Genomic DNA, 57,226 nt, shown 5'->3' with positions numbered 1-57,226 from the left:
CAGATCCATGTAGTAAAGAGGCGGGATAATATCAGACTTTTGGCCGGGGTGCTGCCGGGGGCGCCCCTGATTTCCCGGTCAGTGGGAGGAACTTCACACAAGATGCGGATGAACGCCGCCCAACGGCGGCGATCTGCTTAACCGCGATCCAGCAAGGCTCTGACCGCGGCCACCTTGGCGCCATCGGTGATATTGACCCGGCCATCGTCCGAGGTGCCCATATTGACGCCATGGGGTACCATGCCACCGCGCCAGCCCATGCCGGACATATGCACTTCGCTCACTCCGGTGAACTCGATGATGGTACGCACGTTGTCGGCATTGACCCCGGCGCCCGGCATCAGGCTGGCACGCCCCGCCAGCGCTTGTTGCATCTCCTGCAGGGTTTCCAGCCCAGCCAGCGCGGTCGGCGCATGGCCCGAGCTTAAAATGCGCTCGCAACCGGCAGCGACTATGGTCTCTAGATCGAGGCGCCAGTCGGAGGAGAGGTCGATGGCGCGATGGAAGGTGACCCCCAACGGTCCTGCTGCATCCACCAGCTGTTTGAGTTTGGCGGCAGGCACCCGCCCCTCCTCATCCAGCAAACCGACCACTACCCCTTGCAGACCAGCAGAGCGGGCCGCCGCGATATCTTGCAGCATCATCTCGAACTCGCCGTCGTTAAAGCAAAAATCCCCGGCGCGCGGGCGGATCATGGCATAAACAGGCACGGTGGCGTGGCGGGCTGCCTGCTGCATAAAACCGTAGGAGGGGGTCAGGCCGCCCAGACCCAGCGCAGAGCAGAGCTCGATGCGATCCGCCCCGGATTGCTGGGCAGTAAACAGGGATTCCAGGTTGTCGATACAGATTTCAAGACGGGTCATGAGGACTCCTTTTTCGGGGAGATCAGACCCCACATCTGATCTCATAGATTGAGCAAGGCTGCGCCGCGCACACCACCGGCACCGCCGAAGCGGGCCTGACGGATCTCGGGCAGGGCGACCCCGGGCAGCAAGTGACCGGGCAGACGCAGCGGCAGCTGTTCATAGAGGGCGGGCAGGCCGCTCAGGCCGCCCCCCAACACCACCACTTCGGGATCAATCACCGAAATGGCGGTGGCAAGCCCGGCGGCCATGATCTCCAGCCAGCAGTCGACCGTCTCGACCGCATGGGGTTCATGGGCCTCGAAGCGTCCCACAATCTGGTGACCCGTGGCGCGCTGGCCATGGAAATGGTGATAGAGACGCTCCAGACCGGTGCCGGAGGCATAGGTTTCAAAACAGACCAGACGGCCGCAGCCGCAACGGGGACGGGGCAACTCGGGGTACTTCATCAGCATGGTCGCGGGCAAGGGGTAGTGACCAATCTCGCCAGCCAACCAGTTGCGCCCCTGAATAAGCTTGCCCGCCAGATAAACAGCGCCGCCGATGCCGGTGCCGATGGTGACGCCGAGCGCACTGCCTGCGCCGTCGGCTGCCCCTTGATGCACTTCGGACCAGAGGAAGCAGTTGGCGTCGTTATCCACCTTGACCGGCCGCTCCAGCAGCTCGGCCAGATCGGCGCCCAGATGGCGACCATTGATGGAGGGCAGATTGGCTGCCACTATGCTGTGATCCTGGCTATTGATGACGCCGGGGAAACCGATGCCGACCGAGCCCCGTGCGCCGAAGCGGGCATCCGCCTGCTCGACCCGGGAGCGGATCAGCTGCTGCAGCCCCTCGTAATCATTGCCCGGGGTGCTCATGCGCTCCTCGTGGCAGAGGTTCAATGCACCGTCATAGACCGCAAAAGCGATCTTGGTGCCACCGATATCAAAGCCGTAATACATGCCAGCACTCCCTTGTCAGCCCGTGTTTATCCAACTCTGTTCCAAGGGGGACATTGTATTAATTCGCAAAAAAAATAAAGTGACCGGGGGCTAAAAACGGGAGAGTGATCAGAGCAAACGGCTCATTTGTCGCTGCAGGCAGGGCTGCCCGAGGCTTATCAGGGTGCGCTCCTCGCCATCAAAAACGAAGCCACGGCGCAGGTAGAACCCCTCGCCGATGTGGTTGCCATCGAGCAGCCACAATTTGACGCTATGGCAACCGGCGCGGCGCATCTGCATCGCCACCGCCTGCCACAGCCGTTTGCCATAACCTTGTCGCCAGTGGTCGGGATGGAGGTAAAAAGCGCGGATCAGGGCATGGCTCTGTCCCGCTTCCTGTTGTGGTTGCCAGTAGAGTAGGCCAATCACCACCTCGTCGAGACAAAGCAGCATGGGCCTTGGGCCCGGCTCGGCCAGACGGCTCTGCCAAATCTGCAGATGGGCGGTGACGTCCAGCTGCTCCAGCAGGTCGGCACCGAGCACCTGGCCATAGGCAGCGAGCCAGCTGGCTCGCTGCATCACCGTCATGGCGGCGGCATCGTCGCTGCGCGCCATGCGCAGGCTTATGCCTTGCATTGGGGCACCAGACCGTTGGCGCGGGCCTGCTCATAGAGCGGCAGCACTTGCGCCTGTTGCGCCTGCAACTCGGCGATCCGGTTCTCGTTGCTCGGGTGGGTGGAGAGCAGTTGCGGCGGGGAGTTGCCACCGGCGGCGGCACTCATGTTTTGCCATAGGGGGATTGCCTCGGCCGGATTGAACCCGGCACGCGCCATCAGCTCAAGCCCCAGCCGATCCGCTTCGCTTTCCTGAGTGCGGCCGTAGGGCAGCATCACCCCCACCTCGACCCCGAGGCCAAGGGCGGCCATGGTGGCGCCGCGATACTCGCTGGTGCCCATGGCAATGTCCGCAGCCGCCAGACCGATCCCCGCCAGCTGGCTACGCGAGAGTCGCTCGTTGGAGTGCTGGGCCAGCACGTGAGTCAACTCGTGGCCGATGACGGTCGCCAGCTGATCCTGATTCTTGGCCACCTTGAGCAGGCCGCTGTAGACACCAATCTTGCCGCCGGGCAGGGCGAAGGCGTTGACCTGTTTGGAGTCAAACACCACCACTTCCCAGTTGGTGATGCCATAGCTGGCCGGCACCTGAGCGGTCACCGCCTTGGCAACACAGGAGACATAGGCGTTGAGTTTGGCATCCTTGCTCACCTTCTCCTGCTTCTTCATCTGCTCGAAGGAGTCGGCGCCCAGCTGGTTCATCTGCTGGGGAGAGTAGAGCAGCATCTGGCTGCGGCCGGTCGGCGACTGGGCACAGGCGACCAGCAGGGAACTACAGAGGGCTACCAGGCCAAACTTGGAGAGGGACGCAATCATGAAGGGATCCTTTGCCATAACGTTGCCCTATTCTCGGAAATGCCGCCCTGCTGCGCAAGGGAGCCAGCCCCCGGCTGGCGGAAAATTATCCATCCAGCGCTATTAACAAAACTGACAACCGCCAAAAACAAAACGAGCCCGCTTGGGGCTCGTTTTATCAGGGCATGCTGACTGCAGGCAGTTACATGATACCCAGCTTTTTCAGGTCAGCCTGTACCACCTTGGCCGGCACCGGCACGTAGCCATCTTTGGCAACGATGTTCTGGCCTGCTTTGGAGAGCATCATCTTGACGAACTCTTGCTCCATCGGGGAGAGCGGCTTGTTCGGATGCTTGTTCACGTAAACGTACAGGAAGCGTGACAGCGGATACTTGCCGGTGATGGCGTTATCGGAGGTCGCTTCGATGAAGGTCTTGCCATCCTTGGAGAGCGGTACTGCACGCACGCCGGAGGTGACATAACCGATACCGGAGTAGCCGATGCCGTTCAGGGAGGCAGAGACAGACTGCACCACGGAGGCAGAACCCGGCTGCTCGTTCACGCCGCTCTTGAAGTCGCCGTTACACAGGGCGTGCTCCTTGAAGTAACCGTAGGTACCGGATACGGAGTTGCGACCGAACAGTTGCAGATCCTTGCTGGACCAGTTGCCGTCCAGGCCCAGATCAGACCACTTGGTGGCAGCCTTGGCTTCGCCGCACTTGAGGGTGCTGGAGAAGATGGCGTCGATCTGCGGCATGGTCAGCCCCTTGATGGGGTTGTCCTTGTTGACGAACACCGCCAGGGCATCGACTGCAACGCGGATGGCAGTCGGCTTGTAGCCGTAACGCTTCTCGAATGCTTCCTCTTCACCGGCCTTCATGGCACGGCTCATCGGACCGAACTGGGCAACACCTTCGGTCAGGGCAGTCGGCGCGGTAGAAGAACCGGCGGCCTGGATCTGCACGTTAACGTTGGGGTACAAACGCTTAAATTCTTCGGCCCACAGGGTCATCATGTTGGCCAGGGTGTCAGAGCCGACAGAGGACAGGTTGCCCGAAATGCCGCTGGTCGGTGTGTAATCCGGCAGGTCTTTATCCACACCGGCAGCCAGGGCGCTGACAGAAAACAGGGTTGCTGCGGTGAATCCGATTACACCAGCCAGTTTGTTGAGTTTCATCCAATCTCTCCAAAGTTACAAAAGGCGATTACCTTGAGTTTCATTCTGTCTCCTCTCTCCAAGGTGACAGAAGGCTATTGCCAATACATGGCGCCGATTAACACTGTCTTGCGTTAGTCAATTCGACTGAGTCAAGGGTGAGTTCCATTCCGACTCACTCTCCAAAGTTACAGAAGGTCCGTTCTTAAGACGGCGCCAGTATCTGACCTGGCAGTGACAAATTTATGGATTTAATGTGACACTTTAATGACATGGCGACAGATTTGAACAAATGAAAAGAGGGCCCGTTCAAAGGCCCTCTTTTTGCAGCTAACCCATTGCCATAAAAGACTATTTAATCACCACCATGCGACTCGGAATGAGAAAGCTGAAGCGGCTGCCAAGGCCGACCCGGCTCTCGATATCGAGCTGGCAGTCATGATGACTGAGGGCATGCTTGACGATGGCAAGGCCCAAGCCTGAGCCGCCGGTATGGCGCGAGCGTGCCTTGTCGACCCGATAGAACCGCTCGGTCAGCCGCGCCAGATGCTCGGGAGCAATCCCCTCCCCTTCATCGCTCACGGCAAACAGCGCCATCGCCCCCTGCTTGCGCCACTCCACCGTAATTTTTCGCCCCGCCGGGGTGTAGTGGATGGCGTTATAGACCAGGTTGGAGACGGCACTGCGCAGCTGCTCCTGATCCCCGCGCACCAGCAGATTGGGCTGCACCACAAATTCGATCTGGTGGGCCCGATCGCCCGAGAGCGCCCGCGCCTCCTGCTCCAGCAGCCCCAGCATGGCAGGCATGTCCACCAAGTGGGAGAGATCCACGGTCGGAGCCGCCTCGATACGGGAGAGGGTGAGCAGCTGATTGACCAGATTATCCATCCGGATGGTCTGCTCCATCATCACCCGATGCGCCTTGGCCCACATGGCGGGCGGGGGCGGCTCCTCGGTCATCTCCAGATAGCCCTTGAGCACGGTCAGCGGGGTGCGCAGCTCGTGAGAGACGTTGGAGACGAAGTGCTTGCGGGTCTTCTCGAGACTGCGCAAGCGGGTGACATCCCGCACCACCAGCATCGCCTGATCCGAGGCGTAGGGCATGATGCGAAACTCGAGAAACTTCTCCTCATTGACCGGGGAGTGCATCTCGAGGGGCTCGTCATACGCTCCCTTGCCCAGATAGGCGTTAAAGGCCGGATTGCGAATGAGGTTGCCGATATGCTGGCCGGCATCCTCCGGCCAGCGAAAACCGAGCAGTTGCTCCGCCAACCGGTTGCACCAGAGGATACTGCCATCGGTGCGAAACACCACGGCGGCATCGGGCAGCGCCTCGGCCCCCTCCCGGAAGCGGCGGATCAGCCCCGCCAGCTCGCGGCGACGGGCGCGGTGACGCTGCTGAAGCTTGTAGATACCGTTGAAGATGTACTCCCAGCTGCCATTTCCGCTGGGAGGCACCAGGCTGCGGTCGTGCCACAGCCAGTCAGAGAGCCGCTTCTGGAAGCGGTAGTGCCAGCCCAGATGCAACACGGCCGCCACCAACAGGCAGAGGGCAAGATGATCAATCAACCAGCCAACCAATGCGAAGGGGGCGTAAAAAAACGCCATTCGCCACAACTGTCGCCGCCAGGCGTAAGGTTGCAACATAACTGCCTCTAGAGACGGGTTGAGAAGCGGTATCCGGCTCCACGCACCGTCTGGATCAATCTGTCGTGCCCTGTCTCTTCAATCGCCTTGCGCAGGCGACGAATATGCACATCCACGGTTCTGTCCTCGACGTACACATTGGTACCCCAGACATTATTGAGCAGCTGTTCACGGCTGTAGACCCGCTCGGGGTGAGTCATGAAGAAGTGAAGCAGCTTGAATTCGGTCGGCCCCATGTCGAGCGCCTTCTCTTCGGCACTGACCCGGTGGGAGACAGGATCGAGTTTCAGCCCCTGCACCTCGATCACCTCATCCACCGAGGTGGGTGACACGCGGCGCATCACCGCATGGAGGCGAGCGGTCAGCTCCTTGGGCGAGAACGGCTTGGTGATGTAGTCGTCGGCTCCGGCCTCCAGACCACGCACCTTGTCCTCCTCTTCACCGCGAGCGGTGAGCATCACCACCGGGATCTGGCGCGTCACCTCATCTTGCTTGAGCTGCTTGATAAACTGGATGCCACTGCCGCCCGGCATCATCCAGTCGAGCACGATGAGTTCGGGGTAGGGTTCGCGCACCTTCGCCAGTCCATCGGCGTAATCTTCCGCTTCAATCGTCTCATATCCCTTCTGCTCCAACACGAAGCAGAGCATTTCGCGGATCGGTGCTTCGTCCTCGACCACCAGAATTCGCTTAGCCATTCCCTTCTCTCTCCTCTGTGAAGATGGGTGCGCCAATTATTAGAATTTTCTGTGACACTTTTATGACTTTATGACTTTATGACAGGCGGGATGATAAACGTTTTCAGATTCAGTTGGCAGCAGTACGTTGCAACAAGTCCCAGCGGTTGCCGCTGATATCCTCAAATACCACCACAGTGCCATAAGGCTCGTCGCGGGGCTGTTCACAAAAATGAACACCGTACGCCTGCATGCGCTGGTAATCCCCCCAGAAATCAGTGGTCTCGAGGAACAGAAATACCCGGCCACCACCCTGCTGGCCGATGGCGGCCTGCTGCTGCGCATTGGCCGCTTGTGCCAGCAGCAACGCGGAACCGGGAGCGCCTTTGGGGGCAACCCGCACCCAGCGCTTGCCCGGTTTGCCCGGTTCATCGAGAGGAGTGTCCTCCAGGAGCACAAAGCCAAGTCCCTCGGTAAAAAAGCGAATGGCCTGATCGTAATCGGCCACCAGCAGGGTCAGCGCCCCTATGTGTTGTGACATGGCAGAAAATCCTCAACGGATGAGTCAACGGGCGCAATGCCCCGGCCAGGGCGCATCATAGCGGCTGGATGGGCAGGGCTCCAGCCGTCATGTGCGTCTTGAAAACGATCGATGAGGGGGAGTGAGCACTCAAGGGGCTTCGCGCAGCGTCCGGTAGAGGGTGGTGCGGCTGATCCCCAGCTGGCGCGCGGTCTCGCTGACGTTGCCGCCGCATGCCGCTAGCGTTTGCTGCACCTGCCGCCGGGTTTGTTCACGCAAGCTGGTCGCCTCCCCCATCGGCAAGGCGCCGGGCTCTGTGGCCACACTGGGCAGATGCAGGTGGGCGGGTTCTATCCAACCCACCCCCTCTGCCAGCACACAGGCCACTTCCAGTGCCTGCTTGAGCTGACGCACGTTGCCGGGCAGCGGATGGGCCAGCAGCTGTCGCTCCGCATCGCGGGTCAGACGCAGGGTCGGGTCCATCTCCGCCAACAGTCGCTGGATCAGCCCCAGACGCTCAGCGGCAGGCCAACGGCGCAGCGGCATCAGCTGCTGGCGCCAGCCGCAGATCCGGTAATAGAGGTCTTCGCGAAATGCGCCACTCTGCACCATGGCCGCCAGATCCCGGTGGCTGGCACTGACCAGCCAAAAATCCACCGCCTCCGGCTTGTGACTGCCAACCGGCGTCACGCTGCGCTCCTGCAATACCCGCAGCAGTCGGGTTTGAGCCTGCAGCGGCAGTTCGCCAATTTCATCGAGCATCAGCATGCCGCCGTGGGCTGCGCGAAGATAACCCTGACTGCCCTGGCTGCGGGCACCGCTGAAGGCCCCGCCCACATAGCCAAACAGCTCGGCTTCCACCAGATCTGCTGGTAACGCGCCGCAGTTGACGCACACCAGTGGCTGCTCCCGCCGACTCGACGCTCGGTGCAGGGCCCGCACCAGATGCTCCTTGCCGCTGCCGGTCTCCCCCTCGATAAGCAGCGAAATGCCGCGCTCCAGCATCTTGAGCGGCACCTGCTGCGGATGTGGCACCGGGCTTGAGTGACCCGGCAGCACGGCGCGGGAAGGTGTCGCGTCCGCTTCTGGCACCAGCCGCAAGCCACGCCCCTCGCGCAGCAGTTGCCTGCCATCGAAAGGGTGCTGGCCGAGCCAGAGCCGACCGGCCCGGTTGGCGCCGAGCAGTTCCCCCTCCTCTCCCAGCAACAGGCGAGCGGACCAGAGGCTCTGGGGATCGAGATCCACCAGCCAGCCCGGCTGACGCGCCAGCAGTGCGTTTTCGAGGGTCATGGCCAGCAGCCGCACCGTGCCCAGCATGTCGCCATCGTGGTGAGCCGCATCGGTGGAGATATCGAGCACCCCGAGCAATTGCCCATCTGGCCCGAGCAACGGGCAAGCGCTGCAACTAAGGAAACTGTGCTGGGCGAAGAAGTGCTGATTGCCGAGTACCTGCACTTCGCTCTGCTCGGCCAGCGCGGTACCGATGGCGTTGGTGCCCTTGCTCGCCTCCCCCCAGCGGGCACCACTGCGCAAAAAGATACGCTCGGCATGGCGGGCGAAACCCTCATCACCACTGGCGGCCAGAATGGCCCCCTCACCGTCACACAACAACAGGCGACAGGGGCGACCTGCCAGCAGCTGGGCAAACAGCGGCAGCACGAAGCGCTGGAAGCAGGCGATCAGCGCCCTGTGCTGCTCCTGACGGGCCGACAGCTCCCCCTGGGGCAGCAAGTCCAGATCAGCACTCTGCTGGCGGCTCAGCCCCTGATGCAGGCAACGCTGCCAGGAACGCTGGATCGGACCGGGACCGGGTTGAAGTGACTCACTCATCACGCCTCCTGTTCACAAACAGCACGACTGTCTCGGCCACTGTCCAGAAACGGTACAGTTTTATCGCAATAGCCGTGGTCATTGGTTAACCAAGATACGCCGCCACACCCCATTTGATAACGTTTTTGTAACCTTTTACCTGCTGGTCAGACCCTTTGGCACGCCCCTTGCGATATCAGCTGGCAACCGGTCTGTCAGCCAGCCCGGTCAGGACCACACACATAAAGGATGATGAGATGATTTATACCGCTCCCGGTCAGGCAGGTGCCCTGGTCAGCTTCAAGTCCCGTTACGACAACTTCATTGGCGGTGAGTGGGTGGCTCCTCGCGCCGGCCGCTACTTTGAAAACATCTCGCCGGTGGATGGCAAAGTATTCTGCGAGGTCGCCCGCTCCGACGCCGCCGATATCGAACTGGCGCTGGATGCAGCCCACAAGGCGTTCACCAGCTGGAGCAAGACCAGCGTCACCGAGCGCAGCAATCTGCTGCTGCGTATCGCCGATCGCATCGAGCAGAACATCGAGCGACTCGCCATCGCCGAAACCTGGGAGAACGGCAAGGCGGTGCGCGAAACCCTGGCCGCCGACCTGCCGCTGGTGGTGGATCACTTCCGCTACTTCGCTGGCTGCATTCGCGCTCAGGAGGGCTCGGCCGCCGAGCTGGATCAGAACACCGTCAGCTACCACTTCAAGGAGCCCATCGGCGTGGTCGGCCAGATCATCCCGTGGAACTTCCCGCTGCTGATGGCCGCCTGGAAGCTGGCCCCTGTGCTGGCGGCCGGTTGCTGCAGCGTGCTCAAGCCCGCCGAGCAGACCCCGGTCACCATCATGCTGATGATGGATCTCATCAAGGACATCCTGCCCCCCGGCGTAGTCAACGTGGTCAACGGCTTCGGCGCCGAGGCAGGTCAGGCGCTGGCCACCAGCAACCGGATCCAGAAACTGGCCTTTACCGGTTCGACCGAAGTGGGCGCCCATATCCTGCGCTGCGCAGCCGACAAGCTGATCCCCTCCACCGTGGAGCTGGGGGGCAAGTCCCCCAATATCTACTTCGCCGACGTGATGCAGCACGAGAGCAGCTACATCGACAAGGCGGTAGAAGGGATGCTGATGACCTTCTTCAACCAGGGGGAAGTGTGTACCTGTCCCTCCCGCGCGCTGGTGCAGGCCAGCATCTATGACGACTTCATGGACCGAGTGCTGGCCCGTGCCCGCACCATAGTGCAGGGCAACCCCCTCGATACCGCCACTCAGGTGGGGGCGCAGGCGTCCCGCGAGCAGTTCGACAAGATCCTGGGCTACATGGAGATCGGCCGCGGCGAAGGGGCCAAGATGCTGATCGGCGGCGGCCCGGCCAAGGTGAGCGGACTGGAGGGGGGATTCTACATCCAGCCCACCATCTTCTCCGGCCAGAACAAGATGCGGGTATTCCAGGAGGAGATCTTCGGGCCGGCACTCGGGGTCACCACCTTCAAGGACGAGGCGGATGCTCTGGCCATTGCCAACGACACCCAGTACGGGTTGGGGGCAGGCCTGTGGACCCGCGACAGCAACCTGGCCTGGCGCATGGGGCGTGGCATCCAGGCCGGCCGGGTCTGGGTCAACTGCTACCACGCCTACCCGGCACATGCCGCCTTTGGCGGTTACAAAAAGTCGGGGATCGGGCGCGAGACCCACAAGATGATGCTGGACCACTACCAGAACACCAAGAACCTGTTGGTGAGTCACGACATCAACCCGCTCGGCTTCTTCTAGCGCAAGCGGATGTCATCAGAAAGGGTGCCTGCGTGCGCCCTTCTTGTTTTGCTTCACCAGATGACATGTCCGGCGATTTGTTATCGGGCAGACTGTAGGCGATAGCGCTGGGGGGAGCAGCCCAGCTCCCGGTTGAACATGGCGATAAAGGCCGAGGTGGAGCCGTAACCGAGCCGCCAGCTAATCTCCTGAATGGGCATGTCCCCCTTGAGCCAGGCCAGCGCCTTGAGCAACCGCAGCCGCGCCCGCCACTGACCGAAGCTCATCCCCAACTCCCGCAGGCAGCGCCGCGCCAGGGTGCGCTCTGTGGTGTGCAGTTGTCCGGCCCACTGGGCCAGAGTACGGGGATCGGCAGGATCGCTGTGCAACGCCGCCAGCATGGGAGCCAGCAGCTTGTCCTGACTCATCGGCAGGTAGCTCTCCTGACAACGGGTGCGCGCAAGTCGCTCCACCAGCAACTCGGCCTGACGCTGATCCCACTCATCCGCCATATGGCTTACCCGCCGTTCGCAAAAGTCGCTCAGCAGGGCGCGGATCAGCGGGGTGAGCAGCAGCAATCTGGGCTCTGGCGGCAGCTTGGCCGCCATCTCGTGGCTGACGTAGATAGAGGTGTAGTCGAGGGTCTGCTCGTTGTAGGAGGTGTGCTCGAGATCCGCCGGCACCCAGATCAGGTAGTCGGCAGGGGCCACCAGTCGCTGATCCCCCAGCTCTATCTCCATGATCCCCAGGCTGATCATGTTGAGCTGGCCCCAGGGGTGGGAGTGCAGCACGGTCGCACTGTCGGCCAGCATCTGCTGGTAACTGAAATAGAGCGGATTGGGAGCGGGCAGAACCACATCTACCGGCTGAAACTGGTGAGTGGCCATCAGCGCCCCTTGTCAGCGAAAAAGAGGAACAGGCGTGATGCAACACCCTGTTGGCTCGGTCTCCGGCACAGGCCAAAAGCAGCCATCAGTTGCGGGCAGACGCTGCCCGTGTGGGCCGGAATAAGGTGCATCAGAAAGAGTTGTCTTTTCTGCTGGGTCATCTGTCTGTTTTACGCTACTTGATAATATAAAGACAAGGGTAGACTTGGCCCCCCTGTTAATAAGGAGCCTCTGATGCGAATCTTTTCCCCTCTTCTCTTTCCGCTGATGGCTGTGCTGATCTGGGCTACCAATACCGTGGTTTCCAAGGCGGCCGCCAGCGTGCTCGACCCCGCGGCCATCTCCTTCTATCGCTGGGTGATTGCCGCCCTGGCGCTGACCCCCTTCTGTCTGCCCACCCTATGGCGGCGACGCAGCGAGGTTCGCCCCTGGCTCGGCAAGCTGCTGGTGCTGGCGGCGCTCGGTATGGTGCTCTATCAGTGTCTGGCCTACTACGCCGCCCACAGCACCTCGGCCACCAATATGGGGGTGATCGGCTCCCTCATTCCGCTGCTCACCCTGCTGCAAGGGGCGCTCTTCTTCGGCCAGCGTCCCGGCAAACAGGCACTGCTCGGCATGAGTATCTCCCTGTTCGGAGTGCTCTGGCTGCTTGGCAAGGGCGAACCGCTCGCCCTGCTCCATAACGGCATCAACCCGGGGGATGGCATGATGTTGCTCGGCTCCGCCAGCTACGCCCTTTACGGCCTCTTGATCCGCCGCTGGCAACTGCCGTTTGGCCCCTGGCTCAACCTCTACATGCAGATCCTGCTGGCCGTGCTACTGCTGGTGCCGCTCGCTCTCAGTGCCGACTCGATGGCGGTGCCGGCCGAAGGGTGGGGTCTGGTGCTCTTCGCCGGGCTCGCCTCCTCCCTGCTGGCGGCTTACTGCTGGATGCGCGGCCTCGCCTGTATGGGGGCAGAGCGCACCTCGGTCTTTATGAACCTGATGCCGCTCTGTACGGCGCTGATCGCCGTCGTCGGCCTGGGCGAGCCGATCCACGGCTATCACCTGCTGGGTGGCGGGCTTATTCTGTGGGGCGTGATGATCTCCCAGCTGAAAAAGCGTGTTCCACTGCCGGAACGCAATGCGGCCTGACGGGCAACATGCAAAAAACAACAAGGGAGCCGCAGGCTCCCTTGTTCATTTCTATCCTGTTCTAGCGACAGTTAACCGACTTCACCCCGCCCGGCGCCAGCGGTAGCGCCGCTCCGGTCGCCCCCGCTGACCATAGTTGAGATCAACATCTACCCGGTCTTCCGACTCCAGATACTCCAGATAGCGGCGCGCCGTGGTGCGGCTGAGGGAGAGTCGCAGCGCCACCGTGTCGGTGGAGAAGACGTTCTCCGGCTCACCCGCCAGCAGATCCAGTACCTGACGCAGGGTGATGCTGTCGATCCCCTTGGGGGTGACGCGCATCTCCTTGATCTGGGAGCGCCCTCCCTTGCCCAGCAGCTTGTCGAGATCTTCCTGCTCCAGCCGACCCCGCTCGCAGAGGCGGCTGTGCAGTTGCAGGATCTCATCCAGACTCTGCTGGATGCGAAACAGCCGCAATGGTTTGATGACGTAGTCATGAACCCCCAGATTGAGGGCCTGCTGGATGGTCTCCACATCCCGCGAGGCGGTCACCATGATGACATAGGCTTCGCGGTTGTGGCTGCGCAGGCGGCTCACCCACTCAAGGCCGGAGCCATCGGGCAGGGAGACATCCACCAGCAGCAGTTGGGGCACCACACCGGCCATCATGGCATCGGCCTGGGCCAGGGTGCCGGCCCGCCCCAGCAGGGAGAAACCGGGGGTCGCAGCCACCAGTTCTGACAAGATGGCACCGATCCGATCGTCATCTTCAATAACAAGCGTGATTATTGGGTCCATGGCTCACATTAATTGGTTTTTATTCAAGTAGATACCAAACAGGGTGGTCTGCTCGGCGGTTCGCCGCCATTCTATCACACCCTCGTGCCGACCCACGGTCTCCTTGACCAGGAACAGACCCACCCCGTGATCGCCGCTCTGGCGACTCACCCCGTAATCGAACAGATGATCGGCCAACTCCTCGTCGACCCCCTCGCCGCTATCCTCCACCTCGATCACCAGTCGCCGCCCCACATCGCACAGAGAGAGCAGCACCCGGGGCGGCCGCTGCTGGCGGTTGCGCCAGGCCGCCTGCAAGCCGTTGTCCAGCAGGTTGCCAATGAGGGTAATGAGATCGGCCGAGACCGAGGCCGGATACTCCGCCAGCGCCGAGTCAGGATCGAGCTCCAGGGTCACCCCCAGCTCGCGGGCCCGGCTGAACTTGCCGAGAATAAGCCCCGCCACCGGCTTGTTGTCGATCAGCCGCAGCAGCTCCTGCAGCATGGTCTGGCACGCTTCGTTCTCCTGCTGGATAAGCTCCACCGCCTGATCCACATGGCCCAGCTGCAACAAGCCGGAGAGGCTGCTCAGCTTGTTGGCGAACTCGTGGCTCTGCATCCGCAGCATCTCGGCATACTGGCGCAGATGGGTCACTTGCACCCCCAGACTGGCGGCCACCTCCGGACGGCTGAAGATCAGCAGCCGCCCCGGCGCCTTGCCCTGCACCGCCTGCCAGCGACCGACAAAGGACTCCCCCTGAATGGTGAAGCTCACTTCCCCACCCTCCTGCTCCAGACAGGGAGCAAGGGGCGGCACCAGCTCCGCCAGCGACTGTCCCTGCAGGGCGTGGCGCCCGGTGACCGGCAGCCGCAGCTGATAGCTGGCGGTGCTGTTGATCATATTGATATTGCCGCGGCCATCGAGGGCGATAACCCCTTCGGTGATGTGCTCCAGCACCAGATCCTGCAGGGTGAAGCGACGCACGATCGCCTCCGGCTCCAGATCGAGCAGGGTCTTGCGCAGCAGGTATTGCACCCAGAGTGCCAGCAGCAGGCCGCACCCCAGCACCGCAACGATGGCGCTGATGAGCAGGGCCACCCGCTCCATGTAGATGCCCTCCACCTGCTGCATCAGGTAGCCCACCACCACGGCACCCATGACGCGCCCATCCCCGCCAACCACCGGGGAGAAGCAGCGGATCGCCGGCCCCATGGTGCCCCGATCCTTGGAGCAGTAGCTGCGCAGCTCCTGCAGCGCGGGCCAGATATCCTCGCCGCGGAACTTCTGACCCACCAGATCGGGGTTGGGGTGGCTGAGGCGGCGACCATGCTCATCGGTCACCACCATATAGGTGGCGTCGGTGCGGTTGCAGACCGCCTCCACATAGTCGCGCAGGGTAGGATCACTGCCCTGACGCAGGGCCTCGACCACCCGGGTATCCGCAGCCATCACCCGTGCCAGATCGCTCCCCTTATCCTGCAAGTTGCTCTCCAGCAGATGACGGATAAAGAGGGCCAGCAGGCTGCCCAGAATGAGGATCAGCAGCAGGGAGAGCCCAAGAGAGAGGGTGACCAACTGGTGGCGAAGTTTCATGCACATACCTTAAAACGTCAGGACGCTACCCAATAGTGCGGATGCCACCAGGTCTGGTCAATCAAAGGTGCCGGATCGCCGACAAAATCGGCCAATCCTTCCTCGCGGGCGCAGAGCGCCACCGCTCTGGCGACGGTGCGGGCCACCTCTCCCACCTGCTCGATGGGGGGCAACAGCCGGCCCGCCACCAGCGGATAGGCGCCGACAGCCCGCACCGCGGCCAGCAACATGCCATCGCTGATGCGGCGCGCCTTGACGGCGCAGGCCCCGAGACCAATCCCCGGGAAGACATAGACGTTGTTGCACTGGGAGACTACCCGCCGCTCCCCGGCCACCGTTACCGGCGCAAAGGGGCTGCCGGTGGCCAGCAGGGCGCGGCCATCTGTGGCGGCCCACACCTGCTCGGGGGTGGCCTCGGCGCTGCGGGTCGGGTTGGAGAGTGGCAGGATCACCGGCTGATCGCACACCTCCCCCATCGCCTGCAGCACCTCGCCAGTAAAGAGGCCGCCCTGACCGCTCACGCCAATCAAGACCGCCGGGCGCACCTGCCGGATGGTCTCCAGCAGCGAACTGCTCCCCTCCTCCACGGCACGGGCAAATGGCTGCTGGGCACGGGTCAGGTTGGGGCGATCGCTGCAGACCACCCCGTCCTGATCAAACAGCCAGACGCCGTCGTGACTCCCCGCCAGCTGGGCCAGCATGGCGGCGATGCCGCAACCGGCAGAGCCCGCCCCGACGATCAGTACCGGGGCATCGCACAGGGCTGTACCCGCCTGCTGCAACCCGGCCAGCACGCAGGCGGAAGCCACAGCCGCCGTCCCCTGAATGTCGTCGTTGAACATGCAGAGCTCGTCGCGATAACGGGTCAGCAGGTTGGCGGCATGCTTGCCGGCAAAGTCTTCAAACTGCAGCACCACCTGCGGCCAGCGCTTGCGAATGGCGGCGACCACCTTGTCCATGAAGTGGTAGTAGCTCTCGCCGTCGATGCGTGGGGATTGCCAGCCGAGGTAGGAGTCATCCTCCAGCAGCTCGGGGTTGTTGGTGCCCACATCGACACAGAGCGGCAGGGTGCGCGCCGGGTTAATGCCGCCAGCGGCGGAGTAGAGCGCCAGCTTGCCGATACAGATCCCCATGCCGCCGATACCGAGATCGCCGAGCCCCAGCACCCGCTCGCCATCGGAGATGACAATCACGTCCACCTCTTGCTCCACCGACTCGAGGATATCGTCGAGATCGTCCCTGTCATGCCAGGAGAGGTAGAGGCCGTGGCTACGCAGATAAAGATCGCTGTGGCGCTGACACGCCTCCCCCACCACCGGGGTGTAGATGATCGGCAGCAGCTCCGGCAGGTGGTGGCGCACCAGATCGTAGAAGAGCACAGGATTGTCCTCCTGCAGCTGGCGCAGCAGCAGATGCTGGTCAAACGGACTCTGCATGGCGCTGACCAACCGGTAGATCCGGCGCCGCTGCTGGGAGAGGGACTCCTCCTTGTGGGGCATACGCCCCCGCACGCCCTGACGCTTGCGCTCGGCATAGGGCAGGCTGGTGCCCATCATGATGTCGTTCATTTTGTTTGTTCCTCAATCCGGTATCAGGCGAGCAGGGAGATAAGAGCAGTGGCCAGGATCAGCATCACGGCGCCGCCAAGACGGGAGGAGATCTGGGCAAAGGGCATCAGCTTCATGCGCTGGGCCGCCGAGAGCACGGCTACGTCGCCAGTGCCGCCCATGTTGGCCATACAGAGCCCGCCGGTGATGGCTGCCTCGATGGGATAGAAACCGATCATCCGGCCCACCAGCGCCGCGCCGAGGGCACCACCGATCACTGTGACCATGACCAGCACGAAGTAGCTGATGGAGAAGGCGCTGATGAGCTCGGGAATACTGGTATAGGCGACGCCGATCCCCACCAGCAGGGAAGGAGTGAGGTTGCTCACCACAAACTGATACCAGTCGGCCGCCGCCTGCTCATAACGGCGCGGCAGCAGGCCGCTCACCTTGATAAAGGCGACGGCCAAAATCATCAGGGCGAAGGGGTGCATGGGGATAAAGTTGCCAAGCAGGGAGCCCAGCACAAACATGCTGGAGCTGATGAAAAGGCCCATGCCGAGACTCTGCAGGGTCGGCGCTTCGGCCTGCTCGTCAGCAATGCTCTGGCTATTTTCCTTGACCATCAGCTTGCCGTTGCCGGTCAGGGAGGGATAACGGCGACCGAGCCGCGCCAGCAGGGAGCCCACCAGAATGGCCAGGGTATTGGCGATCACCACCGCCGGTACCATGCGTGACAATAGGTCCGCACTGGACATCTGCATCGGGCCGGAGAGGATCTCCACCAACGGCACCGCACCGGCGCCCATGCCACCGCCCATGATGGGCAGGCCGATCAGCAGCACCGCATTCTTGAAGCCATACCCCATCAGGGAACCGACCAGCCCCACGCTCAGCAGTGCCAGCGTCACGCCGCCAAGAATGACCGGCAGGTAGCGCATGGCGGCATTTTTCAGCAAAGCGCCGCTCATGCCAAACACGGAGCCAGTCACCAGACTGGCGATAAAGAAGTTGAGAAAGCCTCCCTCCTTCATGAAGTTGGTGATGACCTGCCCCGCCTGCACCGGCAGCAGCTGGTATTCGAACAGGGCGGCGCCGCCAAAGATGGCGAGGATGGTGCCGCCCCCCAGATATTCACGGATCGGCATGATCCGCTCCCCCAGCTCGGTCAGCAGGGTGCCCAGCACGAACATCAGCGCCAGCGCACCGACCATGCCCAGCGGCAGCGAGCCATTCCAGCCAGAAAAGAGAACACAGGTCGCCAACCCCAGAAATATAAAGAGCGGCATACCCGCAATTTGTTGGCCGCCCATAAAGGCGGCCTTTTCTTGTGTGGTTTGTAGGGGGGAGAGGTTTTTCATTGTTATGTACTCTGCGTGTGATTGTGGCCGCTACTTTATTGATCCCCCTCGCCCCTGTCGGTTAGCCAGATTGCAAAGCCATATAAAAACATTAAAAACTTAAACATCATGGTGTCGCTAACGTGCGCAGCACAATAGAACACCAGACATCCGATACCCGACCAAGTCAGGAAACAGGGTGATAAAACGAGCGACCATAATGGCGGATATTTGGATGATCAGCAGTAATAACGATGCGATGAACTCCCCCCTTCGGGGAAATAACAGAGCCAGATGACAAGCTCTGCGACCATTTATCGCCACAGATCCTGTGAGTGATAATCAGCGGGCCATGTCATCACCATGACGCGAGTGCCACGACGTGCCACATCAGTGTTTGAGTCGGCGTGCAGGAAGCACGCACGATGAAAAATGGTGAGGAGAAAGATGCAAAAAGGGGAGATTGAAATAGTGATGAGTCAAGCCAGCGAATACCAGAGCACTGGCTTGAACTCACAAGGATCACACACGGTCAGGTCTATTCTGCCAACAGCAATGGAATATTGGCGGGGTCAAAATCATGACTGATATCGGTACTTCTGATAGCGCCTTCCCGATTCACGCCATGGTGTGACTCTGCACCATATTCTCCATCACTCAACAGAGCTTCAATTGCCAGATACACACATCCACTGTCATATCCATCCACAACCCGTTTCCCCCTTGTTTTATAACCCCATCAATATTAGCGGATAAAAAAAGAGCTGCTCGCTGAAGCTGAAAATTTCATGAAAATAACCACCGGATATCCTCCATTCACGGCGCAATATCCAAAGCGGCAAGAGAGCCTCGAGTGGATCAGCCCCGAAAATAATATCAGGGGCTCGAATGCTGCCAACTCGCACCAGCGAAAGCTCCGACCAGAAACATGATCAGCATCACACTATTTACTTAGCCTGCTAAACAAGTATGATAGTTAGCATGCTAAGTACATTGAGGATGAGAAGATGACGGATCTGGAAAGGTTGCGCGAGCTGTCGCTCGCCGAGCAGATAGCGCGGATGCACCGGCTATGGCGTACTGCCGCCGACCTGGAGCTGGCTCCCCTTGGCCTCACCCATCCCCGCTGGACCGCGCTGTGGAAACTCTCCCGCATGGGGAACCATGTCAGCCAGAAGACCCTGGCCGAAGCCCTCGAGATAGAGCTCCCATCCCTGATGCGCACCCTGGGCCAGCTGGAAGAGCAGGGACTGATTGAGCGCCACTGCTGCAGTCAGGACAAGCGGGCCCGCATCGTCTGCGTGACCCCGGCTGGCCAGACCCTGCTCGATCAGATCGCCGACCGCATCATGAATATCCGCCGCGAGCTGCTGGGGGGCATCGACGAGCAGACCCTGCAGCTGTTTGAAACCACGGTGCAGCGGATCTCGGCCAACGCCCTCAGCAAAATTGAACAACACCACAACCGACAAGCCGGAGGCGATACAAGCCCTCCCGAGACCGACACAGAGAGAGAATAAGATGACTCCGGATCAACAATTTACCCGCTGGATCAAATGGTCCATGGCTGGCTTTGCCACATTGTTTGCCTATTTTCTGATAGCCGACCTGCTGATGCCCCTCACCCCTCAGGCGATGGCGACCCGGGTGGTCACCAAGCTGGCCCCCCAGGTGAGCGGCAAGGTGATCGAGGTCGCCGTTCACAACAACCAGCAGGTCAAGAAGGGGGATCTGCTGTTCAGGCTGGATCCGGCCCCTTTTGAACTGGCGGTGGAGCAGGCCCGCCTTGCGCTGGCGCAGGCAGAGCAGCAGAACAGTGAACTGGATGCCGCCCTGACCGCCGCCGTTGCCGAGATCAACGCCAAAGAGACCCTGGCCAGCCAGAAGTGGCGCGAGGCTGAGCGCATCGATGCGCTCTACCAACGTCACATGGTTTCGCTGCAACAAAAAGATGAAGCTGACAGCGCCCTGCGCAGCGCCCAGGCCAACCTGCGCGCCAGTCAGGCCAAACTGGCCCAGATCAAGGCCAGTCGTGGCGTGACCGGTGAGGATAATCTGTTGCTGCGCCAGGCCCGCAACAAGCTGGCGCAAGCGCGGCTGGCCCTCTCTTACAGCCAGGTCCACGCGGATCAGGATGGCACCATCACCAACCTGCAGCTCAAGCCGGGCAGTATCGCCAGCGCTGGCAGCCCGCTGCTGGCGCTGGTGTCGGAACAGGTGGACGTCATTGCCGATTTTCGGGAGAAGAGCCTGCGCCATATCGGTGAGCAAACCCGCGCACTGGTCGCCTTCGATGGCGAGCCGGGTCAGCTCTATCCTGCCCGGGTAAGCAGTTTGGATGCCGGGGTGAGTGCCGGTCAGTTTGATGCCAACGGTCGACTGGCCGCACCGGTGGAGTCGGATCGCTGGGTAAGAGATGCCCAGCGGATGCGGCTGCACCTCGAGCTGGAGCAGCTCCCCGACCATCTGCCAGCCGGGGCTCGGGCCACGGTGCAACTGCTTCCGGACAATGCCCTGACCGCCATGCTGGCACGGGGCCAGATCCACCTGCTCAGCCTGCTCCATTATGTCTACTAACCACGCCACTCACCCGTCGGCCAATACCGCCCCAGCACACCCCGCCGGTGGTGCTGCCGCTCACCTCTGGTATCGGCCCCTCACCGGCAACGAGCTGCGCCAGTGCCTGCGCATCGCCTTTGGCTGCACCACGGGCTTTTTGCTCTGCAAGCTGTTTGGCTGGAATTACGGGGTCTTCTATACGGTCACACCGGTGCTGCTGCTGGGGATGGTGCCGGTGATGAATGGCCATGCCGCACGCCAGCTGATCGCGGCGGCGGTGGTCTGTGGGGTGGAGGTCGGGCTGCTGGGGGGACTGTTTGGCAGCCATCCGGCGCTGATGACCCCCATCGCCTTTCTGCTGTTTCTCTACCGCTTCGCCGCCATGTCGCGGGGCAGCCTGTTTCTGTTCGGGGCCAACGGGGTACTGAGCCTCAGCATCATGCTGCACTTTGCCAGCTATCCGCAGACCGACCTCAACGACCTGATCCTCAACAATATCTGGGCGAGCGTGCTGTCGGTGCTGATCGCCTACCTCATGACCATGCTGATCCCGGATGTGGAGGCCAGACCCAAGCCCGCCTCGGCCCCCAAGGCACCGCACCGGATGCGCCATGAAGCCCTGCTGGGTGCCACGGTGGCCACCCTGTCGTTTCTGGTATTTCAGGTGTTTGACCTGCGCGACTCCATGTCTGCCCAGGCCACGACCTTGCTGGTGCTGTTCCCCATGCACTGGAACGGTGCGCTGAGTTATGCCCGCAAACGGGCGATGGGTACCTTGCTGGGTGTCACCTTCGGCCTGCTCGGCCAGTTGCTGCTCTATGACTGGTCAGGGCAACTGCTGCTGGTTGCTCCACTGCTGTGGCTTGGCGCCATGCTGTTCAGCCATGCCCACGTCAAGGAGGCGGGCGGCTCCGGGGTCGGCTTTGGCGCCCTCACTACCCTCGGCATCCTGTTTGGCCAGTACCTCACCCCGGGCAACGATCTGGTGTTCAGCGCCCTCTACCGGGTGAGCAGCATCCTGTTTGCCATCGTGGTCACCCTGCTGGCCTGCTACCTCGTCCACCGGTTGCTCAACCGCTTCGAGGCGACCCGCTTCGGTTATTGATTTCCTGTTGTAAGCACTGTTGTCAGCCCATGGATGAGCTCTCTTTCGCCCCGTCGCCTGCCGGGGCGTTTTTTTGTCTTCCGCGTTTACTCCTACCTCGCCATCCCTGTCGCAAATTAGAAGTACCTCCGAGGCAGGCAGGCCGGACAGCCAGCGACGCACCGAATGGCCGTGCGGATTGCACAATAACAGCAACCTGTTAGGCTCACGCCCGTATGACACCAATGGAGCTGTAATCATGAATAAGGTACATATGATGGCCGCTGGTGCGCTGGCCCTCGGCCTACTCGCTGGCTGCAATCAGGGCAATACCCTCTCAGTCACTGGTGGCGAACCGGTCAGTTACCAGTGCGAGCAGGGCAAAAAGGTGCAGGTGCGCTACTTCTCCCTCTCCGACGAGAGCCTCAACTTTATCAAGCTGTCACTGCCGGACGGCAAGGATTACACCCTGCCCCAGGCCGTCTCGGCCTCCGGAGCCCGCTATACGGACGAACATGAGGCCGTCTGGTGGAACAAGGGGGATGAGGGCTTTGTCGAGCTGCGGGATCAGGATGGCGAGTGGCAGACCGCCTACAACGACTGCAAACAGCAATAAACGTGACCCCGGCCTGGCCGGGGTCTCTCTTTCTCTGGCATCCGAGTGATGGGGGATCAGTTGATCTCGATTTCGAAACGGTTGGTCACCTCGACCGGAACGGCATCCGGGTTGCCCTCTGCCGGGCTGTAGCGGATCCGCGAGAGGGTCGCCAGCGCGCTCTGTTCCAGCTCGCCGGGGGGCTCGGCCGCCACCACTTCCGGCTTGACCGGCGTGCCACTGGCGTCAATTTGATAGCGAACTTCCACATACCCCTTGACCGGTTTGGCCGGCAGGACGGGCTCGTCATTGCCAAGCCATGACCACTGCTTCTCCTGAACCCAGTAGCTGGACAACTGCTCGAGAGGGATAGCGATCGGAGCGCGCTCCTGCGCCACCTCCTGACGGGATGAGCACCCCAGCAACAGTGTCACTGCCAGACCTGACCATACTGCGACTTTCCACTTCATGTAACGCTCCTTGTTCTTTGCCGGTGCTTGTTGCCGGACTGCAGGGCGCTCAACGCGGCCCGCTTGGTCAGTCACCCATCCTAACGAAAAAGTATTCGTATGAACATTAACAAAAGGGCCAACCCCGAGAGGTTGGCCCTTTTATCGTCAATAAGCTCACTAACCATACGCTGGCATCAGCCGCGCTTGTCGCTCACCACCAACCAGAGCGCATGGACCATGCCCGGCAGACCGCCCATCAGGGTCAGCACTATGTTGATTAAAAAGTGCAGGCTAAAGCCCACCTGGATAAACGCGCACACAGGGGGCAGGAAAATGGCCAGCAGGATCTTGAGCAGATTGTTCATCTCGGCTCTCCTTTTCAAAAATGTCGTCAGGATTGGAATGGGCTAACCATAAACATCCCGGACTTCAACTGCAAACCAGACAGGGAATTCGCTCACCCGCATCACGCCAGGCATTGAGATCGTGGATCTGCTGATTGCTGCTGCCACGCCAGAGCAGGCCGGGGTCTGCCAACTCCTTTTCATACTTGCCATCCACCAGCACATCCAACAAGGCCACCAGCTCGCGCTGGGCTTCTGACAGTTCGCCGAGCAGATAGCCGGTCCAGCACCAGATATCCTTGCCCGGACACTCGGCGCGCACCCGTTTCACCAGCGCCAGCACGTGGGGCACGTTGGCCGGGTGGAGCGGATCGCCACCGGAGAGCGACAGACCTCGCCGTTTGATGCGGCTGTCGTTGAGATCCGCAATGATGCGATCGCTCATCGTCTCATCGAACGGCTTGCCGCCATCGAGCCGCCAGGTGCTCTGGTTGTAGCAACCCGGGCACTGATGTTCGCAGCCCGAGACAAACAGAGTGGCACGGGTGCCGGGGCCGTTGATCACATCGACCGGGTAGTATTGGTGGTAGTGCATCGTTTGTTTCCTGCCTCGTTCACGGGACAGCGGCATAACTGCCGCCCTCCAATGAAAATGGCCCCTTGAGTCAGGGGCCAGCTCTTCATCGCCTGTGCGCTTACATATGTTTGACGCGGCGCTTTACTTCTTCCTGCTTGCCCGCATTGAAGGGGCGTGCATCCGGGCTGCCGAGGTAGCCGCAGACACGGCGGGTCACCGACACCTTGGCGGGGTCGTGGTTACCGCAGCGCGGGCAGGTAAAGCCCTTGGAGGTACACTCGAATTCGCCGGTAAAGCCGCAGTCGTAGCACTCGTCGATGGGAGTGTTGGTACCGTAGTAAGGCACCTTGTCATAGCTGTAATCCCAGACGTTTTCCAGCGCTTCCAGATTGTGCTGGATGTTGGGGTACTCGCCGTAGCAGATGAAGCCACCGCTGGCGATGGGCGGATAGGGCGCCTCGAAGTCCAGCTTGTCGTACGGATTGACCTGCTTCTCCACATCGAGGTGGAAGCTGTTGGTGTAGTAACCCTTGTCGGTCACGCCGGATACCACGCCAAACTCCTTGGCATCGATGCGGCAGAAGCGGGTGCAGAGGTTCTCGCTCGGGGTGGAGTAGAGGCTGAAGCCGTAGCCAGTCTCCTCTTTCCACTCATCGATGGCCGCCCTGAGACGGGCGATGATGGCGATGGCCTTCTGTTGCAGCTCGGCGCTGTCAAACAGGTGCACCTTGTCACCAAACAGGGCGTTGATGGTCTCGTGAACCCCGATATAACCGAGGGAAATGGAGGCACGACCGTTCTTGAAGATCTCGCTGACGTTGTCGTCCGCCTTCAGCCGCACGCCGCAAGCCCCTTCCATATAGAGGATCGGAGCAACCCGCGCTTTCACCCCGTCCAGACGGGTGATGCGGTACATCAGCGCCTTCTTGGCGACCCGCAGGGAGGCATCGAGACGATCCCAGAAATCCGCTTCGTCACGGGATTTCAGGGCAATGCGCGGCAGGTTGAGGCTCACGACACCCAGGTTGTTGCGACCTTCGTGGATCAGCTCGCCATTCTCCTCGTAGGCACCGAGGAAGGAGCGGCAACCCATGGGGGTCTTGAAGGAGCCGGTCACTTTCACGACCTGGTCGTAGTTGAGGATGTCCGGATACATCCGCTTGGAGGCACACTCCAGCGCCAACTGCTTGATGTCGTAGTTGGGATCGCCCTGCTTGTGGTTGAGGCCATCCTTGATGGCGAACACCAGTTTCGGGAACACGGCGGTCTTCTTGTTCTTGCCAAGGCCAGCGATACGGTTGCTGAGGATGGCACGCTGGATCATCCGCGACTCCCAGCTGTCCCCCAGACCAAAGCCGAAGGTGACAAACGGCGTCTGACCGTTGGCGGTGTGCAGGGTGTTGACCTCGTACTCCAGCGACTGGAAGGCGTCGTAGCACTCTTTCTCGGTGCGGGCCATGGCGTAGGCTTCTACGTCGGCAATGCCCCACTCTTCGGCCACTTCACGGTGTTTCTGCCAGCTGATGGTCACATAGGGTGCCAACACTTCGTCGATGCGGTTGATGGTGGTACCACCATAGATGTGGCTCGCCACCTGGGCGATGATCTGGGCGGTCACGGCCGTGGCGGTGCTGATGGATTTCGGGGTATCGATCTCCGCATTGCCCATCTTGAAGCCGTGGGTCAGCATCCCTTTCAGATCGATCAACATGCAGTTGAACATCGGGAAGAAAGGTGAGTAATCGAGATCGTGGAAGTGCAGATCACCGCTCTCATGAGCCTGAACCACATCACGGGGCAGCATGTGGCTGGTGGCATAGTGCTTGGCGACGATACCGGCCAGCAAGTCGCGCTGGGTCGGGATCACCTTGGAGTCTTTGTTGGCATTCTCGTTGAGCAGGGCGGCATTGGTCTGCTCAACCAGACCGCGGATCTCCTGCGCCAGACGGCCGCGCGCCTCGCGAGCCTGATCCCTGTCGTGGCGATATTCGATATAGGCACGGGCGATGGCCTTGTCGTCGGAAGCCATCAGGTGGTTTTCGACCCGGTTCTGGATCTCGTGGATATCAACTTCACCACGCCCTTCCAGCTCCTGACTCACCGCATTGGCAATGCGGGAGGCCAGTACCGGATTGGCCTGATTGACCGCTTCCGCCGCACGGCTGACCGCCTCTGCAATCAGCTGGGCATTGAATGGTGCGCGACATCCGTCACGTTTGATCACAACCGGTTTCATGAATTTTCCCCGTTAAAAGGCCAGGCATTTGCCTCTGGCTCACCCTTGTTGGGCCCCCCTCCCGGCATCTCGTCCTGGACGCAAATAAATTCAGCCGAGGCTTGACAAGCCTGGGCTGAAGATAGGAGGGGAACAGCTTATACACAGCTTAATAACACAACATATAGGGATTAAAAACGAATGCGTCCCTATATGTGGTGTCTATTAGGCACCAAAGCGAAGCCTCATTTCTTGATCCAGAACAGGTTTTTCAGCGAGCGGGACAGTTCACGACCAACCCAATAGAGCCCCATTCAAATCCAACCTCAAGCAGGGTGCGGGCTGGCGTCCGATCCGCCCACCCGGAAAAAATTGCCCCCCGCCGCACCGGTTTCGAGATGACAGCGCCAACCAAAACCGCCCATACTGAACAAGAACTCTCTCCCCTCGACAAGGGACAACTCATGCGCACCTCCCTGCTGTTGCTACTGCTATCCACCCTCTCTCTGCCGCTCTGGGCCGCCAACATTCTGGTGATCAGCAGCTACCATCCCGAATACCTGTGGGACCAAAGCTACAACAAAGGGCTGCTCGATGGCTTGCAGGGGGAGCACAAGCTCACTCACTTCTATATGGATACCAAACGCCATCCACGGGAGAAGTTCGACGAAATAGCCCAGCAAGCCATCGCCTTTTATCTGAAGAGCAAACCGGATCTGGTAGTATTGGGGGATGACAACGCCATCAACTATCTGGCCAACGAGATCGCCTCGCTGGGCACTCCAGTGGTATTTCTTGGCATGAACGAGAACCCGCGCCTCAAGGGCTTTGTCGGCCACCCCAAGATCACCGGCGTGCTGGAGCGCCCCCTGCTCAAACGCAACATCAGCGAAATAAGTCAGATGATGGGGGGGCTCGACAAGGCGCTGGTGCTGTTTGATTCCAGCAATGTGGCCCTCACTGCCATTGAGGATGAATTCAAGACCCAGACCGAGCTGCGGGTCGGTCAGACCCGGATCAACAGCCAGCTGATGGGGGATTACAGCCTATGGCAGGAGGCGGTGCTCAACGCCAAGAAGAACGGCTATCAGGCGATCTTCCTCGGCCTCTACCACACGCTGGTCGATGACAATGGCAAGCATGTGAGCGAAAAGACGGTGCTGGAGTGGACCAGCGCCAACACGCCGGTGCCGCTCTTCTGTTTCTGGGAATTTACCGTCGGCAAGGGGATGGCCATCGGCGGGCTGGTGCTGGACGGACACGATCAGGGGATACAGGCAGCCAGTCTCATCAACACCATACTGGCGGGCACCCTGCCCCGTACCATCTCCCCGCGCGCGGCCCTGCGCGGCGAATATGTCTTCAGCAAGAGCGAGCTGGCCCGCTGGCAGCTCACAGTGCCCGACAAATGGCGCCACAAGATCCTCTGGCGTGAGTGACCGCCGAAACAAAAAAGAGAACCCGGCCATGCCGGGTTCTCTTTTATCCGGTGCTGCGGTTAGGATTGGTGAGGGCTATCAGCCCTGCAACGCCTGTTGCAGCTCCTCTTCGGTCCAGATGGTGATACCCAGCTCTTGTGCTTTGGTCAGCTTGGAACCGGCCGCCTCCCCCGCGACCAGCACATCGGTCTTGGCAGATACCGAACCCGCCACCTTGGCTCCCAGCGCCTGCAATGCCGCCTTGGCGTCGTTGCGCGACAAGGTGGTCAGGGTGCCGGTTAGCACGAAGGTCTTGCCGGCAAAGGGTTGCTCCGCGGCCTCTTTCTTCTCGATGGCTGGCCAGTTGATGCCGGCAGCCAGCAAGGCTTCCAACACCTCCACGTTGTGGGGCTGACGCAGGAAGTAGTAGACATGCTTGGCCACCACATCGCCCACATCGGCCACTTCGAGCAGCTGCTCCACCGAGGCTGCGCGCAGGGCATCCAGGGTGAGGAAGTGGTTGGCAAGGTTGAGCGCAGTCGCCTCCCCCACTTCGCGGATCCCCAGAGCAAACAGGAAGCGCGGCAAGGTGGTGCTGCGGGCCGCATCGATGGCGGCTACCAGATTGAGGGCCGATTTTTGCCCCATCCGCTCAAGACCTGCCAGCTGGATAGCATTGAGGCTGAAGAGATCGGCGGGAGTCTTCACCAGCCCCTTGTCTACCAGTTGCTCGACAATCTTGTCGCCAAGGCCGTCCACATCCATGGCGCGACGGGCGGCGAAGTGCTTGATCGCCTCCTTGCGCTGCGCCTCGCAGAACAGGCCACCGGAGCAGCGGGCAACCGCCTCTCCTTCCAGCCGCTCGACCGCAGAGCCACACACCGGGCACTCGGTCGGGAAGAGGATCGCTCGGGCGTCGCTTGGGCGCTGCGCCTCCACCACGGCGACGATCTGCGGGATCACATCCCCTGCCCGGCGCACGATCACGGTATCGCCAATCATCACGCCAAGGCGTTCAATCTCGTCGGCGTTGTGCAAAGTGGCGTTGGAGACGGTGACGCCGCCAACAAACACCGGTTTGAGCTTGGCCACCGGAGTCACGGCGCCGGTGCGGCCGACCTGAAACTCGACGTTCTCAAGCAGAGTCATCTCTTCCTGCGCCGGGAACTTGTGGGCGGTCGCCCAGCGCGGGGCGCGGGCCACAAAGCCCAGCTCCTCTTGCAGGGCGATGGCATCCACCTTGTAGACCACGCCGTCGATCTCGTAAGGGAGCTCGCCACGGCGGGCCAGAATGTCGTCGTGGAACTCCTGACAACCGGCGGCCCCCTCTTTGAGCTTCACCTCGGGACTAAGCGGCAGCCCCCACTCCTTGAGCTGATTGAGGCGACCAAAGTGAGAGTCACCGAGCAGCTCGCCGCCAACACCGACACCGTAAGCGTAAAAGCTCAGGGGACGGCTGGCGGTGATGCGTGAATCGAGTTGACGCAGGCTGCCGGCGGCGGCGTTGCGCGGGTTGACGAACACCTTCTCGCCCGCTGCCAGCGCCTTGGCGTTCATCGCCTCAAAACCTGCCTTGGGCATAAACACTTCGCCACGCACCTCCAGCCGATCGGGCCAGCCAGAGCCCCGCAATGCGAGCGGAATGGCCTTGATGGTACGCACGTTCTCGGTGATCTCCTCACCGGTGGCGCCATCGCCCCGGGTGGCCGCCTGCACCAGCTGACCATTTACATAGAGCAGGCTCACCGCCAGACCATCGAGCTTGGGCTCGCAGCAGAAGGTGAAACGCACGTCACGCTTGAGGCGATCGCTCATCCGTTGTTCGAACGCCTGCAACTCTTCGCTGCTAAAGACGTTATCCAGACTGAGCATGGGGATCTCGCGGCGCACCTGTTTGAAGGCTGTCAGCGGCTGACCGCCGACACGCACGCTGGGTGACGCCGGTGTTTTCAGCTCGGGATGCTCGGCCTCCAGCACAATCAGCTCGCGCATCAGGCGATCGTATTCGGCATCCGGCACTGTGGGGTTATCCAGCACATAGTACTGGTGACCATATTCGGTAAGCAGTTCACACAATTGACGGTGGCGGGAGAGGGTGTCGCTCATGAAAAAGTCTCGAAGTGTGATTGAACATCCGGCCGGGGTAGAAACAAAAATGCGGTACCAGGGTACCGCACTTTTTCTTCACTCGACCCGCATGGCGTATTAGTCGCGGCTGGCCTCGTAGGCAGCCAGCTCGTGACGGTAACGGGCAATGGTCTCGTCGCTCAGCGGGCTGCGATCCATATCTGTCAGCATGGCATCGAGATCGCTGGCCAACTGATCGGCAGCCTGCAGCATGTCCTCGAAGGCAAACGCGGCATTGCTGCGCAGCGGCAGTTGCATGAACAGGGAGACACCCGGCGTGGTGAACTGTTCCATCCGGTACGGATTGAAGGTGCCCGGCTTGACCATATTGATCATGGAGAAGAGCACTTCACCCTTGCCGTTGGGATCTTCGTGACGGTGGAAAATATCCATCTCGCCAAACTTGAAGCCCAGCGCCATCAGGGATGAGAGCAGGGTCGCACCTTGCAAGTCGTGACCCGGACGGCCCATCAGGTTGATGACATAGACATCCTGCCAGATCTTCTCGACCGGCTGGGGCGCCATGCGCGGCTCTTCCACCACAGGAGCAGGTGCCACATAGGCCGGCTCTTCATAAACAGGCTCGGGAGCCACATGACGGGGCTGCGGCTGATATTCCGGCTCGGGAGCACGCACCGGTTCGGCACGAACGGTGTCGGCGGTACGGACTGTCTCTGCACGGGCACCAAAAGTCGGGGCGGTCGCGTAAGCGGGCTCGACCAGCGGCTCGTCATCCAGCGACTGCATCATGGGCTCGCGCTGGGGACGGGAACGGTAGACCGGGGTACGACGATTGACCTGAGCAGGTTTGCGCACCGGCGCGGCGGGCGCCTCGTCGATCTCCTCGGGCAGCGGTTCGTCGAACGCTTCCTCCTCTTCATAGACAGGAGGCGGCGGAACCGGGCGGGCAGCAGGCTTGCGCACTACGGGCGGCGGCAGATCGTCCTCGTCATCTTCATCATCAAAGGCGGGGACGGCAGGGCGACGACCGAGTTCCGGCTGGCGGCTCTCTTCACTGCGCAGCTTGGGCTCGGCACGACGGCCACCACTGACCACGCGTACCTGGCCGATGCCATCGCTGTCGAAGGCGTCGTTATCACGATCCCGCGACTTGGAGTCCATCCGTCCAATCGGTTTCTCTTTGATCGGTGCCTGACGATTCTTTTTGTTGCTCCACAACCCGTGAATGAGCAATGCCGCAATAGCAATACCGCCCAGGGCAACCAAGATGTAACGCAATTCCTGCATTAGCTGCTTCTCTTTCTAGTTTTGCTCAGCCAAAGCGACGGCTTCACCGATATCGACCGACACAATGCGAGAAACCCCGGGCTCTTGCATCGTGACGCCAACCAGCTGCTCAGCCATCTCCATGGAGACCTTATTATGACTGATGTAAACGAACTGTACTGTGCTCGACATCTCTTTGACAAGAGAACAGAAGCGACCGACGTTCACTTCATCGAGCGGTGCATCCACCTCATCCAGCAGACAAAAAGGTGCTGGGTTGAGTCTGAAGATGGCAAAAACCAGCGCAAGCGCGGTTAACGCCTTCTCCCCCCCGGAAAGCAGGGCAATGGTAGCATTCTTCTTACCCGGAGGTCTCGCCATGATGCTCACTCCGGCCTCCAAAAGATCATCGGAGGTGAGCTCAAGCCAGGCACTGCCCCCACCGAACACTTTTGGAAACAGGGATTTTAAATCTTCGTTGACCTTATCGAAAGTGTCCCGGAACCGTATTTGTGTCTCTTTATCAATTCTTTTAATGGCTTGGCTCAAGGTTTCCAGCGCTTGCTCAAGATCCTGGCACTGATTTTCAAGATAGGTTGCCCGGGTTTTCGCCTCTTCGTACTCCTCCAGCGCCGCCAGGTTGATGGCGCCGAGCGCCTCCACTTGCGCCTCCAGGGTCTGGATCTCCTGCCGCAGCTTGCCGCGATCAGCGGCGATCAACACCGCCTGATCGAGATCTACCAGTCGAACCCCCAGCTCTTCGAACTGCTCGTGCAGCCCTTGTCGACGGGTGAGGTTACGTTCGCGCTCAAGGCGCAGGGTTGCCAGCTTCTCTTGCAGAGTCACCAGCTGCTTGTGATCAGCACTTCTGGCCTGTTCCAGCTCACCGAGCTGGCGCTCCAGCTCCGCAAGCCGTTGATGACAGGCGAGCTGCTGCGCCTCCAGATTGCGCTGCTCGGCCAGCAGGGGCGCCAGATCCGGCACTGCCTCGCTATCCGGCCCTTTCAGCCCTGCCAGCTCCAGCCCTAGCCTCGCCAACTCCTCTTCGCCCAAGGTAATGAGTTGGCGCAGATTGCCCAACTCCAGTTGCAAACGCTGGCAGGTCGCTTGTTGCTGCTCGCGGCGCGCACGGGCCTCGTCGACCGCCCGCTCGCTGCGGGTCAGCTGCTCCTGAGCAACCTGTAACCCTTGCGTCAGCGGCTCCCCCTGCTCCTGCAACTCGGCAAGGCGCGCCTCATCGAGTTCCAGTTGTTCACGGGCGCTGGCCAGTCGCGCTGCCTCTTCGGCCTGCTCCTGATCGAGCCGGATCAGCTCTTCGCCGAGCTGACCGAGCCGCTGCAACCGCTCCTGCCGCTGACCCTGTTGCAGGCTCCAGGCTTCGCGCAGTTGTTGCCATTTCAGCTCTTGCTCGCGCAAGGTTCGCTGCGACAACTCCTGCGCACTGGCAAGCTGGGCACGCCGGGCATCGGCTGAGACAAGTTGCTCGCTCAGCTGTGCCAGCCCCGCGGCAACCTTATCCTGCTCGGTATGCAACCGCTCACGCTCACCGAGCAGCGCCATGGTGCCGAGCGCCACGCCCTGCCCCAGATCTGCCCAGTTTGGCCCCAGCCAGTCGCCAGCAGGAGTCAGTACCGACTCACCGGCCGCAAGGCTTGGCTGGCGGGCCAATGCGGCCTCCCGGCTCTCCACCAGCCAGATGGCGTTGAGGAAGGCAGGAATATGCTCACCACCCAGTTGCGCCGCCAGCGTACCGGCAACCGCCGGTTGCGCCGGGCCAATCCAGAGCCCCTCTTGCGCCAGATTGCACTCGTCCGCCGGCGTTGCGGTGAGCCAGCGACCCAGCACTTTATCGAGCGCCTGTGCCCACTCGGGGGCAACCTGCAACCGGTCGGCCAGAGTCGCCCCCTCCATCTGTTCACCGAGGATCTGATCCAGGGTCGCCAGCCGCGCCTCCAGCTCCCGTTGCAGGCTCAACTGCTGGCCATGCTGCTGCTTGAGTTGTTCATGGGTGTCGACCGCCTGCGCCAGCTGCTCGGTCAACTCGCCATTGGCCGCCCGCGTCAGCTCCAGCTCACCACTCAGGGCATCGAGGGCCGGTTGCAGATCGTCGGCCTCTGTACCGAGGGGGCCAGCGCGTTCATCTTCCAGCTTGAGGCGCGCCAGCCGGGTCTTGGCTTGCAGCTCCTGCAAACCACCCAACCGGGTACGGGTCTGATTGAGTTGCCCCTGCACCCCGGCCAACTGTTGCTGCCACTGCTGCTGGCGCAAGCGGGCTTGTTCCAGTTGCTCGCTGGCGTGCTGGCGAGCCTCCTGCTGCTCGGTAAGCAACTGCTCACACTGCTCCAGCCGAGCGCTCTCCTGCTCAGCGCGCAATACCCCTTCGGTCAGTTGATCCTGCTGGCTGGCCAGCTGCGCCTTGCGGGTGGCAATCCGCTCGCCCAGCGCCTCTGCACGGGCCTGCCAGTCGCGCCCCAGTTCACTCTGGTGCAGTTGCTGCTGTTCGAGACGGGCGATGGCCTGCCCGCCGAGAAAAATCTGTTGCTGACGGCTCGCCTGCTCGGCTTGCGCCTCTTGTCTGGCGACCGACAGGGTGACGTGGCGCCCCTCATCGGCGGTACGCTTGGCATCGAGCGCCGCCAGCGCCTGCTCGGCATGTGCCAGTTCGGTTTTGGCCTCGCCAAGGCGCGTCTCCAGCGCCCACAACTCGGAGCCAATCAGCTCGGCGCGAGCGGCGCGCGAACGACTCTTGAGCTGTTTGTAGCGTTCGGCGGTTTCGGCCTGGGCTTTGAGGTGCTCAAGGCGCGAACCCAGCTCGCCGCGAATATCGCCGAGGCGCTCTAGGTTCTCCTGAGTGTGGCGAATGCGCTGCTCGGTCTCGCGGCGCCGCTCCTTGTAACGGGAGACCCCGGCGGCCTCTTCCATAAAGAGCTTGAGATCGGCCGGGCGCGACTCCACCAGTCGGCTGACAGTGCCCTGCTCGATAATGGCGTAGCTGCGGGGGCCAAGACCGGTGCCGAGGAAGAGGTCGGTCACATCCTTGCGGCGGCACTTCTGGCCGTTGATCTGATAGTGGTTGGAGCCGTCGCGCAGCACTTCGCGGCGCACCGAGATCTCGGTAAAGCGGCCGAACTCGCCGGGCACCCGGTTGTGGGGATTGTCGAACACCAGCTCGACCGAGGCGCGCCCGTGCGCACTGCGATTGATAGAGCCGTTGAAGATGACATCGGTCATGTTCTCGCCGCGCAGATGACGGGCGGAGCTCTCCCCCAACACCCAGCGCACCGCGTCGATGACGTTGGATTTGCCACAGCCATTAGGGCCCACCACGGCGGTCATGTCTGCCGACAGTTCGATGCGGGTCGGCTCGACGAACGACTTGAAGCCGGCGAGTTTGATCAGTTTCAGACGCATGGCGACCTGTATCAGTGGCTAAATAAAGAGGAGGCGGGCAGGCGATTTTACCAAATCCAGACCCGGCTTTGTTTGTAATATGCAGGCATCATCCCCATTCATGCCCGACTTTTGGTCGCCACGGCACGAAATAAGGAATAGTCGGCGACTTTACCAAATCAAAGGCTTGTTTGTAATATGCTGGCAGTTCTCCCATGCATAGATGGAGCTCACATGAGCCAATCACCCCATATGGTCAAAGATTCAATCAGCGGTGCAGACTACTTTCTGCGCGGGTTTTCCCTTATTCGCCAACCGGGCATCCGCACCTTTGTGCTGATCCCCCTGCTGGTCAACTTCGTGCTGTTTGCCGGGGCCTTCTATGCCCTGCTGCTGCAACTGGACGGCCTGTTCGCCTGGCTCCACCAGCAGATCCCCGCCTGGCTCGACTGGCTGGACTACCTGCTGTGGCCCATCGCCCTCATCACCATACTGGTGGTCTTCTCCTTTATCTTCAGCTCGGTTGCCAACTGGGTAGCCGCCCCCTTCAACGGCCTGCTGGCGGAGAAGGTGGAGCAGATCCTCACCGGCCAGCCCGCCAATGACAGCGGCATGCTGGATATCGTCAAGGATGTGCCACGCACCTTCGGCCGCGAATGGACCAAGCTGAAGTATTACCTGCCCAAGGCCATCGGCTGCCTGATCCTGTTTCTGATCCCGGTGGTGGGCCAGACCCTGGCGCCGGTGCTCTGGTTCCTGTTCAGCGCCTGGATGATGGCGATCCAGTATGTGGATTATCCGTTCGACAACCACAAGATCGACTTCATTACCATGCGCGACGCCTTGAAGCAGCGCCGCGGAAAATGCCTCAGCTTTGGCGCTTTGGTGACCCTCTTCTCCGCCATTCCGGTGGTGAACCTCTTCGTGATGCCGGTCGCCATCTGTGGCGCCACCGCCATGTGGGTCGATCACTACCGGCAGGAGCAGCTGGGGCGCTAACTCTTGAACATTGATTAGAAAAAGGCACCCGAAACGGTGCCTTTTTCGTATTTAGCATGAATTAAATTAATGCATGCATTCGATAGCTTGTCCCATATGACACGAATTGGTAGGATTCTGGCCTTTCTCGTTCCCTGGGATATCTCATGTTACATGCACTCTTCTTGGTGGGCCTGGTGGCCGAAGGGATGACCGGCGCGCTGGCCGCGGGTCGGCGACGGATGGATCTGTTTGGTGTGGTGATCATCGCCTCGGCGACGGCCATCGGTGGTGGCACCATCCGCGATGTGCTGCTGGGCCACTATCCGCTGCTCTGGATTGAACATCCGGAATATGTGCTGCTGGTTGCGGCAGCCGCGATGGCGGGTGTGGTCTCCGCCCCCCTGATGCGCTACCTCGGCAAGCTGTTCATGGCCCTCGATGCCCTGGGACTGGTGGTCTTCTCCATCTTCGGTGCGGCCCGGGCGCTGGATATGGGCCACGGCGCCGGTATTGCCTGCATCATGGCGGTAGTGACTGGGGTCTTTGGCGGGGTGCTGCGGGATCTGCTCTGCCAGCGGATTCCACTGGTATTTCGTCGCGAGCTCTATGCAGCCATTTCGCTGATCACCGCAGCCCTCTACTGTCTGGCGCTGGATCAGGGCTTGCCGACCAACTGGGCGGCGTTCGGTTCCATCGGGATCGGCTTTGTACTGCGGCTGCTGGCGGTTCGCTTCAAGTGGGGTCTGCCCACCTTCAACTACCAGTACGCGACCCACTGAGTACGCCAGCTTCTGGCGAAGCGGGTTGGATTACGAGCAACAAAAAAGCGCCCGAGTGGCGCTTTTTTCATGGACGCTCTGCGACTCAGTTAATCCCTTCCGAGCTGAAGAAGGTCGCCTTGTCGGCGATAAAGCGGATCTTGATGTTCTTCCCTTCCCCACCCCAGAGGCAGCTGGTGGTGCCCAGCGCATCGTCACAACGCTCCGCCTTGCCCAGAATGGTGCTGGCCTCGGCGTAACTCATCCCCATCTTCAACTGGTCGTAATTTTCACGGTTGAGCTTGCTGCAACCGGTCAACAACAGGGCGATCAGGCCGCCAATCACTATCTTTTTCATCGCTATCTCCTCTCTGGTGGGAAGAGCTTGGCAGCTTGCCATCCCCTTTACCAGCTGCGCACCGGGCCGGTATCGAGGTGAACGAAGTTATCACGGGGATAGTAACCAACCCCACCCACCTTGAGCTGGAGCGCCGCCTTGCGCAGATGGGCCAGCTGTACGCCGGGGATCCGCACATCCACCGCCTGCCCCAGGGTGTGGTAGCTGTGCTTGGCCACGCCGCGGCTCTTGTGGCGCTTCTGACGATTGGTTGCCGGGGCGCGATAGCCGGAGATCAGCTGAATTTCACTGCGCCGACCCAGCTTGTGCTGCAACAGAAACAGTTGATCAAAAAGCTTCTTGTCGATGTTGAACACTTCATTGCGCCGGTAATCGCGGAAGATGTGGTTGAGCTCGGCCAACCCGTCGCTCAGATAGTGGCCATTTTCCCAATAGCTGGCGCGCACCCGCTCGCCGGTATTGAGATTGAAGAAGCTGAGTTCACGCCCGGTGGTACTGCGGCTGGCCAGTGCAGGGAAGGAGATCAGCGAGCTGCCCAGCAGGCAACCGGCTCCCAGCAACAGGCGACGTCGACTTATCTCTTGTTCCAGCATAAGGGGTTCGTCCATCGCAGATTCAAGCGAAAAATAATTGAATAAGATCACTGATTGAATGTGATACAGGCGCTTGAAACTACCCTCCGGCGGGGGGCCCTGTCAAACCTCAATCGCCCATAGAAAAGCCCGGCACAGGCCGGGCTTTTCACTCTGTGGCAGGGATCACAGCAGGCGGCTCTGGAAGCTGACCCGATCAAATCCGTAGATGTCGCTACGCAATTGCTGGCGACCATTTTCGTCGATCCAGCTGCTCCAGTAGACGGTAAAGACCGGGATCGGCGTGGTGAGCGGCAACCATTTGGTCTGGCTCTCCTTGAGGATATTGGCCACCTTGTCCGGCTGATAGCGGGAGTCCGCCAACAACAGCTCGGCCAGATCGTCCGCATGTTCCACCCGGATGCAGCCCGAGCTGAAGGCGCGCGCCCCCTGCTCGAACAGCGCCTTGCGCGGGGTGGAGTGCAGATAGATGGCGTCATTGTTGGGCAGGTAGAACTTGTAGCGCCCCAGGGCATTGTGATCACCCGGCTTTTGCCGCAGGCGATAGGGGAAACCGGCAGCCAGCGCCTGATGCCACCCCTCTTCGGTGAACTGGACCGGATTGCCCTCGCTGTCGATCACCTCGAACTGCTCACGACTCAGATAGGCGGGATCGCGACCCAGCTTGGGCAGGATGTCCTTGCTCAGGATCGAGCGCGGCACATGCCAGGAGGGGTTGAGCACGATGGAGCGAATTTCGCTGGCCAGAATGGGAGTTGCCCGCTGCTCCTTGCCGACGATGACCCGGCTGGTAAACACCTCGTTGCCGGACTCCACCACGCTCAGACGGTAGTCGGGAATATTGACCAGCACGTAGCGGCCACCGGCGAGCTGATCCACCAGATCACGACGCCACAGGTTGCGCAGCAGCAGGCTGGCGCGCACTTGCGGGCCGGTATTGAGCCAGGAGCGGGTCTGACGACCGATGATGCCGTCCGCGGTGAGACCGTGACGACGCTGGAACTGTTTGATGGCCTGCTCGGTATCACCATCGTAAATCTGATCACCATGGCTCGGGGCGCTGTCGCCCAGCTCGTTGAGCATGGCGCGGATCTGGCCGAGCTCGGCGGAGCTCTCTCCGGCACGCAGGGTCGGCATATCGAGGGTTGGCCACTTGCTGGCCATCGGCATCGCCAGCAGTTTCTGCACTTTGGCCCGCACCGCCTCGTATTCCGCCACCTGAGGTCGCAGGGATTTCACCTGGGTGAGCAGGTCATCATCGCTGGGTTGGGTCACCACAGGGCGGTTCAAATCGAGCTTGAGGGTCTTCATCTGCTCGCGCGAGACCAGATCCATCCCCCGCCAGGCGTGCTGGAAACGGCTCAGCTTGGTAAAAATGTCGTCATAGATGGCACCACGCTTGTCTGCAGGGGTGGCCTGCAGACGCTTCCACAGCGTGAAAAAATCGGGATGCAGCTGGGCAAGCACAGCCTCTTGCAACTGCTGCTCCAGCTCGACACGGGCCTGTTCGGCCTGACTGCCCTGATACCAGTCGTGTCCGGTTTCACTGGCCGCCACCACAACTTGTGCTTCGGTCGCATGTACCGCGCCAGCGGGCAAACATCCCAGCCACACCAGATTGGCAAGGGTCAGCCAATACTTCATCCCCATGGGTACCTCAAAACGGTTTGTTCACTCTGTCGGGCCTGACAAGCAGACCCGATGCTCAGGCCGCTCATGATGCGTGAACGGCCAATACTTTGCTAGCGCCCGGGGGCATAACGCTGCCAGATAATGTCATACGCATCTGTCTCCTTGAACCGCGCCAACGCCTGATTAAATTGTTGCAAGAACTGCGGCGAAAAGCTGCGCTTGCCCAACATAAAGAAGTTCGGCGATTCAGATACCACCATGGGGTGACTGGTGAACAGACCGCTCATCCCCTCCTTGTTAAGGGCGCTGGGGGTAGCCAGCATGTCACCAAGGAAACCGTCGATCCGCCCGCGGGCCAGCTTCTCAAAATTTTGCTGGTCGCTCACCGCACTCACCTGTTTGGCATAGCGAGCGAGCAGCGACATCACTTCCTCACCATAGAAGTACTCTTTGGTAACGCCGAGGGAGTAACCACTGGCCAGCCAGCTCGCCAGATCCTGCTCGGGGTAGTGGCTGCCCTTGCGGATCCACAGCAAGGTGCGACCCGGATTGTAGGAGTCGGAAAACCAGGCATAACGAGCGCGCTCATCATTGATATTCGCCTCCATCGCCATGTCTATCTCACCATATTCCATTTCGTGCAGTACCCGCTTCCAGGGCAGCTCCACATAGTTGACCTTGCAGTGCATGGAAGTGAGCACAGCCGTCAGCACCTCGGCGGCATAACCGCGCACCTCTTGCGGTGAGTCGGCTTCGTAATAATGGTAGGGGGGCCAGTTATCGTAACCGACCTGAATAGGCTCGGGACACAGGGCCCTGGCCAATGCCATTGGCGCCCATAATCCAAGCAACAGACAGCAAGAGATCCACTTCATATGTCATCCTTGACGAATAAGTGAGTCATCATAAATCGCCCCCTGCAAAATGGCGATAGAGGCCAGATGACTATCGCATCCGCTAGAAAATGACGCAGCAAAGCACTGCTATTTGCCAATTGCCCTGCCGGAGCGCCACTGGCAACCGGCGCCCCGCCAGACCTGTTTTACCGGGAAACAGCAACGTTTGGAACAGGGGTAAAAAGGGGTTAATATGTGACCAAATATTTTTTTGTGATCCACTATGCTTTTTTTGCAATTGGATTAGCATATGCGCGACATCGGCCTACCTATTCTGTCAGGCATAGAGAGTGATATGACGTACAAAAAGTTCGGTTTTTTGACTGCCATTCTGGCGTTAAGCGGTTTTTATCTTTACACCCTCTATCTGGCTGCTCACCCCAACGTGAGCCTAGCCTACAAACTCTATTATCTGGAAGGCAAGACACGCTTCTGGGAACACAACTCCAGCATGACCTACCAGCCGGGTAACGAGCTCAATCTGACCAAACCGAGCCGCTTCCTCTCCAGCGAAGGCTGGGCCAAGAAGCCGAGCGACGAAGGTACCCTGCTCAGCGGTCAGGGCGGTCTCTACTTTGTGCTGCCCAAGCAGGCAGCCAATCCGGATCAGCTTACCGTACAGGCCCGCATCAACAGCCCGGAAGCCGGTGCACTGTTGAAAGTGGCGCTGGGTCACGACTTCACCACCACGGTGAAACTGGCCAAAGCGGGCATCAACGAAATTCGCCTCAGTCTGCCCGGCGACTCACTCACGGCAGATCCCAAGCGCCCCAATTTTCTGGCGCTCTCGGCACCAACTCCCATCAATGTGCAGTCGGTACGTTTGACCGTAGCCCAGTGATCCTTGCCCCGAATACCATTTTATAAAAACAACTATCCCAAATAAGGACGTTCTTATGTCGCATCCAGATTTTCGACTCTCTCTGGTCGTTCCCGTTTACAACGAGGAAGAGAGCATCGATGCCTTCATCAACGCGATAGACAACGAACTGGCCCCGCTGAAAGACCAGCTTGAAATTGTATTCGTCAACGATGGCAGCCGTGACCGCACCCGTGAAGTGGTCGAGCAGGCCATCGCCCGCGATCCGCGCGTAACCCTGGTCAACCTGGCACGCAACTTCGGTAAAGAAGCCGCCTTGACCGCCGGTCTGCATCAAGCCAAAGGGGATGCCATCGTACCGATGGATGTGGATCTGCAAGACCCGCCCGCCCTGATCCTGGAGTTCGTAAAACTGTGGCAGACCGGTGACTATGACACCGTCTACGGCATCCGCGTCGATCGCAGCGCCGATACCCCGATGAAGCGTCTGACTGCCGGTGGCTTCTACCGCTTCTTCAATGCGCTCTCCACCAGCACCAAGCTGCCGGAAAACGCCGGTGACTTCCGCCTGATCGACCGTCGCGTGGTCGAGGCGATCAAGCTGCTGCCGGAGCGCAACCGCTTTATGAAGGGGCTGTTTGCCTGGGCCGGTTTCCGTGCCGTTGGCGTCCCCTACGAGCGCCCGGCCCGTCACGCCGGTGAAACCAAGTTCAACTACTGGAAACTGTGGAACTTCGCCCTCGACGGTCTGCTCAGCTTCTCCAGCTGGCCGCTGCGGGTCTGGAGCTATGTGGGGGTCAGCGTCTCGCTGGTTGCCTTCCTCTATATCCTGAAAATCATCACCCAGGTGATCTTCTTCGGCATCGACGTGCCCGGTTACGCCTCCCTGATGTCTGTTGTGCTGTTCCTCGGCGGTATCCAGCTGCTGTCGCTCGGCATCATCGGCGAGTACATCGGCCGCATGTTCGTGGAAGTGAAACAGCGCCCGGTCTACCTCATTGAAGGGGTCTATGGCCAGTATGCCAAGCAGGATGCGGCCAAACCGCAGAGCGCTGACAGCAACCCGCAAGAGCAGCAGGAGCAGGCGCCTCAATGATCTCCCGCGAGGAATTCTGGCGGCTGGTACGTTTCGGTTTTGTCGGCGGGGGGGCTACCCTCGTCGACCTTGGCACCTCCATCGCACTGTTTCATACCTGGCCCACCATCTCGGAGCACCTGGTTACCACGCTGGCTTTTGCCATCGCGTTCTGGTTCTCCTTCTTTGGTCACCGCTACATCACCTTCCAGAAACAGGGAGCCGCCAGCAAGTTTCTGCTGGTCGCTCTCTTCTCGCTGGCGGTGCGTAACCTGATCCTGAGCGGCCTGCTGTTTGCGGGGCTCTCCGGTCTGCTGCCGGTGGTCATCGCCACCCTGACCGTTACCGTCCTCACTTACGTTCTCTCTCGCGTCTGGGTTTTTGCCTGATGAATGATATGACCAATACTGCCCCGCTAACCGGGGCTGCACTCCCCTATCGCCCGTCACTGCGCATCAGCGGCCGTGACTGGCTGATGATCATCGCCGCCTTCATGCTGAGCCGGGTGGCGCTGTATGGCATGGGTTACTTCGGTGTCCAGCTCTATGGCTCCCCCGACATCGGCCCGCTGCAGGCCTATTGTCAGTTCGACTGCGTCTGGTTCCAGCGCATTATCGAAAATGGCTACGATCTCTACCCGCGCTGGCTGAGCAAGGGCAATGCGGCCAACTGGGCCTTTATGCCGCTCTACCCGATGGTCTCCGGTGCCATCTCCAACCTGTTCAATGTCGAGAGCCTGATCGGCCTCATCATTGTTACCAACCTCTCCTTCTTCGCCAGTTTGCCGCTGATGCTGCTGGTGTTGCGTCAGCTCAAGCTGGGGGACGATACCGCCCGCTTCGGCGTCTGGCTGCTCGCCTTCTCCCCCTTCTCCGCCTACTTCGTCTCCGGTTATACCGAGTCGACCTTTATGGCACTGATGCTGGGGATGTTCCTGTTCGCCTATCGGGAGCAGTGGCTGATGGTGGCCGTGCTGGGGGTCTGTATCTCCGCCACCCGCAACCTGGGGGTGATGATGGTCTTCCCGGTGCTGATCCTGGCGCTGCAGGCCTACGGCTGGCGGGAATTTTTCCGCTTCACCGAGCGCGCCTTCAAGGTGGTCTTCACCCTCTGGATGATCCCCTTTGGCCTGTTTGCCTACATGGTCTACCTCTATCATCTGACCGGCGATGCCTTTGCCTTCAAGCACATTCAGGTGGCCTGGGGTCGCTACATGGACAGCCCGCTGGACTGGTGGCTGAGCGGTTTCGAGCTGGGCGGCCGCAAGGCTTACCTCTCCATCATGGTGATCTTCGGCTGGTGCCTGAACGGTTACCTGTTCAGTCAGAAGCGCTGGGCGGAAGCGACCCTGATGTTCATCTGCTGCACCATCCCGCTGATGACCGGCCTCAACGCCATGCCACGCTACATGTTCGGGCTCTACCCGACCCTGCTGGCCATCATTCTGCTGACCCATCGCTGGCCAGCCATCCGCCCTGCTGTGCTCTGCATCAGCGGCATGGTTGCCTCCTTCATCGCGGTGGCCTTCGTCAACTTCAAGTTCTTCACCGTCTGATGTGACGACGATGCCTGACACACCAAATGCCGGTCACCTGACCGGCATTTTTTATGGCCGCTATTTTTATCGACAGAGCGTCCCATCTCCTCTCCGTCACACTTTCCTCGGCTTGAAAACGTAACCATTTGAACTGAAGTCACAAATCGGCATTTTGCCGATCCAAGGCGCGCTTTGCTGCTCCTAGAATGGGCCCTTGTCCGAACTGCCCTGCTCAAGGAATGGCTTATGCGTCGTGCTCATCACTTATCCCCTCTCTGGCTCGCCCTGCTGGCCGCCCCTCTGTTCACCCCACAGGCGATGGCCGCCCCCGAGGTTCACCTCTATGTGGATGGTCAACCGGTCGCGACCCCGATCGCGCTGGATAAGGGCACGGTGGAGCTGACCCACACGCTCGCTAAGGGGAGCCACCAGATCCGCATCAGCGACGCAGGAAACAGTTGCGGTACCAGCTTTGGCCCGAGCGAGAGCAAGCCGCTCCCCTTCGGCACCGCCCAGCCCATGGACAAATGCAGCAAGGATCAGAGCTTTACCCTTCGGGTGATGCTGGCCGGGGAGTATCAATTCACTTTCAACCCGGATACCCCCAGCCTCAAGGTGCTGCGGGCGACCAAAAAGAGCAAGTTCAAGCGCCAGCCGCCGACAGAGCCCTGCATCAGCTGGGATGGTGGCCCGGTCACTGTATCCCTCAAAGGGGTCTGGCCCGACGGTACCCGACTGAGGGATGCCTACTCAAAACTGGAGGCGGTGGTCAAACAGGGCAAGCTGACCCTGACCCCGAGCAAAGAGAGCGGCGGCCTGCTGCTGCTCGAGCCGGTCAAGGCAGCCAAGCCAGCACCGTTCAGCTGGGATCAGGCGAGCGTCTATTTCCTGCTGACCGATCGCTTCCACAACGGCGATCCCGCCAACGACCACAGTTTCGGCCGCCAGAAGGATGGTCAAGACGAGGTGGCTACCTGGCACGGCGGTGACTTCAAGGGGCTGACCGAGAAGCTCGACTACATCAAGAGCCTCGGCATGAACGCCATCTGGATCACCCCCATGGTGGAGCAGGTTCACGGCTTTATCGGCGGTGGCGAGCAGGGCAATTTCCCTTTCTACGCCTACCACGGCTACTGGGCGCTCGACTTCACCAAGATTGACCCCAACTACGGCGATGAAGAGAGTCTGAAAACCCTGGTGGACGAGGCCCACAAGCGCGGCATGCGGATCATCCTCGACGTGGTGATGAACCACGCCGGTTATGCCACCCTCGCCGATCTGCAAGATCTGGGGCTCACCGAACTGACCCAGAACAGCGGCAAACTGCCGACCGTCTGGAACCAGTGGCGACCGAGCGGCGGCCTCAACTGGCATGGCTACAACCAGTTCATCGACTATCAATCACCCGCGTGGAACAAGTGGTGGAGCGGTGACTGGGTGCGCGCCGGTCTGCCCGGCTACCCGCAGCCCGGCACCGACGATGTCACCGGCTCGGTGGCGGGGCTGCCGGACTTTCTGACCGAATCGGCCAAACCGGTAGGGCTGCCGCCGTTGCTGGCGGCGAAAAAAGATACCCTCGCCAAGGCGCTGCCCGACGCCACCGTGAGCGACTACCTGATCGCCTGGCACACCGACTGGGTGCGCCGCTTTGGCATCGACGGCTTCCGCGCCGACACCGTCAAGCATCTGGAGCCCGAAGTGTGGGCCAAGCTCAAGCAGGCGGGCACCGCTGCGCTCAAGGAGTGGAAGACTGCCAACCCGAGCAAGGCCCTCGACGCTCTGCCCTTCTACATGGTGGGCGAGGTGTGGGATCACGGGGTGGCCAAGGATTTCTGGTATCAGAACGGTTTCGATTCCCTGATCAACTTCGACTATCAGCGCGAGTTCGCACTGTCACAGGCCCAGTGCATGGCCAGCGCCGAGCCCACCTATGCCAGCTACGCCAGCCGTATCAATCAGGATCCCGAGTTCAACGTGTTGAGCTACATCAGCTCCCACGACACCAAGCTGTTCTTTGGCGACTATCAGGATGTGCCGCTACAGCGCCGGGTCGCCAACAGCTTTATGCTGCTGCCGGGCGGCATCCAGCTCTACTACGGCGACGAGTCCGGCCGCGGGCTGGCCAAGGATGGCGGAGTGTTCGATCAGGCGCTGCGCTCGGACATGAACTGGCAGGAGCTGGCCAGCGGAGACAAGGCCGAGCTGGTCAAGCACTGGCAGCAACTGGGCCAGTTCCGCGCCGCCCATCCGGCCATTGCGGCAGGCAGCCACCAGAAACTCTCGGATGCCCCCTACGCCTTCGTACGGGAGAAGGGGGATGACAAGGTAGTGGTGGTCTTTGCCGGCCGGCAGAAGTAACCCTTAAGTCACATTGACCAGCAGCAGAGAGGGGAGCCACTGGCTCCCCTCTCTCGTATATCTATCTGCCAAGGCTCACTGTGACTGGCGCGCCGCCACCGGCCACTGCAACCGCGCCTTGAGCAGGGTCTCCTGCCACAGAGGCCAAGAGAGCAGCGCCTGCTGATAAACTCCCGCCTGACCGGGCAACAGGATGCCGTAGCTGGCCAACCGATAGGCCATCACCGCATAGAAGGCATCGACAATGCCCGCCTCGCCAAAGTAGAAGGGGCCCCGCGCCTGCGACCAGATCTCCTGCAAACGGGCCAGCTCGCCGACCGCCTCCACCGGGGGATCGATACGGGTTGGCGCCCCAAGAAAGAAGGGGAGCAGAGAACGGATCTGCCGAAATCCCGCGTGCAACTCGGCGCAGAGGCTGCGAGCCAGCGCCCGCTCGGCCAGCGAAACGGGATAGAGCTGACGCTCGGGACAGAGCTCGTGAACATATTCGGCGATGGCCAGCGAGTCGTGAACCCGCATGCCATCGTGTTCGAGCCAGGGCACCAGACCGGCCGGTGCCAGCCGCTTGAGCCGCGCCAGCGACTTGGCATCCTCCAGATCGAACACCTGCTCCTGCCACGTCAGCCCGCTCATGGCGAGCACCAGCGTCGCCCGCATAGCCCAGGTGGAGCCGGTGCCCACCGCCAATACCAAGGATCCCATCTGTTGCCTCCTGCATGAGTTGCCTGCGACCGGCCTGTCTGCCCTTGATGGCAAAACATCCGATGGTCGCTTCACATTTGCGCACCGGCGGGTTTGACCCTCTTGGTGAGCGATGCTAGTTTGATTTTTCAAAACAATCAGTTAGCAACAATGTGAGCCATTAACCGAAATATGGACAGCCAATTTACCATCGTCATCGCAGATGACCACCCCCTGTTTCGGGGCGCCCTTTACCAAGCGGTGCACATGGCCATCGACGACGCTCAATTGCGGGAAGCGGACTCCATCGACAGCCTGACCAGCCTGCTCGGCGAACACCCCGAAGTTGACCTGTTGCTGCTCGATCTCAAGATGCCGGGGGCCAACGGCTTCGAGGGGCTGGCCCACCTGCGCGGCCAGTATCCCGACCTGCCCATCGTGGTGGTCTCCGCCTCGGAAGATGCGGCCATCATCCAACAGGTGTTGCGGCTTGGGGCGCTCGGCTTTATTCCCAAATCGGTACCGATGAAGGAGCTGGTCAACGCCCTCAATACGGTGATCGGGGGGGATAACTGGGTGCCGGAAGGCATCTCGCTCCATCCCGAATCGGAAGATGGCCCCGATTTCGCCAGCAAGCTGGCCAGCCTCACCCCCCAGCAATACAAGGTACTGATCATGCTGCGCGATGGCAGCCTCAACAAACAGATCGCCTGGGAGCTCAACGTCTCAGAGGCCACCATCAAGGCCCATATCACCGCCATCTTCAGAAAACTGGGCGTCAAAAACCGCACTCAGGCGGTTATCGCCCTGCAACAGCTCGATATCAAGGAGAACTGACCCCCGCGCATAGCGACACGTGCGAGACGACATAGCCAGCCATGCTGGCTATTTGTTGCTCGACAATTAGCACGATCGTACTTTATGCTGCCAGCGCCAACGAGGAGAGAGTGATGAGCAAAGGGCGCCTGACCCGGGAAAACATTTTGCAGACAGCCTTTGAGCAAGCGAGCCAGCAAGGGCTGGAGAGCCTGACCATCGGCTCGCTGGCCAGCGCCTGCGAGATGTCCAAAAGCGGCCTGTTTGCCCACTTTCAATCCCGCGACAATCTGCAAATCGCCGTGCTGGAATACGCCGCCGAGGTGTTCCGGCTGCGGGTGATCCAGCCGGTACGCCAGCAGGAGCACCAGAGCCAGCACGACAAGCTGATCGCCCTGCTGCGCGCCTGGCAGGCGTGGAACCACTGCTTCGCCGGACGCTGCATGTTCCTCGATGCCTGGACCTCGGTGCAGGATGGCCATGAGCAAAAGAGCCAGGTGCAGCAAGCCGCCCGGCAACTGGTGCGCTTCTGGCTCGACTATCTGGCACGTCAGGTGGTGCAGGGGCAGGCCGCTGGTGAGTGGCGACAGGAGATGGATCCCTGGCGCGCCGTTTATCGCCTCTATGGCCTCTATCTGGCGGATCAGGTGTTCAACGATCTCGAACTGTGTCAGGATCCGGCCCGCCACTTCTGGCCCGAGGTGGACGCTCTGCTGAGCAGCTGGCGCTGATGTTTTGGCATCCGTTCAACACTAATTTTTAAAAACCAACAAAAAAGCACGACCGTTCGCACATAAAAACCACAGGATGACCATGAGCAGCAAGATCTACTTCAACACCCGCCGCTTCAGCCCGAGCAAATGGCTGCTGGGGATCGGCACCCGGTTACACCACAGACTCGCCCCCACCCATGCCAAGCGCACCGCCAGCAAGTTGCTGCTCACCCCCCAGCGCAACCAGCGCGGTGGCCACGAACCTGTCGGTCTGGTGAAGCAGGCGGTCCATACCAGCGAAGGGGTATTGATGAGCTATCGGCTAGGTCAGGGACCGCTGTGGCTGCTGATGCACGGCTGGTCCGGCAGCGCCAGCCAGTTCTATCCGCTGATGAGCCATATCGCTGCGCAGGGTTTCACCGCCATTGCCTACGATCATCCGGCCCACGGCCAGAGCGCAGGCAACACAGGCCACCTGCCCCGCTTCGTACGCGCCTTCGACGAGCTGGCGACCAAGCTGGCCAGCGAAGTAGACCCGCTGCACGGGGTCATCGCCCACAGCATGGGAGGCGCCGTCACCCTCTCCAGCCGTCAGGCGGGTATCGATACCCTGCCGCTGCTGTTGATTTCGCCGGTGCTCGACTATGTGCCCCAGCTCTACGGCATGGTGGCGCGCTCCGGCTACTCCATCCGGTTGTTCGATGCGGTGGTCAAGGAGATTGAGCAGGAGTACCAGCACCCCTTGAGTACGGTCGATCCGCTGGGTCGCCTCGCCAGTCGCAGCGGCGCGGCGATAATCGTGCACGACGAGGAGGACAGATTTGCCCCGCACGGCGATTCCTTGCGGGCCAGTCAGGATGGTCATACCCGGCTGGTGAGCACCCGGGGACTGGGCCACGGTCGCATCCTCGCCAGCGCCCCGGTATTCGCCGCCTTTGATCAGCTGGCACGGCCGGGAAATCCCCAGCGGGTCCTTTGAAAAGCAGCCATGAAAAAAACGGGCAAGCGCCCGTTTTTATATTTGATACAGCGCCTTATAGTTAATTTGTCAGTGGGAACATTCTTGTCAGCACACAATAAGGCGCCAGCATATGGCCAGACCCAATACAGCGTTGTTGCTCACCGGTGGCGGTGCTCGCGCCGCCTATCAGGTCGGAGCCCTCAAGGCGATTGCGGAGCTCTACCCGCGCAATCTCGGCATCCCTTTTCCCATCCTGTGTGGCACCTCGGCGGGGGCCATCAATGTCACCGCGCTGGCCTGCTACGCCTCCTGCTTCCATCTGGGGGTGCGCAAGCTGGAGTGGGTCTGGCGCCGTTTCGAGACCCACCACATCTTCGATTTTCACCCCGGCCGACTGCTGTGGCGGCTGATGTACGAAGGGTCGGCGGGGCTGATCAATCCCCACACCAACCACGCCTTTCACCTCTTTGACAACGCGCCGCTGCACCGCCTGCTGGATCAACTCATCGACTATCACCGCATTGATGACAACATCCTCTACGGCAGTCTGGAGGCGCTGGCCATCACGGCATCGGATTACGATGACGGCCTCTCCACCACCTTCTTTCAAGGGCGGGCCGACCACCATCCGTGGGAGCGGGCCAGACGTCGCGGGGTGCGCACCGTGCTTACATCGGAGCACCTGCTCGCCTCCTCGGCTCTCCCCTTCGTCTTTCCAGCCACCCTGATCGGCGAGAAATTCTACGGCGACGGCTCCATCCACCAGCTGAGCCCGCTCAGCCCCGCCATCCATCTGGGGGCAGAGCGGATCCTGCTGATCACCCTGGATCCGCCAGCCCACTCGGCGCCGACCCATCATCACGGTCATCTCACCAGCTCCAATATCGCCAGCCATCTGCTCGATACGGTCTTTACCGACACCCTCAACTCCGATCTTGAGCGGCTGTGGCGCATCAATCAGACCTTGGATCTTATCCCTGAGCGGGAACGCAACCGCCTCAAGCTGAAGCGGGTGGAGACCTGCGTGCTGAAACCGAGCCAGGATCTCGACACAATCGCACTGGCCTACCTGCGCAAACTGCCGCTAAAGTTGCGCCGCCTGTTGCGGGTGCTGGGCGTGAAGGGGGATGAGACCAGCAGTCTGGCCAGCTTTTTGATGTTCTATCCGGGTTATTGCCAGCAGCTGATCAAGCTGGGCTATCAGGACACCCTGAGGGAGCGGGAGAGAGTCGTCGCCTTCCTCGATATCGAAGGGCTACCAAAAGAGCGGGAATAAAGGGGGTAACCGATGAGTGCAAGGGGACTCAGCGCCCCTCCAGCAAACGCTGCTCCGCCTGCTCCATCGCCACCACGGTACCAAACAGGATCAGCCGATCACCGGCCGCCAGCACCAGCTCGGGTCTGGGTTCCAGACTTTGATCGCCACGCTGCACCTCCTTGATCCGCACCTCATCAAGCGGCAACTCGCGCACTTCACGGCCTACCGCCCACGCCTGATCGTGCAGCAAAAGCGGATGGAGGCGTTCGAGCAGCTGATCCGCTTCCAGATTACTGGCGCTCTGATCCCCCCAGTAGAAGCCGTGCAGAAAGCGATACTGGCTGCTGCGCTCCAGCTCCATCCGGCGGATCACCCGACCGATGGGGATATCGCAGTTGAGCAGCAGGTGGGAGACCAGCATCAGGGCCCCCTCCTGGGATTCGGGGATCACCTCGAAGGCCCCCGCCTGCTTGTACTGCTCCAGAAAGCTGTCATCCCGGGTACGCACCAGCACCTTGAGCTCCCCCGCCAGTTCGCGGATCAGTGCCAGCATCGCCTCCACCCGCTTGCGGTCATCGAAGGTGATGATCACCAGCCGCGCCCGCAACAACCCGGCGGCCAGCAGAATATCGCGGCGGCTGGCGTCGCCGAAGGCCACCTGCTCCCCCGCCAGCTTGGCCTCGCTCACCCGCTCCGGGTCAAGATCGAGGGCCAGAAAGGGGATCTCCTCGATCTTGAGAAAGCGGGCACAGGTCTGCCCCGCCCGGCCAAAGCCGGCGATGATGACGTGCTGGTTTTTGCTCAGGCCCGACTGTGCCACCTCGGAGCGGGTCAGCAACGCAGGATCGGTGAGGCTGCGAGCCAGCGAATGGGCCTGGGTCACCAGCCAGGGAGTCATGGCGATGGAGATGATGCCGATGCCGATCAGCAGGGAGACCAGTTGCTGATCCAGCAGGCCGTGGTGCAGTGCCAGCGCCAGCAACACGAAGCCAAACTCCCCCACCTGACTGAGCATGATGCCAGCGGCCATGCTGTCGCGCTTGCGCTCCCCCATCAGCCGCCCGGCCAGCAGCACCAGCAGGGATTTGCACAGCACCAGCAGCACCACGCAGATCAGCACCTGCCACCAAGCCCGCGCCACCAGCTCCCACTCCATGGCCATGCCGATGGTGATAAAGAAGAGCCCCATCAGCACGTCGCGAAAGGGTTTGATGTCCACCTCCAGCTGATGACGGTAGTGGGACTCCCCCAGCATCATCCCCGCCAGAAACGCCCCCAGCGCCATCGACAGCCCCAGTGAATGGGTCATGTAGGCAGCCAGCAGCGCCACCAGCAGGGCACTCAGCACGAACAACTCGTCGGAGCGGGCTCGCGCCACCTCATGAAACAGCAGCGGCAGCAACCACTTGCCCACCGCCAGCAGAGTGAAGAGAGCAAACAGCCCCTTGAGGGTGGCCCAGGCGATCTCGGCGGCCAGGGCGCTCCCCTGCACTTCCGGCTGGGCGAGGATGGGGATCATCACCAGCAGGGGCACCACCGCCAGATCCTGAAACAGCAGCACGCTCACCCCCAGCTGGGCGCGGCGGGTATGGAGCTGCTTCTGCTCGCCGAGCTGCTTGATCACCACAGCCGTGGAGGAGAGTGCCAACGTTCCCGCCACCACCAGCGACTGGGCCAGACCCAGCCCCCACCACCAGCCGATGGCGAAAAAGAGCAGTGACGTGAGCAGCACCTGCAACATCCCGACCCCCAGCACCAACCGGCGCATCGCCAGTAGTTTCGGCAGGGAGAATTCCAGCCCCAGCGAGAACATCAAAAAGACGATCCCCAGCTCGGCAATGGTCTGCATGATCGACTGACCGGTGATCACCGCCAGCCCGTGGGGGCCGAGCAAGACGCCGGCAATCAGGTAGGCAAGGATGACCGGCAAGCCGAGGCGCCGGAAAGTTGCCACCAGCAGCACGGCGGCGAACAGCAGGATCAACAGGTCGGTGTACAAATTTTCCTCTCCTTTTATCGACTTAAGTTTAGTCAGCCGATCTGGCGGGCAGGAAAGATATATTGGGCATGCCAATTGCATGGAGGAGACAGTAGTCAGGTGTTACAGGTGGAAGACCATGGAAAATACGTCGTCACTTAATGGCTTTAGCCATGGCATCGAGCAGTGGGTTCGCCAGATGGAGCGGCTCACGCCGTTGCCCAGCGTTGAACGCAACCAGTTGCTCGAGCAGTTGTTGGGGCAGAGCGATCTCGGCGGTCTGCTGACAACTTTTGCCGATCGTGCGGCAAGAATTGTCAGGATCCACGGTCTCTACCTCGATTGTGGCCAGCCCCATGTGCTGATCCAGCACCCGCCGCTGGCCACCCTCAACCTGCACAACTATCCGTTCGAACTGCGCGGTCAGCATGGCCAGCTGCTCGGCCAGCTCCACTACGAGCTGGAACATCCGCTGAGCGGCAGCCAGCAACGGGTCCTGATGCAATACCATCAGCTGCTCTGCCTGCTGCTGCCCCTCTATCTGCGGCTGGAAAAACTGGATCAGCTGGTCCGGCTCGATCACCTGACCGGCCTTGGCAACCGCTCCTACTTTGACGAGGCCATCGGCCGCGCCATCGAGCAGCACAGCCGCGAGCCCCACGGTCTGGTGCTGGTGCTGCTGGATCTCGATCGCTTCAAGCAGATCAATGATACCTGGGGCCATCCGGTGGGGGATCTGGTGCTGAGTCGCTTCGCCCAGCTGCTCAAGGGGTGTATCCGCAGCACGGATCAAGCCTTCCGGCTCGGGGGGGATGAATTTGCCCTGCTGCTGCAACCGGCCGAACCCGAGGCGTGGCGCCCGGTCTGGCTGCGACTGCAGCATATGTTGATGACCAACAAGGAGCTCAGCACCTTCTCGGTCGGATGCAGCCTTGGCGCCGCCAGCTGGCAATCCGGGGTCGATGTGCCGAGCCTCTACGAGGCGGCCGACAGTCACCTCTACGCCCGCAAAAAAGCCGGCAAGGCCAGCCCTAACGAATAATCCCGAACTCTTCTTTGCTCCGGCACATGCGCGCCATGTGACCGGAGCTTCTTTTTTTGGGGCTAATCCTCCCTCACACCGAGATCACCTCATGCAAGATCCTGCTCGGGCAGGATGGGGGCCGCACCGCTCCCCTGCCAGTGACAGACCAGCCCGGCCTCCTGCGCCATAAAACCGTCGCAGATAAAGAGCCCCACCACCGCCGCCGCCTGCTCGCCATAGTAGAGGATGGGGATGCGCCCCCGCTGCCACGAAGGCACGCCATACTCCTGCAGCAGCTTCTTCATCCGCCGACTGCCGCTTCGCCCCACCGGTTTGAGGGGGATCCCGGGCGCTACCTGAAAACGCACCGAGAGCGGTTCATTCGCTCGGGGGGCACGCAACAGATCCTCGCCGTGCTCCGCCATGCGCACCACCAGCTCGCCCAACCCGTCCGGCAAGGTCAGCGGCTCACCCACTGTGACCGGCAACACCTGATGGCAGGGTTGCAAGTCCGGGCTCACCAGATAGAGCCGCTCCTGAAAACGGCGGCAGCTCTGGCGCCCCCAGTTGAGCTGGGGATTGGCATCGCCGCGCGCCAGCGCTACCTCCTGCCAGAGCCGGGCAAGCTGCTCACGGGATGGCATCTCCCCCCCCTGACGGCGGATCCAGTAACGCAGCAGGTTGTTGCGCCGGGTGGATGAAAGGGCGTGCAGCGGGCCGATATGGAGCGCCTCCCCCTCGCCCGCCAGCTGCCAGTCGCTCTCGGCCAGCTCATCCAGCAGCGCTTCCTGCTCGGCGCACAGGGCCATGCTGCGCGCCGCGGTCTGGGCCATGGCGGGCCAGCGCGCCTTGAGTTGGGGGATAAGCGTCTGGCGCAAAAAGTTGCGGTCATAGCTCACGTCCTGATTGCTCTCATCCTCGACCCAACCATAAGGCAGGGTAGCGGCAACCTCGGCCAGCTCGGCGCGACTCATATCGAGCAGCGGCCGCAACAACAGGCCGCCGGCAAAGGGCTGGCTTGGCAAGATGCCGGCCAGACCGCGCAGACCGGCGCCGCGCTTGAGGGCCAGCAGCAGGGTCTCCAGCTGATCGTCCTGATGGTGGGCGGTGAGCAGCCACTCCCCCTCCCGCATCCGGGCGGTCAGTCGCTGGTAACGGGCGGTACGGGCCTGCGCCTCCAGACTCTCGCCATTGCCGCGGGCCAGAGTCACCCGCTCGACCAGCAGTTCCACCGCCAATTGCTGACACACGGCTTCACAATGAGCGACCCACTCATCGGCATGGGGACTGAGGCCGTGGTGCACGTGCAGGGCGCGAAGCGGCAGGCTGTGCTCGCGGGCATACTGCGCCGCCAGTACCAGCAGCAGAGTGGAGTCGAGGCCGCCACTGAAGGCCACCAGCAGACCGGTGGAACCTTCCGGCGCTGGCATAGTCAGACAAAAGCGAGAATAAAGATGAGAAATCATAGGCTTCCCCAAAATGGACCGGCCGATCTTAGCAGAGTCGGGCTTATCAAGCTGCAACCCTGCTGCTAGAGTGAGGCTCGCCCGCCCTCTCCACCAGGCTGGCCGCAAGGCGGTCGCACAACCGGTTGGAGCAAGGAAGATGGGCAGGGAAGCAAACAACCCGAATTGGAATCAAACAAGATGAACAATAAGAAAAGCTTACTGGCCGGCCTGATTGGACTGGCCCTGCTGGCTGGCTGCAGTCAGGCACCGCAAGAATCCCCCAAACACTCCGGGCTGGCGCTGGCCAATATGGACACCCAGGTCAAACCCGGCGATGACTTCTTCCGTTACGTCAATGGCAAGTGGCTCGCCACCGCCAAGATCCCCGACGATCGCCCCGCCGATGGCGCCTTCTACATGCTGCGGGACAAATCCCTCGCCGATGTGCGGGTGCTGGTCGAGGGGCTGGCCAAGCAGGAGGCCGCCACCGGCACGCCGACCCAGCAGATCCGCGATCTCTACGCCAGCTATCTGGATCAGGCAGGCCGTGACGCCAAGGGGCTCACCCCGCTGGCACCGGCGCTGGCCGATATCGACCGGATCGGTGATCAGGCTGCGCTGGCCCGCGCCTTTGCCCAAAGTGGCCGCATGGGCGTCGGCGCGCCGTTTGGCATCTGGATCGACGCCGATGCCAAGTCCCCCGACCGCTATGCTGTCTACCTCTATCAAGGTGGATTGGGACTGCCGGATCGGGACTACTACCTCAAGCAGGATCCCGAGAGTCAGGCCCTGCGCCAGAAGTACCAGCAGCATATCGCCGCCATGCTGAGCCGCCTCGGGGAATCTGACCCGAGCGGCAAGGCCAAGCGGATTCTGGCCCTCGAAACCCGGCTCGCCACCATCCAGTGGGACAACGTGGCCCTGCGGGATCGGGAGAAGAACTACAACAAGCGCCCCGCCAGCGAACTGGCACGGCTCGCCCCCCATCTCGACTGGCAGGCTTATCTCAATACCGCGGGCATTGCTGGCCAGCCTGATCTCATCATCGGTCAGCCAACCTATCTGAGCGCGCTGGATCAGGTGATGGCCCAGACCCCCATCGCCGACTGGCAGGCCTACCTCAAGTGGCAACTGCTGACCGACTACGCCCCCTATCTCGACAGCGAGACCGACCGCGCCAACTTCGCCTTCTACGGCACCACATTGAGCGGCACGCCCAAGCAGCGCGCCAGCTGGGAGCGGGCGCTCGGGGTGCTGAACGATCATCTGGGTGAAGCGGTCGGCCAGCTCTATGTGGCCCGCTACTTCCCGCCAGCGGCCAAGGAGCGGATGGAGCAGCTGGTGGAGAACCTGCGCACCGCCTACGGCCAGAGCATCAAGGAGCTCGACTGGATGTCGCCCGAGACCAAGGCGCAGGCCCTCGAGAAGCTGGCCAAGTTCCGTCCCAAGATCGGCTACCCCGACAAGTGGAAGGATTACAGCGCTATCACCATCAAACCGGATGATCTGGTCGGCAACCTGCAACGCTCGCAAGCCTTTGAATACGCAGACAGTCTGGCGCGCCTCGGCAAGCCGGTCGACCGGGACGAGTGGCACATGTCGCCGCAAACGGTGAACGCCTACTACAACCCGAGCAACAACGAGATCGTCTTCCCGGCGGCCATCTTGCAGCCCCCCTTCTTCGACATGACGGCGGATGATGCGGTCAACTACGGCGCCATCGGCGGGGTGATCGGCCACGAGATGGGCCACGGTTTTGATGATCAGGGAGCCAAATCCGACGGCGACGGCATGATGCGCGACTGGTGGACACCGCAGGATCTCAAGGAGTTCCGCTTTCGCACCAGCCGTCTGGTGGCCCAGTACAACCGCTTCGAGCCCATCAACGGCCAGTTCGTCAACGGCCAGTTTACCCTGGGGGAGAACATCGGCGATCTGGGCGGCCTCACCATCGCCCACAAAGCCTACGAGCTGTCGCTGGATGGCAAGGAGGCGCCGGTGCTGGATGGCTTTACCGGCGAGCAGCGCTTCTTCCTCGGCTGGGCGCAGGTGTGGAAGGGGATGTATCGCCCCGAGCTGATGCAGATGCTGCTGCGCTCCGACCCCCACTCGCCCCCCGAGTACCGGGTCAACGGCGTGGTGCCGAACATTCCCGCCTTCTACGAGGCATTCAACATCCAGCCGGGGGACAAGCTCTATCTGCCGCCCCAGAAGCGGGTGAAGATCTGGTAGCAACATCACGGCGGGCTCCCCGGGAGCCCGCACTCAAGAGACAGCAAGAGGTTGCAAGATGAACAGAGCATTGATGATGGCAGGGCTGCTGACCCTGCCGCTGGCGGCACAAGCACAAGCCGAAGAGGGATTTAGCAAGCAACTGACCCTCCCCTCCGGGCAGGTGATCCGGGTGGCGCAAGGGGTGGGTGAGCCCGCCTCCATCGGCAGCTATGACGTGCGACTCTATTCGGGTCAGAACGCCCAGTTTCCACTGGATGAGTTTCAGGATGGCAAGGTGATGGCCCGCAACGGCTTTATCCGGGAGCTGAAACTGGTCGATTTGAATGGCGACAAGCAGCCCGAGCTGGTGGTCATCATCGAGAGCGCTGGCAGCGGCAGCTATCAGGATGCCGATGCCTACACCGTCAGCCCGCAAGGGGAGCTGGAGATCTTCAATCAGGTCAAGGAGCTGGAGCCCAAAGAGGATGTGGTCAAGGCGCTCAAAAGCCCGCAGGACTAAGCCCTCTCCCCTAATCTGTGTCTAGTCCTGAAATAGGTTTACACATTTTCAACTAGCATTTCTCTACTCAGAACCCCCTATGTACCGCATCGGGGGTTCTGTATTTCAACGCATGATGCGGCCGCTCCGCGTTGTAAATATCCACCGCTTCACGCACCATTTCCCGCGCTTGCGTCAAATCCTGCGGGCTTTGCAGCAATAACTCTCCTTTCAAAATCCCGTTCACCCGCTCCGCCAACGCATTCTGGTAACAGTCATACCCATCCGTCATCGAGCACTTCACCCCGTACCGTTCATGTAATGACTGATACAGCCCCGAGCAATACTGCACGCCGCGGTCCGAGTGATGGATTAGCTCCCCGCTGCCACGTCGTTGCTTCAGGGCTTTCCTGAACGCCATCGCCACCGATTCGGCGTGCATCCCTTCGTGTACGTGATGGCCCACTATCTTGCGTGAGTAGGCATCCGTCACCAGGCTCAGGTACAGCGGTCCGCTCCTGGCTGGCAGATAGGTGATATCTGCGACCCAGACCTGCTCCGGTGCTATCGGTGTGACCTGCTCTGGCCCCGCCTTGAGCAAGTTGGGATGACGGTAGAAACGG

50 protein-coding genes are annotated in these 57,226 nt (G+C 61.1%); 21 read left to right on the top strand and 29 right to left on the bottom strand.

What is annotated here, in order from left to right; genetic code table 11:
• Window positions 1–137: 137 nt before the first annotated feature.
• The 9 genes from ACB040_RS16995 to ACB040_RS16955 all read right to left on the bottom strand — a co-directional run bounded on the left by ACB040_RS16995 (window position 138) and on the right by ACB040_RS16955 (window position 9,025).
• Entirely contained in the window at window positions 138–863 is a 726-nt protein-coding gene (locus tag ACB040_RS16995) for a copper homeostasis protein CutC (protein ID WP_088869895.1), read from the bottom strand.
• Window positions 864–904: 41 nt separating this feature from the next.
• Entirely contained in the window at window positions 905–1,807 is a 903-nt protein-coding gene (locus ACB040_RS16990) for an ROK family protein (RefSeq protein ID WP_005343908.1), read from the bottom strand.
• A 108-nt stretch (window positions 1,808–1,915) separates the two neighbouring features.
• Entirely contained in the window at window positions 1,916–2,422 is a 507-nt protein-coding gene (locus tag ACB040_RS16985) for a GNAT family N-acetyltransferase (protein ID WP_005338408.1), read from the bottom strand.
• Window positions 2,410–3,216, bottom strand: a complete 807-nt coding sequence (locus tag ACB040_RS16980) for a M48 family metallopeptidase (protein WP_123173550.1) — start codon at window positions 3,214–3,216, stop codon at window positions 2,410–2,412. The genes ACB040_RS16985 and ACB040_RS16980 overlap by 13 nt, the downstream gene beginning before the upstream one ends.
• A gap of 181 nt (window positions 3,217–3,397) precedes the next feature.
• Window positions 3,398–4,372 (bottom strand): PstS family phosphate ABC transporter substrate-binding protein, encoded by a 975-nt coding sequence (locus ACB040_RS16975; RefSeq protein ID WP_005338411.1) that lies wholly within the window; start codon window positions 4,370–4,372, stop codon window positions 3,398–3,400.
• A 330-nt stretch (window positions 4,373–4,702) separates the two neighbouring features.
• Window positions 4,703–5,998, bottom strand: a complete 1,296-nt coding sequence (gene phoR, locus ACB040_RS16970) for a phosphate regulon sensor histidine kinase PhoR (RefSeq protein WP_064338495.1) — start codon at window positions 5,996–5,998, stop codon at window positions 4,703–4,705.
• Between the two features lie 8 nt (window positions 5,999–6,006).
• Window positions 6,007–6,696 carry a phosphate regulon transcriptional regulator PhoB gene (gene phoB, locus ACB040_RS16965; protein ID WP_005338414.1) on the bottom strand — a complete coding sequence of 230 codons (690 nt, stop codon included), beginning with the start codon at window positions 6,694–6,696 and terminating at the stop codon, window positions 6,007–6,009.
• 109 nt (window positions 6,697–6,805) lie between these two features.
• Complete coding sequence (locus ACB040_RS16960; RefSeq protein WP_371155682.1) at window positions 6,806–7,216, bottom strand: VOC family protein; 411 nt, start codon at window positions 7,214–7,216, stop codon at window positions 6,806–6,808.
• 129 nt (window positions 7,217–7,345) lie between these two features.
• Window positions 7,346–9,025 (bottom strand): sigma-54-dependent Fis family transcriptional regulator, encoded by a 1,680-nt coding sequence (locus tag ACB040_RS16955; RefSeq protein ID WP_371155684.1) that lies wholly within the window; start codon window positions 9,023–9,025, stop codon window positions 7,346–7,348.
• 236 nt (window positions 9,026–9,261) lie between these two features.
• Between ACB040_RS16955 and ACB040_RS16950 the strand changes: the two genes are divergently transcribed.
• Window positions 9,262–10,779, top strand: a complete 1,518-nt coding sequence (locus ACB040_RS16950; protein ID WP_042079825.1) for an aldehyde dehydrogenase family protein — start codon at window positions 9,262–9,264, stop codon at window positions 10,777–10,779.
• Window positions 10,780–10,859: 80 nt separating this feature from the next.
• Here ACB040_RS16950 and ACB040_RS16945 read toward each other — a convergent pair whose 3' ends face one another.
• Window positions 10,860–11,645, bottom strand: a complete 786-nt coding sequence (locus tag ACB040_RS16945; protein ID WP_371155686.1) for a helix-turn-helix transcriptional regulator — start codon at window positions 11,643–11,645, stop codon at window positions 10,860–10,862.
• A 234-nt stretch (window positions 11,646–11,879) separates the two neighbouring features.
• On the opposite strand from ACB040_RS16945, the gene ACB040_RS16940 reads away from it, so the two are divergent.
• On the top strand, window positions 11,880–12,779 hold the full coding sequence (locus tag ACB040_RS16940; RefSeq protein ID WP_371155688.1) for a DMT family transporter: 900 nt from the start codon (window positions 11,880–11,882) through the stop codon (window positions 12,777–12,779).
• An 81-nt stretch (window positions 12,780–12,860) separates the two neighbouring features.
• Here the strand turns inward: ACB040_RS16940 and ACB040_RS16935 are convergent, their stop codons facing one another.
• From ACB040_RS16935 to ACB040_RS16920, 4 genes are read right to left on the bottom strand one after another with little or no spacing between them, the layout of a single operon-like run.
• The gene (locus ACB040_RS16935; RefSeq protein ID WP_005338420.1) at window positions 12,861–13,556 is read right to left on the bottom strand and encodes a response regulator; all 696 of its coding nucleotides are present in this window, start codon (window positions 13,554–13,556) and stop codon (window positions 12,861–12,863) included.
• A gap of 3 nt (window positions 13,557–13,559) precedes the next feature.
• Window positions 13,560–15,128 (bottom strand): ATP-binding protein, encoded by a 1,569-nt coding sequence (locus ACB040_RS16930; RefSeq protein WP_371155690.1) that lies wholly within the window; start codon window positions 15,126–15,128, stop codon window positions 13,560–13,562.
• Window positions 15,129–15,145: 17 nt separating this feature from the next.
• Window positions 15,146–16,696 (bottom strand): NAD-dependent malic enzyme, encoded by a 1,551-nt coding sequence (locus tag ACB040_RS16925; protein WP_371155692.1) that lies wholly within the window; start codon window positions 16,694–16,696, stop codon window positions 15,146–15,148.
• A 23-nt stretch (window positions 16,697–16,719) separates the two neighbouring features.
• Window positions 16,720–18,036 (bottom strand): 2-hydroxycarboxylate transporter family protein, encoded by a 1,317-nt coding sequence (locus ACB040_RS16920; protein ID WP_331378974.1) that lies wholly within the window; start codon window positions 18,034–18,036, stop codon window positions 16,720–16,722.
• A 986-nt stretch (window positions 18,037–19,022) separates the two neighbouring features.
• Here ACB040_RS16920 and ACB040_RS16915 point away from each other — a divergent pair.
• The 4 genes from ACB040_RS16915 (at window position 19,023) to ACB040_RS16900 (ending at window position 22,274) form a co-directional block, all read left to right on the top strand.
• Window positions 19,023–19,535: a MarR family transcriptional regulator gene (locus ACB040_RS16915; protein ID WP_371155695.1), complete on the top strand. Its 513-nt coding sequence runs from the start codon at window positions 19,023–19,025 to the stop codon at window positions 19,533–19,535.
• A 1-nt stretch (window position 19,536) separates the two neighbouring features.
• Window positions 19,537–20,592: an HlyD family secretion protein gene (locus ACB040_RS16910; RefSeq protein WP_371155697.1), complete on the top strand. Its 1,056-nt coding sequence runs from the start codon at window positions 19,537–19,539 to the stop codon at window positions 20,590–20,592.
• Entirely contained in the window at window positions 20,582–21,679 is a 1,098-nt protein-coding gene (locus ACB040_RS16905; RefSeq protein ID WP_213390061.1) for a DUF2955 domain-containing protein, read from the top strand. The genes ACB040_RS16910 and ACB040_RS16905 overlap by 11 nt, the downstream gene beginning before the upstream one ends.
• Before the next feature lie 238 nt (window positions 21,680–21,917).
• The gene (locus ACB040_RS16900; RefSeq protein ID WP_005349873.1) at window positions 21,918–22,274 is read left to right on the top strand and encodes an MliC family protein; all 357 of its coding nucleotides are present in this window, start codon (window positions 21,918–21,920) and stop codon (window positions 22,272–22,274) included.
• 56 nt (window positions 22,275–22,330) lie between these two features.
• Here ACB040_RS16900 and ACB040_RS16895 read toward each other — a convergent pair whose 3' ends face one another.
• The 4 genes from ACB040_RS16895 to nrdD form a co-directional block, all read right to left on the bottom strand.
• Entirely contained in the window at window positions 22,331–22,723 is a 393-nt protein-coding gene (locus ACB040_RS16895) for a TonB family protein (protein WP_139432726.1), read from the bottom strand.
• A 176-nt stretch (window positions 22,724–22,899) separates the two neighbouring features.
• Entirely contained in the window at window positions 22,900–23,070 is a 171-nt protein-coding gene (locus ACB040_RS16890; RefSeq protein ID WP_005338440.1) for a YqaE/Pmp3 family membrane protein, read from the bottom strand.
• A gap of 64 nt (window positions 23,071–23,134) precedes the next feature.
• A complete protein-coding gene (nrdG, locus tag ACB040_RS16885; RefSeq protein WP_371155701.1) occupies window positions 23,135–23,644 on the bottom strand; it encodes an anaerobic ribonucleoside-triphosphate reductase-activating protein in 510 nt (169 codons plus the stop codon).
• A 100-nt stretch (window positions 23,645–23,744) separates the two neighbouring features.
• Entirely contained in the window at window positions 23,745–25,862 is a 2,118-nt protein-coding gene (nrdD, locus tag ACB040_RS16880) for an anaerobic ribonucleoside-triphosphate reductase (protein ID WP_371155703.1), read from the bottom strand.
• A gap of 443 nt (window positions 25,863–26,305) precedes the next feature.
• Between nrdD and ACB040_RS16875 the strand changes: the two genes are divergently transcribed.
• Entirely contained in the window at window positions 26,306–27,280 is a 975-nt protein-coding gene (locus tag ACB040_RS16875; protein ID WP_371155705.1) for an ABC transporter substrate-binding protein, read from the top strand.
• 78 nt (window positions 27,281–27,358) lie between these two features.
• Here the strand turns inward: ACB040_RS16875 and ligA are convergent, their stop codons facing one another.
• The 3 genes from ligA to ACB040_RS16860 all read right to left on the bottom strand — a co-directional run bounded on the left by ligA (window position 27,359) and on the right by ACB040_RS16860 (window position 34,024).
• Window positions 27,359–29,365 carry an NAD-dependent DNA ligase LigA gene (ligA, locus tag ACB040_RS16870; protein ID WP_371155707.1) on the bottom strand — a complete coding sequence of 669 codons (2,007 nt, stop codon included), beginning with the start codon at window positions 29,363–29,365 and terminating at the stop codon, window positions 27,359–27,361.
• A gap of 99 nt (window positions 29,366–29,464) precedes the next feature.
• Window positions 29,465–30,634: a cell division protein ZipA gene (gene zipA, locus ACB040_RS16865; protein ID WP_040066671.1), complete on the bottom strand. Its 1,170-nt coding sequence runs from the start codon at window positions 30,632–30,634 to the stop codon at window positions 29,465–29,467.
• A gap of 15 nt (window positions 30,635–30,649) precedes the next feature.
• The gene (locus tag ACB040_RS16860) at window positions 30,650–34,024 is read right to left on the bottom strand and encodes an AAA family ATPase (RefSeq protein WP_338774140.1); all 3,375 of its coding nucleotides are present in this window, start codon (window positions 34,022–34,024) and stop codon (window positions 30,650–30,652) included.
• A 213-nt stretch (window positions 34,025–34,237) separates the two neighbouring features.
• On the opposite strand from ACB040_RS16860, the gene cysZ reads away from it, so the two are divergent.
• Complete coding sequence (cysZ, locus tag ACB040_RS16855; protein ID WP_005338455.1) at window positions 34,238–35,002, top strand: sulfate transporter CysZ; 765 nt, start codon at window positions 34,238–34,240, stop codon at window positions 35,000–35,002.
• A 146-nt stretch (window positions 35,003–35,148) separates the two neighbouring features.
• Window positions 35,149–35,763 carry a trimeric intracellular cation channel family protein gene (locus ACB040_RS16850; protein ID WP_005338456.1) on the top strand — a complete coding sequence of 205 codons (615 nt, stop codon included), beginning with the start codon at window positions 35,149–35,151 and terminating at the stop codon, window positions 35,761–35,763.
• A gap of 85 nt (window positions 35,764–35,848) precedes the next feature.
• On the opposite strand, the gene ACB040_RS16845 is transcribed toward ACB040_RS16850, so the two are convergent.
• From ACB040_RS16845 to ACB040_RS16830, 4 genes are all read right to left on the bottom strand, one after another.
• Window positions 35,849–36,100 (bottom strand): lipoprotein, encoded by a 252-nt coding sequence (locus ACB040_RS16845; RefSeq protein WP_005338457.1) that lies wholly within the window; start codon window positions 36,098–36,100, stop codon window positions 35,849–35,851.
• A 47-nt stretch (window positions 36,101–36,147) separates the two neighbouring features.
• Window positions 36,148–36,693 (bottom strand): DUF882 domain-containing protein, encoded by a 546-nt coding sequence (locus ACB040_RS16840; RefSeq protein WP_005338458.1) that lies wholly within the window; start codon window positions 36,691–36,693, stop codon window positions 36,148–36,150.
• A 165-nt stretch (window positions 36,694–36,858) separates the two neighbouring features.
• A complete protein-coding gene (locus ACB040_RS16835; protein WP_371155711.1) occupies window positions 36,859–38,343 on the bottom strand; it encodes a murein L,D-transpeptidase in 1,485 nt (494 codons plus the stop codon).
• Between the two features lie 92 nt (window positions 38,344–38,435).
• Entirely contained in the window at window positions 38,436–39,200 is a 765-nt protein-coding gene (locus ACB040_RS16830) for a substrate-binding periplasmic protein (protein ID WP_371155713.1), read from the bottom strand.
• A gap of 316 nt (window positions 39,201–39,516) precedes the next feature.
• On the opposite strand from ACB040_RS16830, the gene ACB040_RS16825 reads away from it, so the two are divergent.
• The 5 genes from ACB040_RS16825 (at window position 39,517) to ACB040_RS16805 (ending at window position 45,011) form a co-directional block, all read left to right on the top strand.
• Window positions 39,517–40,062 carry a hypothetical protein gene (locus ACB040_RS16825; RefSeq protein WP_041202288.1) on the top strand — a complete coding sequence of 182 codons (546 nt, stop codon included), beginning with the start codon at window positions 39,517–39,519 and terminating at the stop codon, window positions 40,060–40,062.
• Window positions 40,063–40,117: 55 nt separating this feature from the next.
• The gene (locus ACB040_RS16820) at window positions 40,118–41,137 is read left to right on the top strand and encodes a glycosyltransferase family 2 protein (RefSeq protein ID WP_058056731.1); all 1,020 of its coding nucleotides are present in this window, start codon (window positions 40,118–40,120) and stop codon (window positions 41,135–41,137) included.
• Entirely contained in the window at window positions 41,134–41,505 is a 372-nt protein-coding gene (locus ACB040_RS16815; protein ID WP_005338463.1) for a GtrA family protein, read from the top strand. The genes ACB040_RS16820 and ACB040_RS16815 overlap by 4 nt, the downstream gene beginning before the upstream one ends.
• Window positions 41,505–42,671: a hypothetical protein gene (locus ACB040_RS16810; protein ID WP_040066657.1), complete on the top strand. Its 1,167-nt coding sequence runs from the start codon at window positions 41,505–41,507 to the stop codon at window positions 42,669–42,671. Before ACB040_RS16815 ends, ACB040_RS16810 begins: the two co-directional genes overlap by 1 nt.
• A gap of 228 nt (window positions 42,672–42,899) precedes the next feature.
• A complete protein-coding gene (locus ACB040_RS16805; protein ID WP_371155716.1) occupies window positions 42,900–45,011 on the top strand; it encodes an alpha-amylase in 2,112 nt (703 codons plus the stop codon).
• A gap of 75 nt (window positions 45,012–45,086) precedes the next feature.
• Here the strand turns inward: ACB040_RS16805 and ACB040_RS16800 are convergent, their stop codons facing one another.
• A complete protein-coding gene (locus ACB040_RS16800; protein ID WP_371155718.1) occupies window positions 45,087–45,713 on the bottom strand; it encodes a glutathione S-transferase in 627 nt (208 codons plus the stop codon).
• 171 nt (window positions 45,714–45,884) lie between these two features.
• Between ACB040_RS16800 and ACB040_RS16795 the strand changes: the two genes are divergently transcribed.
• The 4 genes from ACB040_RS16795 (at window position 45,885) to ACB040_RS16780 (ending at window position 49,458) form a co-directional block, all read left to right on the top strand.
• Entirely contained in the window at window positions 45,885–46,529 is a 645-nt protein-coding gene (locus ACB040_RS16795; RefSeq protein ID WP_371155720.1) for a response regulator, read from the top strand.
• Between the two features lie 113 nt (window positions 46,530–46,642).
• Window positions 46,643–47,239, top strand: coding sequence for a TetR/AcrR family transcriptional regulator (locus tag ACB040_RS16790; RefSeq protein ID WP_158111226.1), 597 nt, complete (start codon window positions 46,643–46,645; stop codon window positions 47,237–47,239).
• 82 nt (window positions 47,240–47,321) lie between these two features.
• On the top strand, window positions 47,322–48,200 hold the full coding sequence (locus tag ACB040_RS16785) for an alpha/beta hydrolase (RefSeq protein ID WP_371155722.1): 879 nt from the start codon (window positions 47,322–47,324) through the stop codon (window positions 48,198–48,200).
• Between the two features lie 112 nt (window positions 48,201–48,312).
• Window positions 48,313–49,458 (top strand): patatin-like phospholipase family protein, encoded by a 1,146-nt coding sequence (locus ACB040_RS16780; RefSeq protein ID WP_371155724.1) that lies wholly within the window; start codon window positions 48,313–48,315, stop codon window positions 49,456–49,458.
• A gap of 28 nt (window positions 49,459–49,486) precedes the next feature.
• Here the strand turns inward: ACB040_RS16780 and ACB040_RS16775 are convergent, their stop codons facing one another.
• Complete coding sequence (locus tag ACB040_RS16775) at window positions 49,487–51,439, bottom strand: monovalent cation:proton antiporter family protein (protein ID WP_042055216.1); 1,953 nt, start codon at window positions 51,437–51,439, stop codon at window positions 49,487–49,489.
• A gap of 118 nt (window positions 51,440–51,557) precedes the next feature.
• On the opposite strand from ACB040_RS16775, the gene ACB040_RS16770 reads away from it, so the two are divergent.
• A complete protein-coding gene (locus ACB040_RS16770; RefSeq protein ID WP_005347848.1) occupies window positions 51,558–52,460 on the top strand; it encodes a GGDEF domain-containing protein in 903 nt (300 codons plus the stop codon).
• A gap of 89 nt (window positions 52,461–52,549) precedes the next feature.
• On the opposite strand, the gene tilS is transcribed toward ACB040_RS16770, so the two are convergent.
• A complete protein-coding gene (tilS, locus tag ACB040_RS16765; RefSeq protein WP_371155727.1) occupies window positions 52,550–53,908 on the bottom strand; it encodes a tRNA lysidine(34) synthetase TilS in 1,359 nt (452 codons plus the stop codon).
• Window positions 53,909–54,088: 180 nt separating this feature from the next.
• Between tilS and ACB040_RS16760 the strand changes: the two genes are divergently transcribed.
• Both ACB040_RS16760 and ACB040_RS16755 read left to right on the top strand, forming a co-directional pair.
• The gene (locus ACB040_RS16760) at window positions 54,089–56,122 is read left to right on the top strand and encodes a M13 family metallopeptidase (protein WP_371155729.1); all 2,034 of its coding nucleotides are present in this window, start codon (window positions 54,089–54,091) and stop codon (window positions 56,120–56,122) included.
• Between the two features lie 58 nt (window positions 56,123–56,180).
• Window positions 56,181–56,624 (top strand): PliI family lysozyme inhibitor of I-type lysozyme, encoded by a 444-nt coding sequence (locus tag ACB040_RS16755; RefSeq protein WP_101530656.1) that lies wholly within the window; start codon window positions 56,181–56,183, stop codon window positions 56,622–56,624.
• Window positions 56,625–56,691: 67 nt separating this feature from the next.
• Here the strand turns inward: ACB040_RS16755 and ACB040_RS16750 are convergent.
• Window positions 56,692–57,226, bottom strand: a 535-nt coding sequence (locus ACB040_RS16750; RefSeq protein WP_371164851.1) for an IS3 family transposase, incomplete at its 5' end; no start/stop codon positions are given.

Origin of the sequence: Aeromonas sp. S11(2024) (assembly GCF_041402345.1) — a bacterium.
Taxonomy (GTDB): domain Bacteria; phylum Pseudomonadota; class Gammaproteobacteria; order Enterobacterales; family Aeromonadaceae; genus Aeromonas; species Aeromonas veronii.
Note: the sequence above shows the minus strand (reverse complement) of the source record. Positions and strands in the feature narration are given on the sequence as shown.

Excerpts from the sequence above, each read along its gene's own strand:
- ACB040_RS16995 (WP_088869895.1), bottom strand. The coding sequence starts at position 863 with ATGACCCGTCTTGAAATCTGTATCGACAACCTGGAATCCCTGTTTACT.
- ACB040_RS16990 (WP_005343908.1), bottom strand. The coding sequence starts at position 1,807 with ATGTATTACGGCTTTGATATCGGTGGCACCAAGATCGCTTTTGCGGTC.
- ACB040_RS16985 (WP_005338408.1), bottom strand. The coding sequence starts at position 2,422 with ATGCAAGGCATAAGCCTGCGCATGGCGCGCAGCGACGATGCCGCCGCC.
- ACB040_RS16980 (WP_123173550.1), bottom strand. The coding sequence starts at position 3,216 with ATGATTGCGTCCCTCTCCAAGTTTGGCCTGGTAGCCCTCTGTAGTTCC.
- ACB040_RS16975 (WP_005338411.1), bottom strand. The coding sequence starts at position 4,372 with ATGAAACTCAACAAACTGGCTGGTGTAATCGGATTCACCGCAGCAACC.
- phoR (WP_064338495.1), bottom strand. The coding sequence starts at position 5,998 with ATGTTGCAACCTTACGCCTGGCGGCGACAGTTGTGGCGAATGGCGTTT.
- phoB (WP_005338414.1), bottom strand. The coding sequence starts at position 6,696 with ATGGCTAAGCGAATTCTGGTGGTCGAGGACGAAGCACCGATCCGCGAA.
- ACB040_RS16960 (WP_371155682.1), bottom strand. The coding sequence starts at position 7,216 with ATGTCACAACACATAGGGGCGCTGACCCTGCTGGTGGCCGATTACGAT.
- ACB040_RS16955 (WP_371155684.1), bottom strand. The coding sequence starts at position 9,025 with ATGAGTGAGTCACTTCAACCCGGTCCCGGTCCGATCCAGCGTTCCTGG.
- ACB040_RS16950 (WP_042079825.1), top strand. The coding sequence starts at position 9,262 with ATGATTTATACCGCTCCCGGTCAGGCAGGTGCCCTGGTCAGCTTCAAG.
- ACB040_RS16945 (WP_371155686.1), bottom strand. The coding sequence starts at position 11,645 with ATGGCCACTCACCAGTTTCAGCCGGTAGATGTGGTTCTGCCCGCTCCC.
- ACB040_RS16940 (WP_371155688.1), top strand. The coding sequence starts at position 11,880 with ATGCGAATCTTTTCCCCTCTTCTCTTTCCGCTGATGGCTGTGCTGATC.
- ACB040_RS16935 (WP_005338420.1), bottom strand. The coding sequence starts at position 13,556 with ATGGACCCAATAATCACGCTTGTTATTGAAGATGACGATCGGATCGGT.
- ACB040_RS16930 (WP_371155690.1), bottom strand. The coding sequence starts at position 15,128 with ATGAAACTTCGCCACCAGTTGGTCACCCTCTCTCTTGGGCTCTCCCTG.
- ACB040_RS16925 (WP_371155692.1), bottom strand. The coding sequence starts at position 16,696 with ATGAACGACATCATGATGGGCACCAGCCTGCCCTATGCCGAGCGCAAG.
- ACB040_RS16920 (WP_331378974.1), bottom strand. The coding sequence starts at position 18,036 with ATGAAAAACCTCTCCCCCCTACAAACCACACAAGAAAAGGCCGCCTTT.
- ACB040_RS16915 (WP_371155695.1), top strand. The coding sequence starts at position 19,023 with ATGACGGATCTGGAAAGGTTGCGCGAGCTGTCGCTCGCCGAGCAGATA.
- ACB040_RS16910 (WP_371155697.1), top strand. The coding sequence starts at position 19,537 with ATGACTCCGGATCAACAATTTACCCGCTGGATCAAATGGTCCATGGCT.
- ACB040_RS16905 (WP_213390061.1), top strand. The coding sequence starts at position 20,582 with ATGTCTACTAACCACGCCACTCACCCGTCGGCCAATACCGCCCCAGCA.
- ACB040_RS16900 (WP_005349873.1), top strand. The coding sequence starts at position 21,918 with ATGAATAAGGTACATATGATGGCCGCTGGTGCGCTGGCCCTCGGCCTA.
- ACB040_RS16895 (WP_139432726.1), bottom strand. The coding sequence starts at position 22,723 with ATGAAGTGGAAAGTCGCAGTATGGTCAGGTCTGGCAGTGACACTGTTG.
- ACB040_RS16890 (WP_005338440.1), bottom strand. The coding sequence starts at position 23,070 with ATGAACAATCTGCTCAAGATCCTGCTGGCCATTTTCCTGCCCCCTGTG.
- nrdG (WP_371155701.1), bottom strand. The coding sequence starts at position 23,644 with ATGCACTACCACCAATACTACCCGGTCGATGTGATCAACGGCCCCGGC.
- nrdD (WP_371155703.1), bottom strand. The coding sequence starts at position 25,862 with ATGAAACCGGTTGTGATCAAACGTGACGGATGTCGCGCACCATTCAAT.
- ACB040_RS16875 (WP_371155705.1), top strand. The coding sequence starts at position 26,306 with ATGCGCACCTCCCTGCTGTTGCTACTGCTATCCACCCTCTCTCTGCCG.
- ligA (WP_371155707.1), bottom strand. The coding sequence starts at position 29,365 with ATGAGCGACACCCTCTCCCGCCACCGTCAATTGTGTGAACTGCTTACC.
- zipA (WP_040066671.1), bottom strand. The coding sequence starts at position 30,634 with ATGCAGGAATTGCGTTACATCTTGGTTGCCCTGGGCGGTATTGCTATT.
- ACB040_RS16860 (WP_338774140.1), bottom strand. The coding sequence starts at position 34,024 with ATGCGTCTGAAACTGATCAAACTCGCCGGCTTCAAGTCGTTCGTCGAG.
- cysZ (WP_005338455.1), top strand. The coding sequence starts at position 34,238 with ATGAGCCAATCACCCCATATGGTCAAAGATTCAATCAGCGGTGCAGAC.
- ACB040_RS16850 (WP_005338456.1), top strand. The coding sequence starts at position 35,149 with ATGTTACATGCACTCTTCTTGGTGGGCCTGGTGGCCGAAGGGATGACC.
- ACB040_RS16845 (WP_005338457.1), bottom strand. The coding sequence starts at position 36,100 with ATGAAAAAGATAGTGATTGGCGGCCTGATCGCCCTGTTGTTGACCGGT.
- ACB040_RS16840 (WP_005338458.1), bottom strand. The coding sequence starts at position 36,693 with ATGCTGGAACAAGAGATAAGTCGACGTCGCCTGTTGCTGGGAGCCGGT.
- ACB040_RS16835 (WP_371155711.1), bottom strand. The coding sequence starts at position 38,343 with ATGGGGATGAAGTATTGGCTGACCCTTGCCAATCTGGTGTGGCTGGGA.
- ACB040_RS16830 (WP_371155713.1), bottom strand. The coding sequence starts at position 39,200 with ATGAAGTGGATCTCTTGCTGTCTGTTGCTTGGATTATGGGCGCCAATG.
- ACB040_RS16825 (WP_041202288.1), top strand. The coding sequence starts at position 39,517 with ATGACGTACAAAAAGTTCGGTTTTTTGACTGCCATTCTGGCGTTAAGC.
- ACB040_RS16820 (WP_058056731.1), top strand. The coding sequence starts at position 40,118 with ATGTCGCATCCAGATTTTCGACTCTCTCTGGTCGTTCCCGTTTACAAC.
- ACB040_RS16815 (WP_005338463.1), top strand. The coding sequence starts at position 41,134 with ATGATCTCCCGCGAGGAATTCTGGCGGCTGGTACGTTTCGGTTTTGTC.
- ACB040_RS16810 (WP_040066657.1), top strand. The coding sequence starts at position 41,505 with ATGAATGATATGACCAATACTGCCCCGCTAACCGGGGCTGCACTCCCC.
- ACB040_RS16805 (WP_371155716.1), top strand. The coding sequence starts at position 42,900 with ATGCGTCGTGCTCATCACTTATCCCCTCTCTGGCTCGCCCTGCTGGCC.
- ACB040_RS16800 (WP_371155718.1), bottom strand. The coding sequence starts at position 45,713 with ATGGGATCCTTGGTATTGGCGGTGGGCACCGGCTCCACCTGGGCTATG.
- ACB040_RS16795 (WP_371155720.1), top strand. The coding sequence starts at position 45,885 with ATGGACAGCCAATTTACCATCGTCATCGCAGATGACCACCCCCTGTTT.
- ACB040_RS16790 (WP_158111226.1), top strand. The coding sequence starts at position 46,643 with ATGAGCAAAGGGCGCCTGACCCGGGAAAACATTTTGCAGACAGCCTTT.
- ACB040_RS16785 (WP_371155722.1), top strand. The coding sequence starts at position 47,322 with ATGAGCAGCAAGATCTACTTCAACACCCGCCGCTTCAGCCCGAGCAAA.
- ACB040_RS16780 (WP_371155724.1), top strand. The coding sequence starts at position 48,313 with ATGGCCAGACCCAATACAGCGTTGTTGCTCACCGGTGGCGGTGCTCGC.
- ACB040_RS16770 (WP_005347848.1), top strand. The coding sequence starts at position 51,558 with ATGGAAAATACGTCGTCACTTAATGGCTTTAGCCATGGCATCGAGCAG.
- tilS (WP_371155727.1), bottom strand. The coding sequence starts at position 53,908 with ATGATTTCTCATCTTTATTCTCGCTTTTGTCTGACTATGCCAGCGCCG.
- ACB040_RS16760 (WP_371155729.1), top strand. The coding sequence starts at position 54,089 with ATGAACAATAAGAAAAGCTTACTGGCCGGCCTGATTGGACTGGCCCTG.
- ACB040_RS16755 (WP_101530656.1), top strand. The coding sequence starts at position 56,181 with ATGAACAGAGCATTGATGATGGCAGGGCTGCTGACCCTGCCGCTGGCG.